Annotated in this window: 49 protein-coding genes and 4 pseudogenes (1 of these 53 running past the window's edge); 16 read left to right on the top strand and 37 right to left on the bottom strand. The window is 62.8% G+C overall.

Annotated features, from left to right (window positions below; translation table 11 throughout):
* On the top strand, window positions 1-489 hold the end of the coding sequence (locus CAY82_RS16215; protein ID WP_087502117.1) for a TonB-dependent siderophore receptor. It extends 1,644 nt beyond the left edge of the window; only the last 489 of its 2,133 coding nucleotides appear in the window; the start codon falls outside the window, past its left edge; its stop codon occupies window positions 487-489.
* Between the two features lie 151 nt (window positions 490-640).
* Here CAY82_RS16215 and CAY82_RS16210 read toward each other — a convergent pair whose 3' ends face one another.
* The 4 genes from CAY82_RS16210 to CAY82_RS16195 form a co-directional block, all read right to left on the bottom strand.
* Window positions 641-1,162, bottom strand: a complete 522-nt coding sequence (locus CAY82_RS16210; protein WP_087502116.1) for an acyloxyacyl hydrolase — start codon at window positions 1,160-1,162, stop codon at window positions 641-643.
* A gap of 196 nt (window positions 1,163-1,358) precedes the next feature.
* Complete coding sequence (locus CAY82_RS16205; RefSeq protein ID WP_087502115.1) at window positions 1,359-2,105, bottom strand: phytanoyl-CoA dioxygenase family protein; 747 nt, start codon at window positions 2,103-2,105, stop codon at window positions 1,359-1,361.
* A gap of 54 nt (window positions 2,106-2,159) precedes the next feature.
* Window positions 2,160-2,603, bottom strand: coding sequence for a hypothetical protein (locus tag CAY82_RS16200; protein ID WP_087502114.1), 444 nt, complete (start codon window positions 2,601-2,603; stop codon window positions 2,160-2,162).
* A 125-nt stretch (window positions 2,604-2,728) separates the two neighbouring features.
* On the bottom strand, window positions 2,729-3,595 hold the full coding sequence (locus CAY82_RS16195; protein ID WP_087502113.1) for a LysR family transcriptional regulator: 867 nt from the start codon (window positions 3,593-3,595) through the stop codon (window positions 2,729-2,731).
* Window positions 3,596-3,702: 107 nt separating this feature from the next.
* On the opposite strand from CAY82_RS16195, the gene CAY82_RS16190 reads away from it, so the two are divergent.
* Window positions 3,703-5,088 carry an aldehyde dehydrogenase family protein gene (locus CAY82_RS16190; RefSeq protein WP_087502112.1) on the top strand — a complete coding sequence of 462 codons (1,386 nt, stop codon included), beginning with the start codon at window positions 3,703-3,705 and terminating at the stop codon, window positions 5,086-5,088.
* Between the two features lie 35 nt (window positions 5,089-5,123).
* Here the strand turns inward: CAY82_RS16190 and CAY82_RS16185 are convergent, their stop codons facing one another.
* Together CAY82_RS16185 and CAY82_RS16180 are read right to left on the bottom strand one after the other, a co-directional pair.
* On the bottom strand, window positions 5,124-7,034 hold the full coding sequence (locus CAY82_RS16185) for an AAA family ATPase (protein WP_087502111.1): 1,911 nt from the start codon (window positions 7,032-7,034) through the stop codon (window positions 5,124-5,126).
* 188 nt (window positions 7,035-7,222) lie between these two features.
* Window positions 7,223-8,122, bottom strand: a complete 900-nt coding sequence (locus CAY82_RS16180; RefSeq protein WP_087502110.1) for a helix-turn-helix domain-containing protein — start codon at window positions 8,120-8,122, stop codon at window positions 7,223-7,225.
* A 183-nt stretch (window positions 8,123-8,305) separates the two neighbouring features.
* Here CAY82_RS16180 and CAY82_RS16175 point away from each other — a divergent pair, with 183 nt between their 5' ends.
* From CAY82_RS16175 to CAY82_RS16160, 4 genes are all read left to right on the top strand, one after another.
* Window positions 8,306-9,664 carry a glutamine synthetase family protein gene (locus tag CAY82_RS16175; RefSeq protein ID WP_063914126.1) on the top strand — a complete coding sequence of 453 codons (1,359 nt, stop codon included), beginning with the start codon at window positions 8,306-8,308 and terminating at the stop codon, window positions 9,662-9,664.
* Between the two features lie 190 nt (window positions 9,665-9,854).
* The gene (locus CAY82_RS16170; protein WP_087502109.1) at window positions 9,855-10,943 is read left to right on the top strand and encodes a polyamine ABC transporter substrate-binding protein; all 1,089 of its coding nucleotides are present in this window, start codon (window positions 9,855-9,857) and stop codon (window positions 10,941-10,943) included.
* Between the two features lie 13 nt (window positions 10,944-10,956).
* Window positions 10,957-12,252, top strand: coding sequence for an FAD-binding oxidoreductase (locus tag CAY82_RS16165; RefSeq protein ID WP_087502108.1), 1,296 nt, complete (start codon window positions 10,957-10,959; stop codon window positions 12,250-12,252).
* 106 nt (window positions 12,253-12,358) lie between these two features.
* Window positions 12,359-13,036 carry a DUF3313 domain-containing protein gene (locus tag CAY82_RS16160; protein ID WP_087502107.1) on the top strand — a complete coding sequence of 226 codons (678 nt, stop codon included), beginning with the start codon at window positions 12,359-12,361 and terminating at the stop codon, window positions 13,034-13,036.
* A 140-nt stretch (window positions 13,037-13,176) separates the two neighbouring features.
* Here CAY82_RS16160 and CAY82_RS16155 read toward each other — a convergent pair whose 3' ends face one another.
* The gene (locus CAY82_RS16155) at window positions 13,177-14,553 is read right to left on the bottom strand and encodes an L-serine ammonia-lyase (RefSeq protein WP_087502106.1); all 1,377 of its coding nucleotides are present in this window, start codon (window positions 14,551-14,553) and stop codon (window positions 13,177-13,179) included.
* Between the two features lie 147 nt (window positions 14,554-14,700).
* On the opposite strand from CAY82_RS16155, the gene CAY82_RS16150 reads away from it, so the two are divergent.
* Window positions 14,701-15,642, top strand: coding sequence for a LysR substrate-binding domain-containing protein (locus CAY82_RS16150; protein ID WP_087502105.1), 942 nt, complete (start codon window positions 14,701-14,703; stop codon window positions 15,640-15,642).
* Between the two features lie 333 nt (window positions 15,643-15,975).
* On the opposite strand, the gene CAY82_RS16145 is transcribed toward CAY82_RS16150, so the two are convergent.
* The 11 genes from CAY82_RS16145 to CAY82_RS16090 form a co-directional block, all read right to left on the bottom strand.
* Entirely contained in the window at window positions 15,976-17,397 is a 1,422-nt protein-coding gene (locus CAY82_RS16145) for an undecaprenyl-phosphate glucose phosphotransferase (RefSeq protein ID WP_087502104.1), read from the bottom strand.
* A 174-nt stretch (window positions 17,398-17,571) separates the two neighbouring features.
* The gene (locus tag CAY82_RS16140; RefSeq protein ID WP_087502103.1) at window positions 17,572-18,324 is read right to left on the bottom strand and encodes a WecB/TagA/CpsF family glycosyltransferase; all 753 of its coding nucleotides are present in this window, start codon (window positions 18,322-18,324) and stop codon (window positions 17,572-17,574) included.
* The gene (locus CAY82_RS16135; RefSeq protein WP_087502102.1) at window positions 18,324-19,511 is read right to left on the bottom strand and encodes a glycosyltransferase family 2 protein; all 1,188 of its coding nucleotides are present in this window, start codon (window positions 19,509-19,511) and stop codon (window positions 18,324-18,326) included. The genes CAY82_RS16140 and CAY82_RS16135 overlap by 1 nt, the downstream gene beginning before the upstream one ends.
* Window positions 19,508-20,710, bottom strand: a complete 1,203-nt coding sequence (locus CAY82_RS16130) for a glycosyltransferase (RefSeq protein WP_087502101.1) — start codon at window positions 20,708-20,710, stop codon at window positions 19,508-19,510. Before CAY82_RS16130 ends, CAY82_RS16135 begins: the two co-directional genes overlap by 4 nt.
* Window positions 20,711-20,768: 58 nt before the next feature.
* Window positions 20,769-21,773 carry a VirK/YbjX family protein gene (locus CAY82_RS16125; protein WP_087502100.1) on the bottom strand — a complete coding sequence of 335 codons (1,005 nt, stop codon included), beginning with the start codon at window positions 21,771-21,773 and terminating at the stop codon, window positions 20,769-20,771.
* Window positions 21,774-21,859: 86 nt separating this feature from the next.
* A complete protein-coding gene (locus CAY82_RS16120; protein WP_087502099.1) occupies window positions 21,860-22,834 on the bottom strand; it encodes a glycosyltransferase family 2 protein in 975 nt (324 codons plus the stop codon).
* Between the two features lie 5 nt (window positions 22,835-22,839).
* Window positions 22,840-23,364, bottom strand: a complete 525-nt coding sequence (locus tag CAY82_RS16115) for a serine O-acetyltransferase (RefSeq protein ID WP_087502098.1) — start codon at window positions 23,362-23,364, stop codon at window positions 22,840-22,842.
* A gap of 8 nt (window positions 23,365-23,372) precedes the next feature.
* Window positions 23,373-24,329 (bottom strand): glycosyltransferase family 2 protein, encoded by a 957-nt coding sequence (locus tag CAY82_RS16110; RefSeq protein ID WP_087502097.1) that lies wholly within the window; start codon window positions 24,327-24,329, stop codon window positions 23,373-23,375.
* Window positions 24,322-24,939 carry an acyltransferase gene (locus CAY82_RS16105; protein WP_087502096.1) on the bottom strand — a complete coding sequence of 206 codons (618 nt, stop codon included), beginning with the start codon at window positions 24,937-24,939 and terminating at the stop codon, window positions 24,322-24,324. Before CAY82_RS16105 ends, CAY82_RS16110 begins: the two co-directional genes overlap by 8 nt.
* A 105-nt stretch (window positions 24,940-25,044) precedes the next feature.
* Window positions 25,045-26,511, bottom strand: coding sequence for an FAD-dependent oxidoreductase (locus CAY82_RS16100; RefSeq protein ID WP_087502095.1), 1,467 nt, complete (start codon window positions 26,509-26,511; stop codon window positions 25,045-25,047).
* Between the two features lie 236 nt (window positions 26,512-26,747).
* A complete protein-coding gene (locus CAY82_RS16090; protein WP_087502093.1) occupies window positions 26,748-28,124 on the bottom strand; it encodes an oligosaccharide flippase family protein in 1,377 nt (458 codons plus the stop codon).
* Between the two features lie 94 nt (window positions 28,125-28,218).
* On the opposite strand from CAY82_RS16090, the gene CAY82_RS16085 reads away from it, so the two are divergent.
* From CAY82_RS16085 to galE, 3 genes are all read left to right on the top strand, one after another.
* Window positions 28,219-29,745: an O-antigen ligase gene (locus CAY82_RS16085; protein WP_087502092.1), complete on the top strand. Its 1,527-nt coding sequence runs from the start codon at window positions 28,219-28,221 to the stop codon at window positions 29,743-29,745.
* Between the two features lie 5 nt (window positions 29,746-29,750).
* Complete coding sequence (locus CAY82_RS16080; RefSeq protein ID WP_087502091.1) at window positions 29,751-32,366, top strand: cellulase family glycosylhydrolase; 2,616 nt, start codon at window positions 29,751-29,753, stop codon at window positions 32,364-32,366.
* Between the two features lie 79 nt (window positions 32,367-32,445).
* On the top strand, window positions 32,446-33,420 hold the full coding sequence (gene galE / locus CAY82_RS16075; RefSeq protein WP_087502090.1) for a UDP-glucose 4-epimerase GalE: 975 nt from the start codon (window positions 32,446-32,448) through the stop codon (window positions 33,418-33,420).
* Window positions 33,421-33,607: 187 nt separating this feature from the next.
* Here the strand turns inward: galE and CAY82_RS16070 are convergent, their stop codons facing one another.
* From CAY82_RS16070 to CAY82_RS16035, 9 genes are all read right to left on the bottom strand, one after another.
* Window positions 33,608-34,414, bottom strand: coding sequence for a CpsD/CapB family tyrosine-protein kinase (locus CAY82_RS16070; protein ID WP_087502089.1), 807 nt, complete (start codon window positions 34,412-34,414; stop codon window positions 33,608-33,610).
* A gap of 10 nt (window positions 34,415-34,424) precedes the next feature.
* Window positions 34,425-35,987: a Wzz/FepE/Etk N-terminal domain-containing protein gene (locus CAY82_RS16065; protein WP_087502088.1), complete on the bottom strand. Its 1,563-nt coding sequence runs from the start codon at window positions 35,985-35,987 to the stop codon at window positions 34,425-34,427.
* A gap of 19 nt (window positions 35,988-36,006) precedes the next feature.
* Complete coding sequence (locus CAY82_RS16060; protein ID WP_087502087.1) at window positions 36,007-37,122, bottom strand: hypothetical protein; 1,116 nt, start codon at window positions 37,120-37,122, stop codon at window positions 36,007-36,009.
* A 24-nt stretch (window positions 37,123-37,146) separates the two neighbouring features.
* Complete coding sequence (locus CAY82_RS16055) at window positions 37,147-37,704, bottom strand: polysaccharide biosynthesis/export family protein (protein ID WP_087502086.1); 558 nt, start codon at window positions 37,702-37,704, stop codon at window positions 37,147-37,149.
* A gap of 256 nt (window positions 37,705-37,960) precedes the next feature.
* Complete coding sequence (eppA, locus tag CAY82_RS26710) at window positions 37,961-38,137, bottom strand: EPS-associated small membrane protein EppA (RefSeq protein WP_170931089.1); 177 nt, start codon at window positions 38,135-38,137, stop codon at window positions 37,961-37,963.
* A 249-nt stretch (window positions 38,138-38,386) separates the two neighbouring features.
* On the bottom strand, window positions 38,387-38,929 hold the full coding sequence (locus CAY82_RS16050) for a helix-turn-helix domain-containing protein (protein WP_087502085.1): 543 nt from the start codon (window positions 38,927-38,929) through the stop codon (window positions 38,387-38,389).
* Window positions 38,930-39,027: 98 nt separating this feature from the next.
* Window positions 39,028-40,446 (bottom strand): short-chain fatty acid transporter, encoded by a 1,419-nt coding sequence (locus CAY82_RS16045; RefSeq protein WP_087502084.1) that lies wholly within the window; start codon window positions 40,444-40,446, stop codon window positions 39,028-39,030.
* 172 nt (window positions 40,447-40,618) lie between these two features.
* The gene (locus CAY82_RS16040) at window positions 40,619-41,275 is read right to left on the bottom strand and encodes a CoA transferase subunit B (RefSeq protein WP_025339254.1); all 657 of its coding nucleotides are present in this window, start codon (window positions 41,273-41,275) and stop codon (window positions 40,619-40,621) included.
* A 35-nt stretch (window positions 41,276-41,310) separates the two neighbouring features.
* On the bottom strand, window positions 41,311-42,009 hold the full coding sequence (locus CAY82_RS16035) for a CoA transferase subunit A (protein WP_087502083.1): 699 nt from the start codon (window positions 42,007-42,009) through the stop codon (window positions 41,311-41,313).
* Window positions 42,010-42,149: 140 nt separating this feature from the next.
* Here CAY82_RS16035 and CAY82_RS16030 point away from each other — a divergent pair, with 140 nt between their 5' ends.
* Window positions 42,150-43,055, top strand: coding sequence for a LysR family transcriptional regulator (locus tag CAY82_RS16030; RefSeq protein WP_087502082.1), 906 nt, complete (start codon window positions 42,150-42,152; stop codon window positions 43,053-43,055).
* A complete protein-coding gene (locus CAY82_RS16025; RefSeq protein ID WP_087502081.1) occupies window positions 43,043-43,864 on the top strand; it encodes an aldo/keto reductase in 822 nt (273 codons plus the stop codon). Before CAY82_RS16030 ends, CAY82_RS16025 begins: the two co-directional genes overlap by 13 nt.
* A 158-nt stretch (window positions 43,865-44,022) precedes the next feature.
* Here the strand turns inward: CAY82_RS16025 and CAY82_RS16020 are convergent, their stop codons facing one another.
* The 6 genes from CAY82_RS16020 to CAY82_RS15995 form a co-directional block, all read right to left on the bottom strand.
* The gene (locus tag CAY82_RS16020; protein ID WP_087502080.1) at window positions 44,023-47,103 is read right to left on the bottom strand and encodes an error-prone DNA polymerase; all 3,081 of its coding nucleotides are present in this window, start codon (window positions 47,101-47,103) and stop codon (window positions 44,023-44,025) included.
* Complete coding sequence (locus tag CAY82_RS16015; protein WP_087502079.1) at window positions 47,100-48,518, bottom strand: DNA polymerase Y family protein; 1,419 nt, start codon at window positions 48,516-48,518, stop codon at window positions 47,100-47,102. Before CAY82_RS16015 ends, CAY82_RS16020 begins: the two co-directional genes overlap by 4 nt.
* Before the next feature lie 6 nt (window positions 48,519-48,524).
* Complete coding sequence (imuA, locus tag CAY82_RS16010; protein WP_087502078.1) at window positions 48,525-49,145, bottom strand: translesion DNA synthesis-associated protein ImuA; 621 nt, start codon at window positions 49,143-49,145, stop codon at window positions 48,525-48,527.
* Window positions 49,145-49,762: a transcriptional repressor LexA gene (lexA, locus tag CAY82_RS16005; RefSeq protein ID WP_025339260.1), complete on the bottom strand. Its 618-nt coding sequence runs from the start codon at window positions 49,760-49,762 to the stop codon at window positions 49,145-49,147. Before lexA ends, imuA begins: the two co-directional genes overlap by 1 nt.
* Window positions 49,763-49,932: 170 nt before the next feature.
* Window positions 49,933-50,565 carry a glutathione transferase gene (gene yfcF, locus CAY82_RS16000; RefSeq protein WP_087502294.1) on the bottom strand — a complete coding sequence of 211 codons (633 nt, stop codon included), beginning with the start codon at window positions 50,563-50,565 and terminating at the stop codon, window positions 49,933-49,935.
* 179 nt (window positions 50,566-50,744) lie between these two features.
* Window positions 50,745-51,353 (bottom strand): LysE family translocator, encoded by a 609-nt coding sequence (locus CAY82_RS15995; protein WP_087502077.1) that lies wholly within the window; start codon window positions 51,351-51,353, stop codon window positions 50,745-50,747.
* 213 nt (window positions 51,354-51,566) lie between these two features.
* Between CAY82_RS15995 and CAY82_RS15990 the strand changes: the two genes are divergently transcribed.
* Window positions 51,567-52,535, top strand: a complete 969-nt coding sequence (locus CAY82_RS15990) for a LysR substrate-binding domain-containing protein (RefSeq protein ID WP_256576288.1) — start codon at window positions 51,567-51,569, stop codon at window positions 52,533-52,535.
* A 21-nt stretch (window positions 52,536-52,556) separates the two neighbouring features.
* On the opposite strand, the gene CAY82_RS15985 is transcribed toward CAY82_RS15990, so the two are convergent.
* On the bottom strand, window positions 52,557-53,606 hold the full coding sequence (locus tag CAY82_RS15985) for an alpha/beta fold hydrolase (RefSeq protein WP_087502076.1): 1,050 nt from the start codon (window positions 53,604-53,606) through the stop codon (window positions 52,557-52,559).
* Window positions 53,607-53,825: 219 nt separating this feature from the next.
* On the opposite strand from CAY82_RS15985, the gene CAY82_RS15980 reads away from it, so the two are divergent.
* Window positions 53,826-54,071: a DUF2790 domain-containing protein gene (locus tag CAY82_RS15980; RefSeq protein WP_170931088.1), complete on the top strand. Its 246-nt coding sequence runs from the start codon at window positions 53,826-53,828 to the stop codon at window positions 54,069-54,071.
* A 31-nt stretch (window positions 54,072-54,102) separates the two neighbouring features.
* On the opposite strand, the pseudogene CAY82_RS27085 reads toward CAY82_RS15980, so the two are convergent.
* Window positions 54,103-54,333: pseudogene (locus tag CAY82_RS27085) on the bottom strand (LysR family transcriptional regulator); the annotation flags it as partial.
* A gap of 53 nt (window positions 54,334-54,386) precedes the next feature.
* Here CAY82_RS27085 and CAY82_RS15970 point away from each other — a divergent pair.
* Together CAY82_RS15970 and CAY82_RS15965 are read left to right on the top strand one after the other, a co-directional pair.
* A complete protein-coding gene (locus CAY82_RS15970; RefSeq protein ID WP_087502073.1) occupies window positions 54,387-55,043 on the top strand; it encodes an HAD family phosphatase in 657 nt (218 codons plus the stop codon).
* A gap of 41 nt (window positions 55,044-55,084) precedes the next feature.
* Window positions 55,085-55,735: pseudogene (locus CAY82_RS15965) on the top strand (LysR family transcriptional regulator).
* 146 nt (window positions 55,736-55,881) lie between these two features.
* Here the strand turns inward: CAY82_RS15965 and CAY82_RS15960 are convergent.
* Both CAY82_RS15960 and CAY82_RS15955 read right to left on the bottom strand, forming a co-directional pair.
* A pseudogene (locus CAY82_RS15960) lies at window positions 55,882-56,213 on the bottom strand (IclR family transcriptional regulator); the annotation flags it as partial.
* Window positions 56,191-56,774 (bottom strand): annotated as a pseudogene (locus CAY82_RS15955) (type IV secretion protein Rhs); the annotation flags it as partial. The pseudogenes CAY82_RS15955 and CAY82_RS15960, both read right to left, overlap by 23 nt.

Here is a 56,774-nt window from a genome sequence, read left to right as displayed (position 1 = left end):
GACCCGAACGACACCACCAACACCTACAAAATTGCCGCCGGCGAGGTGCGCAGCCGTGGCCTGGACATCAACATCGCCGGCAACCTGACACCGGAGTGGCGCGTGATTGGTGGTTATGCCTACGTGGACGCCGAAGTGACCCAGGATACGACCCTGCCCAAGGGCACGCGCCTGGCCAACATCCCGCGCAACAGCTTCAGCCTGCTGAACACCTACGAGTTCCAGGATGGCCTGGCCAAGGGGCTGGGGTTAGGGGTTGGGGTGAAGTACGTGGATGATCGCGCCGGCCAGACGGCAGCCACGACCTACACCATGGAGCGTTACAGCGTGGTGGACCTGCTGAGCTTCTACAAGGTCAACGAACACGTGCGGTTGAACCTGGACGTGAAGAACGTGTTCAACAAGGGCTATGACGAGGGCGCGTTCAACAACTACGTCTACCCGGGTGCGCCGCGGACGGTGCAGGCTGGAATTTCATATACGTTCTAATGGTCTGCCGCCATTCTTGAAGCTGCCTCGATACCCTGTAGGAGCAGCCTTGTGCTGCGAAGAGGCCCATATGCCAGAACATTTTTTTCATACGGGCCTCTTCGCAGCGCAAGGCTGCTCCTACAGGTAACGCACCTGGCCTGACCTTGGGTCAGAACCCTTTGCTGTAGAACAGCGAGTACGATTCGATGCCGTCGTTAGGCTGCTTGAGCCCCGCGTTGGAGTAATGCATCGCGCGGATCCCCACCTTCTGCTCCCCCGGCAACTTCAGGCCAAAGCCGATGCGGTCTTCGAAGTTGACCGCCGAACCCAGGCGCTGGTCGCCCACGTCGGTCTTGGAAAACGCCGCCAGACCAATACCGGCCTCGATGTATGGGGTATAGGTGAAACCACTGAATTCGTAAGTGAACACCGGGCTGAACGACAGCGAGTGCGCGCCACTGGCCTCACCGCCTTCCCAATAGGTGTAGGCCGCATCCCAGTATCCGGTCAGATGACCAGTGCTGCTTTCCAGCCATTTCTTGTCCCAGTCGAACGACAGGCCAATACGGTAGGTCATGTCGCCTTGGCCAGTGGCGCCAACGGCGCCGGTCACCTGCGCGGCCTGGGCCAGATTCGCCCCGGCAAAGGCCAGCACTGCAGCAGCCAGCGAAGCTGCTAGACGGGTTTTCATCAATGACTTCTCCTGATGGTCTACACAACAAGCGGAGGCTTGGGCCCCTCGATCTTATGCGGGACCGGTTGCATCCCGACCGGTCACACGAAGTAATACTTTTCTGATTATTGTCCAGATAAACAGAAAGTTGAAAGTGAATTGCCACTATTGGCTAATTCCGTCTGCCAGCATCTGCCCTGCCGAACAGCAGGACTCAGTCGTATTCCGCTTCTTCGTGTTCGCCCAGCAGACGCCTTTGCCTCGGAGTGGCCTCCTCCAGCACCTGCGGGTTGAAACGCCAGTTCAAGTATGGCGAAAACTTCTGCGCGACCATGCGCCGACCATAGTGCACTTGCAGCATGTCGCGCTCGCGTGACTGGGTGCAATTGGCCCCGCCGCTGTGCCAGACATCGCTGCGAAACACAAGCGCATCTCCTGCCTTGCACAGCACCGGCTGGGCCTCGCGGCCCTGCCAGTGTTGCTCGCCAGCCTGCGGTGGCCGTGCCGCACGGTGGCTGCCAGGCACGATCCAGGTCGGCCCGATGTGATGGTCGATATCGCTGAGGTACAGCTGTGCGGTCAGGATCTGCGGGGGCTGGGTGAAGTCGCCGCGCTCGCTGAGCCAGTCGGGCAGCTGCATGGGCAGATGGTCCAGGTGCAGAGCCATGCCGGGGTAACCTGGGTGGCTGCGCCAGGCGGTTTGCCCGATCACATGGCAGTCGGCGCCCAATGCCGCTTCGGCCAGGGCAATCAACGGGGGCAGGTCAAGAAAGGGCAACCACAACGGGTTGCGGTTGAACACACATTTGTAGTGTTCCAGCAGCCCCTGGTAATCCCAGTGAATGGGCTGCAGATCATCGATGGCGCAGCGCAACAAGGCGATACGCAAGGGTTCGAGCACACCGGGGAGCAACACATAGCCCCGCTCGTCCAACATCTCCAACTGAAGGTCCAGGCTCATGGCGATGCGCTCCTTTGAAGCAGGAGCACATTCGTACTCCTGCCCGTTTTACCCTCAACGCCAGTTAAGGTTCACGGTCGTGGGGGTCTTGCCATTCACGGTCACCAGCTGTTGCACCGTCTCACCCTGGGCGTTGCCAGTGACTTTGTACTTGCCGGGAGGCAACTGCACGTACAGCAACGGCCCGGCATCCACAAGGCTGAGCACGGACTGGCCCTGTGCATTCTGGATGTCGACGTTGGCACCACTCTGGAATTTGCCTTCCGGGCCGGTGGAGAGTTCTACGTGCAGGTCATATCCCGGGGTCTTGCGCAAGGCGTTGGCTTCATCCTGGCCGATGCCGCCTTGCAGGTAGCGGACGCCGTTCTGCTCCTGCTGTTGCAGTTGCACGGCCTGCATGTCGATTGGAGCATTAAGGTCAGCAGCCGCCGCCAGGGTCCATGGCAGCGCCAGGGCGATCAGCAGCGCCGCGCCGAGGGCATAGTGATGGTTACGCATGGTACGACCCTCCTTTCGAGGATGGCTTACCTATTATCTGATCCCTCAGGCGTAACGGCGTTCGTGCTGATGCATGGTCGTCGGGATGAAATTTGCCGCGATGGCGTGAATCTTGCGCTAGAACATCATGTTGTACGCCCTTCTTCGAGCAATTTCACAAACATGCTCAAACTGCGCGAAACCGTGCCCCGTCGCCACACCAACCAGGTTTTCAGGTAGCGGAAATCCTCCGACATCGGCCAGGCACTGACGGTGCTGCAACCGGGCATGTTGTCGAGCATGCTGCGCGGCATCATGGCCAGCCCCGCGCCGGCGCTGACGCAGGCCAGCATGCCGTGGTACGACTCCATTTCGTGGATCTTGCCCGGCACCGCCTGGTCCTGCACGAACCAGTTCTCGAAATGGTGCCGGTACGAACAGTTGGCGCGGAAGGCGTAGATGCTTTCGCCGTTGACGTCCTGGGCGCGGGTTACCGGGGCGTGGTTAAGCGGCGCGATGACCATCATTTCTTCCTCGAATACCGGCATCCCCTCCAGCGTCGGGTGCAGCACCGGCCCGTCGACAAATGCCGCCACCAGGCGGCCAGACAGCACCCCTTCGAGCATGGTCCCGGAAGGCCCGGTGGACAGGTCCAGGTCAACCTTGGGGTAGCGCTGGTTGTAGGCCGCCAGCAAGGCCGGGATGCGCACCGCCGCCGTGCTTTCCAGCGACCCCAGGGCGAAGGTGCCTTGCGGGTCTTCACCGGCCACGGTTAACCGCGCTTCATGCACCAGGTCGAGGATGCGCCGGGTGTACTCGAGGAAGTTCCAGCCTGCGGGGGACAGGCGCAAGCGGCTTTTTTCACGAATGAACAGCTCTACGCCCAGGTCCTCCTCCAGTTGCTTGATGCGTGTGGTCAGGTTCGACGGCACCCGATGGATGTGCTGCGCGGCAGCACTGATACTGCCCTGCTCTGCCACGGCCTTGAAGATCTCCAGTTGCACCAGGTCCACAGCCTTTCTCCAAACGTGAATGTTTCGCTCATTATTATTCAGTTTTCATTAAAGCCCTAGCCCACTAGTCTGGCGTCACGGATCAACAACAACGAGAGTTTCCCGCCATGAGCGCGATCAGCAGCCTGACCCACGCCATCTCCCTCGACCCGTACAGCGGCGAGCAGATCGGCGCCTACCCGTTCGACACCGACACCGCACTGGAAGCGGCGCTGCAACGTGCCAAGGTTGGCTACCGCCAGTGGCGCCAGGTGTCGCTGGGTCAGCGCAGCGAGTACCTGCTTGCCCTGGCCAACACCCTGGAAACCAAGGCCGAAAGCTTTGCGCAAATGATCAGCCACGAAATCGGCAAGCCGATCGCCCAGGCTCGCGGTGAAGTCAGCAAGTGCGTCGGCCTGTGCCGCTGGTACGCCGAACACGGCCCGGCCATGCTCGCCCCCGAGCCGACCCAGATCGAGAAAGCCCGCATCGAATACCGCCCGCTGGGCCCGATCCTGGCCGTGATGCCATGGAACTTCCCGGTCTGGCAGGTACTGCGTGGTGCCGTGCCGGCGATCCTGGCCGGTAACACCTACGTACTCAAGCACGCGCCGAACGTGATGGGCAGCGCCTACCTGCTGGGCGAGCTGTTCAACGATGCCGGCCTGCCGGAAGGCGTGTTCGAAGTGCTGAACGTAACCCCGGACGGCGTCACCCGCGCCATCAACGACCCACGCATCGCTGCCGTGACCCTGACCGGAAGCGTGCGTGCCGGCATGGCGATTGGTGCACAAGCCGGCGCCGCGCTGAAGAAGTGCGTGCTGGAGCTGGGCGGTTCCGACCCGTTCATCGTGCTGGCCGATGCCGACCTGGACGCCGCAGTAAACGCTGCAGTGATCGGCCGCTACCAGAACACCGGCCAGGTTTGCGCTGCGGCAAAACGCCTGATCGTCGAGGAGAGCATCGTTGACGAATTCACCCGCAAGTTCGTTGAGGCCACTCGCGAGCTGAAGGTCGGCAACCCGCTGGAAGATAGCACCTACATCGGCCCCATGGCCCGTTACGACCTGCGCGATGAGCTGGATGGCCAGGTCCAGGCGACCATCGCCGAAGGGGCCACCCTGCTGCTGGGCGGCCACAAGGTCGATGGCATGGCCAACTTCTACGCGCCGACCGTGCTCGCCAATGTCACCTCGCAGATGACCGCGTTCAAGCAGGAGCTGTTCGGGCCGGTGGCGGCGATCATCAGCGCACGGGATGCGGAGCATGCAGTGCAGCTGGCAAACGACAGCGAATTCGGCCTGGCCTCGACCATCTACACCGCCGACTACGCACTGGCCGAGCGCATGACCGCGGCGCTGGATACCGGCGGCGTGTTCATCAACGGCTATTGCGCTTCCGACCCCCGCGTGGCCTTTGGTGGGGTGAAGAAGAGCGGCTTCGGGCGTGAGCTGTCGCACTTTGGTGTGCGTGAGTTCACCAATGCCCAGACGGTGTGGCTGGACCGTAACTGATTGGCAATTGGGGCTGCAACGCAGCCCCAAATACTTCAATCCCGAACCTGGTCCTTGACCCAGTCCAGCATCCCCCCCGGCACGATCAATTCATGCCGCGCCCGCGAACAGGCGGTATACAAGCCCGCCAGCATCCGCGCCCGCTCATTGCGGTTCCCCGCCACCTGCGGCACCACCATCAGTTCCGGCGACACCATCACCCGGGCGAACTCCATGTTCTTCACATCCCGCACCCGCCCCAGGAACAGCTTGGGCGCCTTGTCCCAGCGGTAACGGCTCTTGGCCCTGGCAAAGTGCTCCGGCGTGTAGCCCTTGCGCAGCATGTTGGCCACGGCAACGAACGCCTTGTCGTCACCCTTGTCCTGCTCCAGCGCCTGCCAGCTGGCATAGCGGAACAGCATCGGATGTCGTGGCCGGGTGCCATGGCGGTACAGCTCGATGCAGTCCTCGACGAACAGTTCGAAGTCCTTGCGTGCACTTTTCAGCAGCACGAACGGCACGCCCTGGTGGGTCAGGCGCTGGAACCAGCCAAACAGGCCCCATTCATCGTCGACGATCAGCGCCGTGGGCTGTTCCGGCACGCTAACCGTATCGAAGAAGCTGACCCGGGTGTAATGCTCGGCACTGCCACTGAAGGCTGCCTGGATCACCGCCGGGTGTGCCTGGATCAGCGGGTTGAGCACGTTGTCCATCGCTGGCCCGGCCCGCAGTGAGTGGTCGATGTAACGCTGGCGGATAAAGCTGCCATGGTGCGCGCTGAGCCCGTTGAGGTTCTGCAGCTCGTCACCCAGGGCAATGATCGACTGCGGGCTGCGGTCGAGCACGGCAAGCATCGGTGCCGACAACTCGTGGGCCTCGTCGACAATGACATGGGTGTAGCGGCTATCGATCACATAATCGGTCAGCGACAGCAGTTTGACCCGGTGGTAGTCGCGCACCGGCAACTGGATTTCCCGTGCCGACGGGCGAATCAACTCCTGCCAGTACAGCCGTGCCTTTTCCAGCAACACTTCCTGGTCCAGCGGCGTGGTCCCCGGCCCGGCCCAGGGCAGGTGGTGCAATTGCAGCTGGGTATCGGCGCTGTGGCAGAACGTACGCACTGCGCGGATGCACAAGGCGACCACATCGCGCGCGGCGAGCGGGCCGATATCAGGAATGGCGAGCCAACGCACCACCTGCGCATCCTGCGGGCGCCACGACAGCTTGGTACGGTACGGATCGCGCAGGCGCCAGCCGTTGCTGGTGAGGTCGCGGTTAAGCAGTTCGTCGGCCAACTGGCCGAAGGTCAGCGCGGTATAGGCGGCGGCGTCCTTGACCCGTGCCTGCAGGGCGCGCAACTGGCCTTCGGTCAAGGCCAGCAACAGCGTGCGCTGCGGCTCGAGCAGGCGGGCGAACTGATGAATCAGGAAAGTCTTGCCGGTGCCGGCAAAGCCCTGTACCGCCACCGACTCGTCGATACCGCTGAGGAATTCGCGCAACAGGCGGTTCTGTTGGTCGCTAAGCATCAGGTCGCTTGCCAGGGACGGCAGGTACACCGGGTGCAGCGGGGTTGCCCGCTGGCGGTAGCTGTCAGCGAACTGGAAGTTCCACTGGCCCTCGGCGTCCAACAACTCGTCAGCCTGGTACTGCACCTCGGTCGACAGCAGTGCGATACCGTTTTCGCCCAGCATGCCCAGGCCCATGGCGAAAGCTTCGCGATCGAAGTGCTGCGCCACCTGGCTCTGGAAGCGCCCGGGGGCGGCGCTTTCGACCTCGTTGGCAATACGCACGATTTCGGCAAAGCGGCGCTCCTGCGCATCCGCCGAGGCGGTGGCGGGCTGGCGCGGCAGGTTTTGCACGAACAGCACTGCGGCAGCGTCGAGGACGCTGGCGGTGGTGAAGAAGTCGGGGGTGGGCTCGCTGGCGAGGCGGTCGGCCTGGTCGCTGGGCAATGGCAGGTAGAACATCGGCACCTCGGGTGGAATCAGGGCGGCACGATAGCAATTTTCGCGGTGGAATGCTGGGCTGTGTATGTCTGGGCCTGCCTCTTCGCGGGTGAACCCGCTCCCACAGGGACCTCACAATGCCTGGCCCCGAGGTGATCCTGTGGGGAGCGGGTTCACCCGCGAAGAGGCCAGTAGCTACACCACCAAATTCAGCCCCTGCCCCGCTTCAAGGTCTCGCTGGGAAACTCCTTGAACAATTGCCGGTAACTCTCTGAAAACCTTCCCAAATGCCAGAACGACCAACGCATCGCCACTTCGGCGACGGTCACGCCACCGCCACGCAACAGATCGCGCCGCGCACCGTTCAGCCGGCGCAGGCGCAACCAGTGCGCCGGTGGCATACCGGTAAACGCCTTGAACGCCTGTTGCAACTGACGCAGGGAAACGCCGGCAACATCCGCCAGTTCCACCAGGTTCAGTGTCTCTTCCGGGCAGTCAGCCGCCCACTCACTCACCCGGCGCATGATCGCCCGTTCCTCGTCACGCCGCTCCAACGCCACGCCCTGCAGGCGCTGGCAGGCGTTGTCGAGGATGAACAGGCAGTCCTCCAGCAGTTGCTCCGCCAGGGCCTGCCCCTGCAGCGGGCAATCGGCTTCGCCAAGCCGGGTCAACGTTGCGCTCAGCCAGCTGCCGAACAGCGCGTTCTGCCCGCTGCCCAGCGGCACCATGAACAACCCCTCCAGGCGCTGCAGGTCAAGCCCATGGCGGGCGAGGAAGGCCTGGTCGAACACCACCGCCACTTCCTGATAGTTCTCTGGTGTGATCCAGATGTTGCGGCTCTGTTCGTTCAGCAGGTACAGGCTGTTCTCGCTGCGGTCGAAGCAGAACGCCAGCGAACCGCTCGGCGCGCGGAAAAACTGCTCCACCCGGGTGTTCAGCCGCTCCTCGTATACCTCCACCCCATCCAGCCCCAGGCAACGCAGTTCGCCGCTGAAATGCCCGGGCGACATTTGCCGGTACTGCTGCTGCCAGCCAGGGGTGGCACGTACCAGTTCGCTAACGTCGGTAGTGTGGAAAGCCTGGACTTGCAGGGCATTGGCGGTTGTCACGCGCGGTCCTAGTTGCACTCTTTTGGTGCATTCATTTCCGAAGAAAGTGGATAGATCAGCCTTGCAGGCTGCGACCAAGATAGTCTCCAGCGCGTCACCTGGGAAGCGCGACGCCTTCGAAACCGTGCAACGGTTTACGCCGGCACGCTCGCTCCCCCACTAAAACCCAACCAAGAGGTCTGTATGAACGCCCCCTTCGATCAGCTGTCCACCTGGCTGAAAGAACACCGGATCACCGAAGTCGAATGCGTGATCAGCGACCTGACCGGCATCGCCCGCGGCAAGATCGCACCCACCGCCAAGTTTCTTCACGAGCGAGGCATGCGCCTGCCCGAGAGCGTGCTGCTGCAGACGGTCACCGGCGACTACGTTGACGATGACATCTACTACAACCTGCTCGATGCCGCCGACATCGACATGGTCTGCCGCCCCGACCCGGCCGCGGTGTACCAGATTCCGTGGGCAATCGAGCCCACCGCGATCGTGATCCACGACACCTTCGACAAGCAAGGCAACCCCATCGAGCTGTCGCCGCGCAACGTGTTGAAGAAGGTGCTCAAGCTGTATGCCGACAAAGGCTGGCAGCCGATCGTGGCGCCGGAGATGGAGTTCTACCTGACCCAGCGCTGCGAGGACCCGGACTTGCCACTGCAGGTGCCGCTGGGGCGTTCCGGACGCGCCGAAAGCGGTCGCCAGTCGTTCTCGATCGATGCCGCCAACGAATTCGACCCGCTGTTCGAAGATGTCTACGACTGGTGCGAGATCCAGGGCCTGGACCTGGACACGCTGATCCATGAAGACGGCCCGGCACAGATGGAGATCAACTTCCGCCATGGCGACGCCCTGGACCTGGCCGACCAGATAACCGTGTTCAAGCGCACCATGCGTGAAGCGGCGCTCAAGCACAACGTGGCCGCCACCTTCATGGCCAAACCGATCACCGACGAGCCAGGCAGTGCCATGCACCTGCATCAGAGCGTGGTCGACATCGCCACCGGCAAGCCGATCTTCGCCAATGAAGACGGCAGCATGAGCCAGCTGTTCCTCTACCACATCGGCGGTTTGCAGAAGTACATCCCCAAGCTGCTGCCGATGTTCGCGCCCAACGTCAACTCGTTCCGCCGCTTCCTGCCGGACACCTCGGCACCGGTGAATGTCGAGTGGGGTGAAGAAAACCGCACCGCCGGCCTGCGCGTGCCCACCTCAAGCCCCGAGGCGATGCGCGTGGAAAACCGCCTGCCCGGCGCCGATGCCAACCCGTACCTGGCCATCGCCGCCAGCTTGCTGTGCGGCTACCTTGGCATGGTCGAGCGCATCGAACCCAGCGCACCGGTGCAGGGCCGAGCCTACGAGCGGCGCAACCTGCGCCTGCCCATCACCATCGAGGACGCCCTGCAGCACATGGAAGACTGCGAGACGGTGCAGCAGTACCTGGGCAAGCAGTTCGTCCAAGGTTACGTGGCGGTCAAGCGCGCCGAGCATGAGAACTACAAGCGCGTGATCAGCTCGTGGGAGCGTGAATTCCTGATGCTGAGCGTGTAATCACCTTCCAAGGCATACACAGAACCTGTAGGAGCAGCCTTGCGCTGCGAAGGGGCCAATACAGCCACAGTAGATCTTTTGCCCTACCGGCCTCTTCGCAGCACAGGGCTGCTCCTACAAGGTTATGAGTCTCCTGTGGGAGCGGCCCCTATATACAGAACGCCAAGAACAAGACCAACGAGGTGTCCCCATGCGTCATCTGCAAGCCCTGATCCCCGCCGCATTCACCCTGCTGTTCGCCACCACCACCCAGGCCACTCCCTCGGTCAGCGTATACAACTGGACCGACTACATCGGTGACACCACCCTGACCGACTTCCAGACCAGCAGCGGGATCAAGGTGGTCTATGACGTGTTCGATTCCAACGAGACCCTGGAAGGCAAGCTGCTGGCCGGGCGCACCGGCTATGACGTGGTGGTGCCATCCAACCACTTCCTCGCGCGCCAGGCCCAGGCCGGAGCCTTCCTGCCGCTGGACCGCAGCAAGCTGCCGAACTGGCAGCACCTGGACCCAAAGCTGCTCAAGCAGCTTGAACAGAACGACCCCGGCAACCAGTACGCCGTACCCTACCTGTGGGGGACTAACGGCATTGGCTACAACGTCGACAAGGTCAAGGCGGCCCTGGGCGTCGACCATATCGATTCATGGGCGGTGCTGTTCGAACCCGAGAACCTGAAAAAGCTCAAGCAGTGCGGCGTGGCGTTCATGGACTCGCCCGACGAACTGTTCCCGGCCATGCTCAACTACCTGGGCATGGACCCACGCAGCGAAAAACCGGCCGACTACGCCAAGGCAGAAGCCCGCCTGCTCGAACTGCGCCCCTACATCACCTACTTCCACTCCTCCAAGTATGTCTCCGACCTGGCCAATGGCGATGTCTGCTTGGCCTTCGGCTACTCCGGCGATGTGTTCCAGGCCGCCAACCGCGCCGTGGAGGCGAAAAACGGCGTGAAAGTCGCCTACAGCATTCCCAAGGAAGGCAGCAACCTATGGTTCGACCTGCTGGCCATCCCCAAGGACGCCAACAACCCCGAACAGGCCCTGGCATTCATCAACTACCTGCTCGACCCCAAGGTGATCGCCAAGGTCAGCACCACGGTCGGATATGCCAACGCCAACCCCGATGCCCAGGCCTATATGGATGCGTCACTGGTGAACAACCCCGAGGTCTACCCACCCCAGGACGTGCTGGACAAGCTGTACATCTCCAGCACCCCAAGCCCGAAGATCATGCGTGTCATGACCCGCTCCTGGAGCAAGATCAAGTCCAACCGCTGAGTCGAGAACGCCCATGTCTTCCACTACCCAACACACCGCTTCGTACTATGCCGCCACAGCACGCAATGCGGCGCCCTACCCCAGCCTGGATGGCGAACTGACCGCCGACGTGTGTGTGGTCGGCGGCGGTCTGACCGGGGTCAATACCGCCCTGGAACTGGCCGAGCGCGGGCTCTCGGTGGTACTGCTGGAAGGCCGGCGGATCGGCTGGGGCGCCAGCGGTCGTAACGGCGGCCAGCTGATTCGCGGCATCGGCCATGACGTCAGCGGTTTTTCCCGGCATGTCGGCCAGGACGGCGTGCATTACCTGAAGCAGGCCGGTATCGATTCGGTGGCGCTGGTGGCCAGCCGCATCGCTCGGTACGGCATTGCCTGCGACCTGCGCTGGGGCTTCTGCGAACTGGCCAACACACCTGCGCAGTTCGCTGCTTTCAAGGACGAACAGGACGACCTGGCCGCACTCGGTTATCGCCCTGAAACCCGCCTGGTCAGTGCCGACCAGTTGCATGAAATCGTCGCCAGCGACCAGTACGCCGGCGGCCTGGTGGACATGGGCTCGGGCCACCTGCACCCGCTCGACCTGGTTCAGGGCGAAGCTCGCGCCGCCCACGGCCTGGGCGTACGCATCTTCGAGCAAAGCCCGGTGCTGCGCATCGAACACGGCCCGAGCGTGACCCTGCTCACCGCCCGCGGCAAGGTGCGGGCAAGCAGCCTGGTGCTGGGCTGCAACGCCCACCTCGATGAACTGGAGCCACGCCTGAGCGGCAAGGTGCTGCCGGCCGGCAGCTACGTGGTGGCTACCGAGCCATTGCCCGAAGCACTGGCCAGCAGCCTGATCCCGCAAAACATGGCGTTGTGCGACCAGAAGGTCGGCCTGGACTATTACCGCCTTACGGCAGACCGGCGCCTGCTGTTCGGTGGCGCCTGCCATTATTCCGGTCGCGACCCCAAGGACATCGCCGCCTACATGCGGCCCAAGGTGCTGAAGGTGTTCCCGCAACTTGCCAACGTGCGTATCGACTACCAATGGGGCGGCATGATCGGCATCACCGCCAACCGCTTCCCCCAGGTCGGGCGCCTCAGCCAGCACCCGAATGTGTATTACGCCCAGGGCTATTCCGGGCACGGGCTGAACGTGACGCACTGGACGGCGAAACTGCTGGCCGAAAGCATAGCGCTTGGCCACAGCCGGGGGCTGGACGTCTTCAGCGCCGTACCACATCTGACCTTCCCCGGCGGCAAGGCACTGCGCTCACCGCTGCTGGCGCTGGGGATGTTGTGGTATCGATTGCGGGAGGCGCTGGGTTGAGCCGCAAGTTTTACCTTTTCACAAAGGATTGGAACCTACCCACTGGCCAACTGTCACGCACCTGCTAGCGTTGTTCTGGCCGACCTATCATGGATGCATTTTCATCATGAAATCATTGCCCCGCATTACCCTGTTGTGCGCCGCACTGCTAACCATGGCCGCCTGCTCCAGCAATCGCGTGGACCCCAAGGACTATTCCGGCTTCCTCAAGGATTACAGCCGGCTGCAGGAAACCAAGAGCCCGTCGGGTGACCCGGTGATGCGCTGGATCGACCCCAAGGTCAACGTCAACCAGTACAGCCAGGTGTTCATCGAGCCCAGCCAGTTCTACCCAAAGCCGCAGCCGACGGAGGTCATCTCGACGCAGACGCTGCAGGACATCACCCGTTACTTCAACGAAGCGCTGCGCCGTGAGATGGGCAGCGTCGTACCGCTGGCCAAGGGCCCCGGCCCGGGTGTGATCGTGGTGCGTCCGGCCATTACTGCCGTGTCCACCAGCAACGAGGGCCTCAAGCCCTATGAAGTCATTCCTATCGCGCTGATTTCAGCCGGCGTGAACACCGCCATGGGCGGCCGCGACCAGGAGGTGGATGTCGGGGTGGAGGCTGCGTTCCTCGATGGTTCCAGTCAGAAAGTGCTGGCCCAGGTCGTGCGCAAGGGCACGGGGCAGGAACTGGAGAACAAGACCACGAAGCTGACCCTGAATGACGTCAAGCCGGTGCTGGATGGCTGGGCCAAGGACATGCGCGCCAGCTTCCTGGAAGCGAAACAGAAAGCCCGCTAAAGCCTCACTGGTCCATGTAGGAGCGGCCTTGTGTCGCGATGGGGCGCGGAGCGCCCCCAGATCCTCGGATTCAAGCTGAAATCGCTGGGGCTGCTTTGCAGCCCTTTCGCGACACAAGGCCGCTCCTACAGTTGACCGCATCAACATTCGACGAAGGCAACGGCCAGGCCGCCGCGCGAGGTCTCCTTGTAGTTGGCATGCATGTCCGCCCCGGTATCACGCATGGTGCGGATCACCCGGTCAAGCGAGATGAAATGCTCGCCATCCCCACGCAACGCCATCTGTACGGCGTTGATCGCTTTCACCGCTGCAATCGCATTGCGCTCGATGCACGGCACCTGCACCAGGCCACCCACCGGGTCGCACGTCAGACCAAGGTTGTGCTCCAAAGCAATCTCGGCCGCGTTTTCCAGTTGCGGCGGTGTAGCACCCAGCACCTGGGCCAGGCCGGCAGCGGCCATCGAACAGGCCGAGCCCACCTCGCCCTGGCAGCCAACCTCGGCCCCGGAAATGGACGCGTTCTTCTTGCACAGGATGCCGACCGCCGCCGCTGCCAGCAGGAAGTCCACCACGTCCGCGTCGCACGCGCCCGGGTTGAACTTCATGTAGTAGTGCAGCACCGCCGGGATGATGCCAGCCGCACCATTGGTAGGCGCCGTGACCATGCGCCCGCCGGCGGCGTTCTCCTCATTCACCGCCAGGGCGAACAGGTTGACCCACTCCATGGCACTGAGGGTGGAACCGATCACGTTGGGCTTGCCCAGCTCCTGCAGGCTGCGATGCAGCCGCGCCGCACGGCGCTTGACGTGTAACCCGCCAGGCAGGATGCCTTCGTTGCGCAAGCCGTTGTCAACGCATTCACGCATGGCCGCCCAGATCCGCAACAAGCCCTCACGCACCTCGGCCTCCGGGCGCCAGGCACATTCGTTGGCCATCATCAGCTGCGCCACACTCAGGCCATGGGCCTTGCACAAGGCCAGCAACTGCGCAGCACTGTCGAACTCGTACGGCAACACCACCGCATTCGCTTCGACTGCTGGCGCATCGATCTCGGCTTGCTCGACGATAAAGCCACCGCCCACCGAATAGTAGGTCTGGCGCAACAGGCTGCCCTGCCCGTCCATGGCTTCCAGGCTCATGGCATTGGGGTGGTACGGCAGGTTCTCGTCGAGCAACAGCATGTCGCGGCTGTAGTCGAACGCCAGCGGGTGGCTACCATCGAGCATCAGGCAGTGCTCTTGCATCACCTGGCCAATGCGCGACTCGATAGTGGCCGGGTCGATACGGTCCGGCCACTGCCCCATCAGGCCGAGCAGGCAGGCGCGATCGGTGGCGTGGCCAACCCCGGTGGCCGACAGCGACCCGTACAGCCGCACCTCGACACGGGTTGCCCGGGCCAGCAGCCCTTGTTCGCGCAGGGCCTGGGCAAAAGTAGCCGCCGCCCGCATCGGGCCGACGGTGTGGGAACTGGACGGCCCGATGCCGATTTTGAAAAGGTCGAAAACACTGATAGCCATGCTAATGCCTGACCGTACCCCGGGTATGACGCCGCAGCACGGTTATCTAGAAAAATTGAGCGGTATTGCGATTTTGCGCGATACTGCCGCGCTAGCTCACGGATGACCAACGAAACTTCCTAAGCAAGGCTTTAGTGGTACTAAACGATGCGACGACAACTCAATGGCCAGATGTTTGTGTGGCTGCATGTATTCGCCTGTGCGGCCCGGCACCTGTCCTTCACCCGCTGTGCCGAAGAGCTGCACATCACCCCGGGCGCAGTCAGCCAGCAGATGCGCCAGCTGGAAGAGCGCCTGGGCTACCGGCTGTTCCTGCGCCGGGCACGCGGTGTGGAGCTGAGCGCCGAAGGGCAACGCCTGGCGCAGACGGTGGCCGAAGCCTACGGCAGCATCGAAGCCGAACTGCTGCGCCTGGACGCCGGTGAAATCCGCGGCACCCTGCGCCTGCGCTCGATCCCGTCGTTTCTGGCCAAATGGCTCACGCCCCGCCTGCCGCGCTTTCAACAACGCTACCCGGACATCGAGCTACGCCTGGTGGCCGAAGACAGTGCCCAGGCGTTGACCCCGGGCGATTTCGATCTGGCCATCGACCTGAACGATGGCAGCTACCCCGGCATGCTCTCGACGCCGCTGCTGGACGAGCAGATCTTCCCCGTGTGTTCCCCTACCTTGCTACGGGGGCGCCCGCCACTGCACGGGCCGGCGGACCTGGTGCACTACCCGCTGCTGCATGACATCACGGCCTGGCGCGGCAGTTCGGAATATGCCGAATGGGAGTACTACCTGGAGGGCATCGGCGCCGCTGGCCTGGATGTGCGACGCGGGCACACCTTCAACCGCAACCACCTGACCATCGAGGCGGCGATTGCCGGCATTGGCGTTGCGATTGCCCGGCGCACACTGCTCAACGACGAACTGGAGCGCGGTGCGCTGATCGTGCCGTTCGGGGTGCCGATCGCCAATCACAAGCGCTATGTGGTGCATTACCCGCCGGGTGGGTTGAACCAGCCGGGGGCACGGGCGGTGCATGACTGGCTGGTGGAGGAAGCACGGGGGTTCAGGGAGCTGCACCCGCTCACGAAGGTATAGATTGGTGAATGCCTTGAGCCTTGTGGGGGGGCGAAGATCGAGCGCCGCCCGCGCGGCGCTTCGCGGGGCAAGCCCGCTCCCACATTTGTTGCAACGTGCCGAACCTGTCAGGCCATGGTTGCCAGCCTTGTTGCCTTGACGCGGTTTCCCGGCTGGCGCTACCGCCGTCTCGGCAGTCTCAAACTCTCCACCAAAGCAGGCAACGCCTCTCCCACAGGCATGGCCACGTTGCAACAAATGTGGGAGCGGGCTTGCCCCGCGAAGCGCCGCGCGGGCGGCGCTCGATCGCATAGGCAATGCAGTTCTCACGGCAAGCGCCTCGCAGCATTTGTCTCAGTAAGCCTGCTTGCCAGTAAACGCATTCAACGTGCGCACCAGAATCACGAAATCCAGCCACAGCGACCAGTTGTTGATGTACTCGATGTCCGAGTCCACCCGCTGGATCATCTGCTCGATATCCTTGGTCTCGCCCCTGAACCCGCGCACTTGCGCCAGGCCGGTCATGCCTGGCTTGATGTTGTGGCGGGCAAAGTAGTCGACGATGTCCTGCGAATACAACGTGTCATGTTGCAACGCATGCGGCCGTGGCCCTACCAGCGACATCTCCCCGGTCAGCACATTGAACAATTGCGGCAGTTCATCCAGGCTGGTACGGCGGATAAAGGCGCCAACCCGGGTCAGCCGCGGGTCGTTCTTCTGCGCCTGCTTGACCACACCCTCTTCCGGCTGGTGGACATGCATGCTCCTGAACTTCCAGATGCGGAATGCTTCCCCGGTCCAGCCGGTACGTTCCTGGCGGAAGAACACCGGGCCGCGGCTATCGAGCTTGATGGCCACTGCAACGGCCAGCAACACCGGCGATGCAACCAGCAGGATCAGCGCCGCCAGCACTCTGTCCTCGAGGTTCTTCAGGAACAGGCTCATGCCCGTCAGCGGTGTTTCCGACAAGGTCAACACAGGAATGCCGGCAATTTCCCGCACGCTGTGGTTGATCAGGCGCAACGAGAAGATATCCGGCACCCAGTTCACCGCAATGCACTTGTCGAGCAACTTGAAATAGACATCGTTGATGACCTCGGAACCGCCCAGCGGGGTCACCAGGTACACCGTGCGGATGCCGTAGCGCGCCACGATATCGTCGAGTTCGGCAATATGCCCGAGCACCGGCAGGCGCTGCTTGCCTTCGGCACCTTCGCGCCCCGGCTCATCGGCCTTGGCGATCAGGACGCAACCCAGCACACGCTCGCCGAACCAGGGGTTGTTGCTGATTTTCTGATACAGGAAGTTGGCAAGGTCGCCGGCGCCAATGATCAAGGCGTTGTCCAGGCGTGCATGGGCGGTAAAGCGCTTTTGCAGTTCACGCACGGCAAAGTGCAGGAATAACTGGGCGATGTAGCCAATGATGAACAACTGCACGACCAACAGCCGCGAATAGGTTTCACTCTGTTTGGTAAGGAAGGCCATGACCACCAGGAAGCAAAAGGTTGCCGACCAGGCCTTGAACAGCCGGAAAGCCTTGATGGAAAGCCCGACGTTGGTACGGTAGATCGCATAATGGTCGTAGATGACTGCCAGTGCGCCAATCAGCAACAGCAGCATGATCACGTAATCGGAAGTGATGTAGCCAAACTGGTCGTAGATCAGGTACCAGGCAATACCGGTGACTGCAATTCCATCGAGGCCGGCCTGAATGGCGTTACTTACGCTGCTTCTTCTCTGCAGTAAGGAACGACTGCTTCTGGGTTCGAAAACCATTTCAGACCTCATCGATTTGCGCACAGCAGGTGCCTTCGATCAAACAGCCAGTCCTGACAACAGCTCATGCAAAGCCAGTGAACCAGAACCGTGCAGCCCAAGCCCCTGATCTCACTGTAGCAGCCACCCGCCATCAGTGTGCCCGGAATCACCACCCACGCAGATCTGGCCGACTCAGACGGTGCGCCGAGTCGCCCCCCCGCCCCGGCTATACAGCAGGGTACGCAGCAGGAACAACGGGTTGCCCACCACATAGCGCATGAACAAGCGCTTCGGCTCGCGTAATAGCCGGTACAGCCACTCCCCGCCCAACCGCCGCAGCCACTCGGGCGCCCGGCTGACCTTGCCGCCGAGAAAATCCAGGATCGCGCCGCCGCACACGATCAGGCACGGCCCGCCTGTGGCCACCAGCCTCGCCGCCACAGCCTCCTGCCTGGGCATCCCCATGCCCAGCACGATCAGCTCCGGTTGCTGCTCTCTGGCCAGTTGCAGGTAGGTATCGACGCTGGCAAAGCCATCGTGAACCGACACCGGCACCACTCCGAACAGGGCTGCACTGCGCTGCACGGCCTGCTCCAGGTAAGGTTGCCGGGTGCCCCAGAACGCGACCCGCCGACCACGGTAGGCAGCCATGAGCCTGGGAATGAAGTCGGTACCGTTCATGTTGAACCCGGGTTCAAGCCCCAGCCGGCGATACAGGATCGCCATGCCGGAACCGTCGCGCAGCAGCACGTCAGCCGCAGACAATGCCTGGTGGTACGCGCCATCGCGTACCACCAGATTCATTGCATGGGCATTGACGAAGCCCAGCACGGTCGGAGTTTGCGGGGTGGTCAGCCTGTCGAGCAGGCGCTGCGCGGCAGCGGCATCAGCCACCACTTCGAGCTTGCCTATAAGGGTATTCCAGCGTTTCTGCCACTCAGCCATCAGTCTTCATCCCGTTTCGAACGTACCCATTCAACCTGGCGTTTGATCAGGAACCCCAGATACAAGGGGACCTTCCTTACAGCGTAAAACGGCGCGTACAGCAGCACGGAAAAGGGGATCAGTTCGCGGCAGAAGCGCGCCCAGGCCAGCACGACGGCAAGGCCCAGCAATGCCAGCGCGCAGAGGGCGATCCACGCAGGTACCGCCAGGCCGAACAGCAGGTACGCCAGCCAGGCCACCAGGTTCAGCCCGAGCAGGGCCAGCACCAGCAATGCCAAGGGAGGCACCAGCAGGTCAAGGGTCATGGCCAGCAAGCTACCGTTACGCTGGGTGATTGCGGCCAGCGCACGCCTGGGCGCGTCGGCCAGTATCAAACCCAGGTGCCCGTGTTCCCAGCGGGTGCGCTGGCTACCCAGGCCTTGCTGGCTGGCAGGGAACAGGCTGCTGACCACGGCGTCGGGGCAGAACACCGGCGGCTTGCCTTGCTGGCACAGGTCCAGGCCCAGCTTCAAATCCTCCACCAGGTGCCCGTTGGCCAGATCGATCAAGTTCAGGTCACGCCAGCCGAACGCCATGCCCGCGCCCATCAACTGGCAAGGCAGGCCCAGCCGGGCCCAGCCACGCGGGCGTACCAGGTTCTTGACCCGCCAGGCGAACTCGGCAACCTGCACTTTCAGCCCAGCCCCTGCCGGTGCGCGCATCAGGTACAGCGCCTGCACCGGGCGAGCGACCTCACGGTAGCGCCGCGCCAGGCGCTCGATCGCACCCTCGCCCACCTGACAATCGGCATCCACCACGATCACCACCTCGGGCGGCTGCTCAGCCAGGTGGCGCACACCAAAGTCCAGTGCGTAGCCCTTGCCGCGCAACTGCGCGTCGTGACGTTCCACCACTTCGGCACCGGCCTCACGCGCCAACTGCGCAGTGTCGTCAGTGCAGTTGTCCGCCACCACCAGCAAGCGGTCGCCAGGCCGCAACTGTGGGGTAATGCTCGCCAGCGTGGCACGAATGATCGAAGCCTCGTCATGGGCTGGCACCAGCACTGCCACCTGCGGACGAGCATTGTTACCCGACGGTTGCGCGCGCGCCGGCAGGCAGGCCATCAGCACTTGCACCAACAGCAGCAGCACCGGCAACAGGACGATGGCCGCCAGCATGCCCAGTAACCAAGCCAGTACACTCATCATGCGGATGCCTTGAAATAACCGGCCAGCCGGGCCGCCTCGGTATCGATGTCATGCCGTTGCAGCACATATTGGCGGCCAGCCTCGCCCATGCGCTGCAGCACTTCGGCAGGTTGCGCCAGGCAGTCGGCCATGGCCACCGCCAGCGCGTCCACGGTGCCGGCGGGGAACAGCCAACCGTTCTCGCCCGGCCGCACCAGCTCGGGAATACCTGCCACATAGGTGGTCAGCACTGGCCGGCGCAAGGCCATGGCCTCCATGATCACCACCGGTAAACCCTCGGCAAAGCTGGGCAGCACCAATGCGCGGGCAGCAAGTATTTCCTCGCGCACCTGTGCGCTGCTGATCCAGCCGGTGATGCGCACCTGCTGCTGCAAGCCGTACCGGGCAATCAACGTCTCGATCTGCCCACGCATCTCACCGTCGCCGGCCAGCACCAGCTCGAAGGCGATCGACCGTGCGGCCAGCACGCGCGCGGCCTCGAGCAACAGCAGTTGCCCTTTCTGTTCGCACAGGCGGCCTACGCACACCAGACGCGGCGCCGTGGGCACGCTGACCGGCGCCACTTCATGGAAGCTGCGCTCAAGGCCGCAATGCACTACCTTCACCTTGGCCCAGTGGTCGTGTGCCACCCAACGAAACAACTGACTGCGCCCGTACGAGCTGACCGCCGCGACAAAAGCGGCACGCCGTACCTTCTCGCCCATGTGCAGGAACTGTGGCTTGTCGAACTCCTCCGGCCCGTGCACGGTAAAGCTGTAGGCTGGCCCGCCCAGCACATTGGCCAGCATCACCACCTCGGTGGAATTGGTGCCGAAATGCGCGTGCACATGTTCTGCCTCGCCTCCTTGCAACCACTGCAGTACCTGGCAGGCCTCGGCCAGGTAGACCAGGTGGTAGGGCCAGGCGCGGTCGGCCCGCAGGCCAAGGCGCATGGCCAGCCACAGCGCCTGGAAGAACCGGCGCGGCTGTGTGCGCAACACCTGCCAGGTCGGTGTCAGCAAGCCCTTGATGCCACTTTGCAGCACATAGCGGGTCTTGTCCCGTTCGCTCGTGTCCTCAGCGTCCTGCAATTCGGTGTCCCACCCGCGCAGGGCAATACGTTGCACCTCTACCCCCTGGCGCTCCAGCGCCAGGATCTCGCGGCGGATGAAACTGTGGCTGACCTTCGGGTACTGGTTGATGAAATAGGCAATGCGCATAGGAATCCAGATCAAGACCCGCGTGATGAAACTTCAGACCTGCCTCGGCAGCCAGCCGTTACTTCAGGCTATCGACTACCGGCGGTCGGCGCCTCGCCGATGCCGCCTCGTCAGGTACATCCCCCTGCTTCCCTTGTAGTCCAAGGTTGTGACCGCTGCCTGGCAACGCTGCCTGCAAGCGGGCGAAAACATCGTCGAGCAATGCCTGGCGGCGGCGGTACATCGCCCGTTTCTTCGCCGGGATGTCCTGTTCCGCCCGCTGTGCCGCTGCCAGCGGGAGGGCAAAGAAGTCCGCATGGTTCGAAGCGGTAGCGCCGTGCTCCAGCCAGATCACGTCATAATTGGCCGCCAGGTCCTGGCCTTTGTCGTTGCCAAAGTACGGGTGTCGATGGTGGCGGCAGGCATCACTGACTGCGTACAGGTGCGCCACGTCCAGGGTCCGGGCCAGGCACTTCAACGCCTCGAGCAGCAGGCTGCGGGGGCGTAACCCCTCGAAGTCCTTGGTCAGGTCGCGGTAGATGGCCAGCGAGGTTTCGCTGTCGATACCCTTGTGAATGCCCTGCACGGCACCGATGAACAGGCACAGTTCGCCCTGGCAGCGGCACAGGCTGAACGCCAGGGAAGCTACACGCAGGTCGCTTTGGAACAGGTTCAATACCAACTCGCCTTCGCGCTTGAACCAGACCGGCCGGTCCAGGACCAGGCGACAGCCCGGCGAATGGCCGTACAGCTCGCACAACGTCAGGCTTTCGTCCCGCCCCAGCAGCAACATCCCCGGGAACTGCCCGGCCAGCACTTCGAAGTGCGAAGCCACCACCTCCAGGCGTTGGGGGGCTTCCCAGCATTTGCTGAGGTAAGGCCACTGCACGACACCGATGCAATCCACGCCCAGCCGCTGCAGACCTTGCCGACCCAGCGCCGCCGTCATGCGCTGCAGAAACGCATTCAGCTCAGGCCATTGCCTGGCAATCTGCAGCGTCAATTTGTACTTGTTGTTCAGTGCCCGCAACGAATAGCCCGGTTGCAAGGTAAACACGCTTTTCAAGATCGTGCCGAGCATCATTGGGCCTCTTTCTCATAGAACTGCACATAACTTATTGAATTAGCGGGGGCCCTGTGGGAGCGGACTGCTTGCGAACTCAGTTTTCTTCACTTGTACTCGATCAACGTCGATTTGCCGGCCGCGACGCGGTGGCGCAAGAACTTCAGCTGCCCAAGCATTTCCGGGAACTTGCCCAATACCAGGAACACTGCCTGTAGCCAGTTCTCCCGCACCGACTTGCCACCACGGCAGGCCAGGCGTACGGCCTGCAGCGGGTAGACCAACAGCAACAGCAGGCCCCAGCCGCCCACCAGCAGGCAGGTCAGCACGATCACCATGGGTATGCCCAGGCCCCACAGCCAGGCCCGGCGCGATTCGCGCAGCCAGTGCCGTTCCGGCGGCTGACCATGCAGGTAAACCCCCTCGGCATAGGCATGGCCGGCGCGCAGGCTACGCCGCCACCATTGGCTGAAATGGGTCATGGCGGCATCGTGCAGGGTCATCTCGGCGTCCAGGCGCCAGACCTTCCAGCCCTTTGCCCGCAGACGCACGCACAGTTCAGGCTCTTCTCCGGCGATCAGCTCTGGGCGGAAGCCGCCGACGGCGGCGAAGGCATCTACCCGCATCAGGGCATCGCCACCACAAGCCTTGGCCTCGCCGATGGGGGTGTCCCACTCCAGGTCGCATAACAGGTTGTACACCGACCGCTGTGGGAAGCGCTCGCGTCGGCGGCCACACACCACTGCCACTTCAGGATGCTGGTCGAGAAATGCCTGGCCCGTGACCAGCCAACCGGCATCCACCTCACAATCGCCATCGACGAACTGCACCAGGTGCATCGACGGCAGCAGGCGCTGCAAGGCGGCAAAGCCTTCGTTACGTGCGCGCGCGGCGGTGAAAGGGATGCCCATGTGCAGCGCCAGTACCTCCACCCCCAGGCTGCTGGCCAAGTGTGGTGAACCATCGGTGGAGCCAGAGTCGACGTACATGACCTTGTCCGCCCCCAGCAGCGAACGCAGGCAACGCTCCAGGCGCAGGCCTTCGTTGCGGCCAATCACCACCACACCGATCCCGTTCGCCATGGGCCTCACTCCACGGGCGCCGTGGCGGCCGGTTGCCTGGCCTTGATGATGGCCGGCACTCCTACCGCCAGCGAATTGTCCGGCACATCCTCCAGCACCACGGCATTGGCACCGATGATGACGTTGTTGCCGATGCGGATACTACCCAGCACCTTGGCCCCGGTGCCGATATCGACGTTGTTGCCGAACACTGGTGCAACCGGTTCATTGACGTTCTTCAGGCCCACCACCACGCCGTTGCGGATGCGACAGTCATCGCCAAACCGGGCATAACCGCTGATGACGATGCCGCCAAAATGGTCGATGACGAAGTTGCGGCCGATCACCGCTTCGCACGGCAACTCCACACCCGTGATGATCTGCACGAACTTGAACAGAATTCTATAGATGAGCGAAAACAGCTTGCGCAGCAGTGCCGGGCGAACGCCATAACGCCAGCGACCAAAGCGGTACACCAGCAATACCCAGAAACCTTGGGCGGCCCAGTCGCCCCCATGGGCACGCAGGTCGGCACGTAGATTTTCGAACATGGCTCCCCCTACCTTGTCGGTTGGCTGGCGTACCGGGTCTTGAACAACAGTGACCAGGTCGCCCGGCAGTGACGCCAGCAGGCCTGTATTGCGCCCCGGCCGCGTCGTTTCAACAGCGCCTTGAGTGCCAGCACCAGGTCGCCCAGGGTGACCAGCAGCATGTGCAGGGCAAGGCCCGCCAGCCCGTGATGCTTACGGAAGTACAGCAACTCGCTTTCGATCTGGCAGGACGAGATCTGCCGGCTGGCAGCCTCCAGTTCGGCTACGGACTTGGAGCTTTCCCCACCGATGTGAACCACCGTGGTGTGCGGGTAGAACACCACTTTCCAGCCCGCTTCCTTAACCCGCTTGCAGTGATCTACCTCCTCGTAATAAAGAAAGTAGCGCGGGTCGAACAGGCCTACCTGGTCAAGCACTTCGCGGCGCACCAGGTAGAAGCAGCCAGGCAGCCAGTCGCACTCGCGGACCGAAGCGTGGTCCCAGTTCATTTCGTCGACCATCTTCAAGCCCGGGAAGAAACGCCCCAGCCCGGTACGCCCGACGAACACGTTGAGCGGCGTGGGGAAATAGCGGCAGCTGGGCTGCAGGTCGCCCTCGCGGCCCTCCAGGCGCACCCCCAGCACGCCGCACTGCGGGTGGGCATCCATGTAGTCGAGGGTTTTCTGCAGGGAATCGGCGGCGACGAAGGCATCGGTGTTCAGCAGCAAGGCGTACTTGCCCTTCAGGTGCGCCAGCAACTGGTTGTTGGCCCGGCCGAACCCCACGTTCTGCTTGTTGCTCAGCAGCAGCGCTTGCGGGCAGACCTCGGCCATACGCTGCAGCGAGTCATCCACCGAGGCATTGTCTACCACCAGGTAATTGGCCAGCCGTTCACTGTCGGCCCGGCGCAACGCATCGAACATCGGCTGCAGCAAGGAAGCGGTGTTGAAGTTGACCACCATGACATCAACCGGTTTGCTAGCCATTGTTGCCATCCCCGAAGAAGTACTGGCGCCTTTGCGCCATCAGCAGCGGCTCCAGCTGCGGGTCGTAGGCGCCATTGCGCTGCTTGACCAGGTCGATCCACGGGTAGGCTTCGCAACGTGCCTCGACCCGCTTGATCAACGCCTCGGTGGTGCAGATGAACTCTGCCGGGTTGCCACCAAACACCGTGCCCGGCGGCACGTCCTTGGTCACCACGGCACCGGCGGCCACGATCGACTCAGGCCCGATGGTCACGCGGGGCATGACGATCGCTCCGTGGCCGATGAAGCAATTGTCCTTGATGTCGATGAAACCGACCGAGTCCAGGTGCTTGCCAAAGCGATGTTCAATCAGCAATACCACCCCGTCATGACCGATCAGCGTGCAGTCGGACAGGCCCACACTGTTACCGATGCGAACCAGCGAAGGGTCGAGGAACTTGCAGCCTGTATTGACATAGAAGTTGCTGCCTACCGAGTGAAAGTTGCCCCAGCGGGTAAGGTAGGCCCCCCACTCAAGCCCTGAAGGTTTGCAGAACTTCCTGTAGAACGAGCTTCCTCGCCCCGTTGCATGGACATAGCGCGCCACTGCCTTGCGTATCCATCCCTTCATGTGGCCAACCTCGCAATCAAAGCAATCTGGACTGTCCCTGAGGCGCATCCGGCCTCGTTCTTGTGGGCGCTGACCGCAGCGCACTCAACCCATGTACAACGTGCGTCACACCACGGCGTCGCTGGCCGCGCTCATCCTGGCATCGAGGTGGTCGGCCAGGCGTATCGCAAACTGCAGCAGCGGCATGGTCGGGTTGGAGGCACCGCCCGTGGCAAAGACGCTGCTGCCAGCGACGTAAAGGTTTTCGGTACCGAATACCTTGCAGTTGGTATCGACGACACCGAATTGCGCCGACGACGCCATGCGCGTGGTACCCATATGGTGGGCATGTGGTGACAACCTCAGCGGTATCGAGGTGTCATAAACGAAGTCATTGAGCTTGACGAAGCCCAGGTTCATGTCAGCCCACTGCTTGGCCAGTTCGCTGCCAATGCACTTGATGGTGTGCCGGTCGTCAGCGGTCAGGGCCCAGTTGACATTGACCTTGCCAACACCCAGTGCGTCCTTCTCGTCCAGCAGCGAAATGCGGCTGTGCAGGTTGGGGACCTGCTCGATCATGGTGCTGATGACACCGTCACCGGGGCAATTGAACTTGGCCACGAAGGCGATCTTGCTGGCAATCCCCATGTCACAGGCCAGGCTCTCCAGAAAATGCTTGACCTCGGCAGTACGACCATAGGTTTGCACATCGGCCAGCAAGGCGGCCCTGACATTGCCTTTGCCTGCCCTGTATTCGTCAACGAAGGCATCGGTGGTGTAGTACTCGCGCGGCTCAGGGGCTAGCCCCGACTTGAGGATGAAGGTGCCAAGGTCAATGTTCAGGTGTTCCATGAAGCACCCGCCGACCAGCCCATCCTTGCTCACGACCCCCGCCGCCACCAACGACTCGCTGTTGAGCAGTTGCCTGGCATTCTCGATGGCACCGGTGGCCAGCACGAAATTGCTCGCAACCAGCCGCTGGCGATTGCACTCGTAATCGGACAGTACCACTGCGGCCAGGCGGCCGGAGGCCTTGTCAAACTCCAGGTTTACGCAATTGCAGTTGATGAATACATCCAGGTCTTCGGTCTGCTCAAGGGCCGTGGCGTATTTCTGCGCAAAACGCGTTGGCGGGCTGAGCAGAAAGCGGTCCGGCTCGAAGTCACCGCCGTCGAGGCCAGTATTCAACGCGTGAAAATCCGCCCCGGGCGGCAGGTCGACGATTTCCATGGCAGCAGGCAGGTAGCCTGCGATCTCCGAATAGGGAATGGGCCAGCCAGGCAAGTCACCAAGCGGTGGAATGGCGAAGTCCGAGGGAGTGAACGGCCGGCAACGGCCTGCCCAGTGGTTGGATGTGCCGCCCAGGTAACGCAAGCGAGCTTCCTTGGCATACAGCTCCAGGCCGGTGGATGTACAGGCGTACAAGGCTTGCGAGTTCGCCGAGTACTCACGCCCGCCGCCTTCGGCAAGCAGTACGCTCCAGCCGGCGGTCGCCAGGCGAAGGGCCAGGGTGATGCCCGCCGGGCCGGCGCCGATGATGCACACATCGTAACTGTCGCGCAGCGCCTTCTGCTGCTGATAGTCCTTGATCATGCGTGTTCGTTCCGGAAATAACGGGACGGCAATACCCAGCCGTTGATCACCACGAATCCGGACCTGTCTGCGCGTTGGCTGGCAACGGCTGCCGTCGCACCGAACACCGCGCCACCAACGCCCAGCAAGACACAACTCTGAAGAAAGCCTCTACGACCCACTTGCGCATTACAAAAAGTAAGCTTCCCCATGATCCGGTGACCTGTACCTTTGAAAGTTTCATCCAGCAAGCTGCATTACAGCCAGTTGAAAAAGGCTGTCAGCAGCGCCCCGCAAAGTGCCCCGACCAGCAGCATCGGCAGCACCACCAGCTCACGTTTGAGGCTGAAGATATCCAGCTTGCAATTCACATACACGATCAGCACCAGGGTTGGCACGGTATGCAGGGCAACCCCCCAGATCGCCCAGTCCACCCCGCCAATGGCCAGCAGCAGTGGCAGCAGCCCCCACAACGAGACCAGGCGGATGATGTTGTCCATGGCCTGGTACCTGGTCAGGCCCAGGGCAATCCACACCTGATGAGCCAAGGTATAGCGCAATGTGAGGAACGACAGCGAAAGAATCGCCAGCATCGGGCCGGCCTCACGGTAACGGTCGTCGTACATCCAGCCGATCAGCAGCGGGCTGGCGGTCAGGAAACCGCCGCAGATGAACAGCACCAACAGGTCGACCAGCAGACGAAAGCGGTGATACAGCGCCTTCAGGCGCTCCTTGTCACCGGCCCGGGCCGCTTCGCTGAAGGCAGGCAGCGCCACGGCCCCGAAGATTTTCATCAACGCGGTCTGCACGGCACCGAGGATCAGCACGGCAATCGAATACACCCCCAGTTGTGCCGCCGTCATGCTGGCGCCGAACCACATGCGGTCTCCGTACATGGCCAGCACGCCGACCATCGACGACAGCAGGATCCAGCGACCAAACACGATCAGTTCGGTCAGCGCGCTGCGGTCCCACCGCAATCGGTTGCCATGCCCCTCGAGGGCGGTGTGGCCCAGCATGGTCCAGGCCAGGGCCGACACCAGGCCGGCAATTACCAGCGCCCAGACCGAGTGGGTCAGGTAACCCAGCACCAGCATCACCACCAGGCCGACCACCTGCGAAGCCAGGTCGACCAGCACCACCCGCTTCTGTTGGAAAGTTCGTACCGCCACATCTATCTTGGTGGACTGGAAGCCCCAGATCACCGCCGACAGCCCGGTCGCCGCCAGCACCATCGGCAGCTCCGGTGCGGCATAGGTGGAATCCGCCGGCCACAGTTCGGCCAGCTGGGCAAGCCAGGCCCCCAGGGCCAGCAGCAAGGTCAGGGCAAACAGCACGAAGCCGCGGATGATCTGCACGGTCCATGCGGTATTGAGAAAGTGCGGATCGTCACCACGATGGCTCTGGATGATGTTCTGGCGCAAGCCGACATCGGACAGCAGATGCAGGAGTACCGAAACGGTGGTGGCGATGACCATCACCCCGAACATTTCCGGCAGCAGCAAGCGGGCCATGATCAGGTTGCCGCCAAGGCGCATCACCTGTGACGCCACCTGCGAAACCAGGTTCCACGACCCGGCCCTCAGAGCCCGCTTGCGCAGGCTCGCGGTGGCTGACACATCAATCGACGGCATGACGTCAATCTCTGACTGATTGGCTAAAGGTCACTATAGTTTCAATTAGCCGCGATGCTAGCCGTTGCCCGCCGAGGGAAGGTGTACATAGCCAATGCCTGAACATTTTCGTGCGTTGATAGTCATCCTGTTTCTGGCGAGCGTGGTCTTCCTGCTGGCGCGGCGGCCTGCCAGCGACCTGATCCCGCCGAGCGACTTCAAGCGCCGGCGCAACCTGTGGTTCCTGCTTACCCTGCTGGCCTTCGTCTCGCACAGTTTCTGGCTGTACCTGGGTGCGGGCGCCGTCATCCTGTACATCGCCGGGCGCCGCGAGCACAATCCCATGGCACTTTTCTACATGCTGCTGTTCCTGATCCCGCCGGCTTCGGTGCAGGTGCCCGGGTTTGGCGTGGTCAATTACCTGGTCGACCTCAACCATATCCGCCTGCTGACCCTGTGCGTGCTGTTGCCGGCGGCACTGGCCCTGCGCCGGCAAGGCGACACCCTGCGCTTTGGGCGCACCTGGCCCGACAGGCTGCTGGCGGCCGGCCTGCTGCTGATGAGCGTGCTGTACCTGCGCGAAACCACCCTGACCGACACCCTGCGCCAGACGCTGTACCTGTATGTCGACGTGTTCCTGCCGTATTACGTGGCCAGCCGTGCACTGCGCCAGATCAGCGACTTCAAGGACACCCTGCTGGCCTTCGTGCTCGCCTCCTTCGTCCTGGCCCTGATCGGTGTAGCCGAGTACGTGCGCCACTGGCTGCTGTACAGTGCCCTGGTCGATGCCATGGGCGTGCCGTGGAGCATGTCCGGCTACCTGAGCCGTGGCGGTTCGCTGCGTGCCAGCGTCACCACCGGGCAGGCAATTGCCCTGGGCTATGTGATGAGCGTGGCCATCGGGCTGTTCCTGTTCGTCCAGGGTTATGTGCGCAGCCCCCTGCAGCGCGTGCTGGGCGCCCTGCTGCTGGCCGCCGGGTTGTTCGCGCCACTGTCCCGTGGCCCGTGGATCGGTGCCGTGGTGATCGTGGTGGTGTTCATCGCCTTGGGCAAAGGTGCGGTCAGGCGCCTGGCGCTGCTAGCCGCGGTCGGCATGCTGGCCCTGCCCTTGCTCACCATCGTGCCCGGTGGCGACAAGGTACTGGACCTGCTGCCGTTCATTGGCAACCTTGAGAAAGAAAACATCACCTACCGCGAACGGCTGATGGACAACTCATGGATCGTCATCCAGCGCAACCCACTGTTCGGTTCGTTCGACTTCCGCAACACCCCCGAAATGCAATCGATGATCCAGGGTGACGGCATCATCGACATCGTCAACACCTATATCAACCTGGCGCTGCGGGTCGGGCTGGTCGGGCTTGGCTTGTTCGTGGCGTTCTTCGCCACCGTACTGCTCGGCATTCGCAAGGCAATGCGCAGCTTCCCCGACAAGGACGACGAGCAACGCCAGCTCGGCCGGGTATTGCTGGCGACACTGATCGGCATCCTGGTGATCATCTTCACCGTCAGCAGCATCACCTTCATCCCGGTGGTCTACTGGACTGTCGCCGGGCTGGGCGTGGCCTACATCCAGATGGTCCGCAGGCTGCACATCAGCCAGGCCATCGCGCTGGCCGACCCCGGTCTTCAACCCAGGTAACGCCTATGAACGTGCTCACGCTGTGCCGCACAGGTTTTCAAACCCTGCTGCAGGCTTCGGCCATTGCTGGCCTGGCCTTGCTGCCGCTCCCCGGCTGGGCATCGGCGTGGCAAGTCAGTGTCGATGAACAGAATGGCCTGCCCATGGTGACCCACGGTGGTGGACCGGTGATGAAAGCCAAGTTCGACTTCTGGGCGGCCAACTGGAGCTGGACAGGCTTCTCCACGACGTTCAAGGTCAATGGCCCCTACCACTACACGCTGCTGGGCAAGAACAAGGAGCTGGACTTCGACCTGACGGCGGATATCCGCAAGGAGCAGGCGCAAACCCTGAGCTGGGCCTTCGACCTTGACGCCCACAGCCGCCAGGCCGGGGTGATGGGCGGCGGCATGGTGTTCCAGTTCGACCCGGCGCACATTGCCGGGGACATGGGCGCCCCACAACTGCTGGCCGGCAACCGTGGCTGGTCATGGGGCAAGACCGAGCAGGGCCGGCGCATCGAGATGCGCTTCGACCCGCCCCTGGCCAAGGTGTATTTCGAACGCGGCAACCCGTCCGAGCTGCGTGCGTTCATCTACAACGACCCGATCAGCGCCGGTCGGCAGCAGATCAAGGCGGTGCTGAACATCACCGGCGACATCGAGCTGGGGCCCACGCCCAGCGAGCGCTTCGGCCTGGCCGACCCCGCCACCTGGCCCGATGACCAGCTGGACTGGCGCACCTCGCCAGTGGACCTGTCGTTCCTCAATGCCGCGGAAAAGCCTGCCGGCAAGCGTGGCTTCGTCAAGGCCGTCGGCGAGCAGCTGATGTTCGAGGACAACACCCCGGTGCGCTTCTGGGGCACCAACCTGTCCGCCTATTCGTTGTTCAAGAGCCCCGACGAAGAAATCCGCCAACAGGCCAAGCGCCTGTCGGCACTAGGCTTCAACCTGGTGCGCCTGCACCACCACGACTCGCCCTGGGTCAGCCCGAACGTATTTGGCGACGGCACCCTCGTGCGCGATACCCGGCAGCTCAGTGCCGAATCACTGCGCAAGCTCGACCTGTGGATCAAGGCACTCAAGGACGAAGGCGTCTATATCTGGCTGGACATGCACGTGCAACGTGCGCTTACCGCCAATGACCACATCGATGACTTCAAGGAACTGGCCAAGGGAGAAGAACGCGTTGACCTGAAGGGTTACGCCTATGTGAACAACAGTATCCAGAACGCGATGAAACGCTTTGCCGAGCAGTACCTGACCCATGTGAACGAATATACCGGCCTGGCTTACAAGGACGACCCGGCCATCGCTGCCGTACTGCTCACCAATGAGAACGACCTCACCCAGCATTATGGTAATGCCCTGATGCCGAACAAGGACGTACCGCGCCACAGCGAGCGCTACATGGACGCCGCCAAAGCCTTCGCCAAACGCTATGACCTGCCCACCGATCTCACCTGGCGCGCCTGGGAGCATGGCCCTTCGAAGCTGTTTCTCAATGACCTGGAACAGCGCTTCAACGCCGACATGATCGCCCACCTGCGCGGCCTCGGCGTGAAAGTACCGATCGCTACCACCAGTACCTGGGGCGGCAATGGCCTGAGCGCGCTGCCGGCACTGACCGCAGGCGATGTGATCGATGCTCACAGCTACGGTGCCAATGGCCAGCTGGAGAAGAACCCGCTGACCAGCGACGGCATGATCGACTGGCTCGCCGCCGCCCAGGTGGTTGGCAAGCCGCTGACCGTCACCGAATGGAACGCCGAGCCCTTCCCGCTACCCGACCGCCACTCGCTGCCGCTGTATGTGGCCGGCACTGCCAGCCACCAGGGCTGGGACGCCATGCTGCAGTATGCCTACAGCCAGCAAGCCTTCAATCCAGGCTGGCGCACGGCGGATAACTGGCACGCCTACAACGACCCGGCGATGATCGCCACCCTGCCCGCTGCCGCCCTGCTCTATCGCCGTTCGGATGTGAAGCCGGCCACTACCCGCTACGTGTTCGCACCGACGCCCGCTACCCTGTACAACCAGGAGATCACCCCGCGCAATTCGCCTTTGCTGCGCACGGCCATGGAAAAGGGCCAACTGCAGATCGCCCTGCCACAGACGCCGGAATTACCCTGGCTGAAACCCGCTGCCATCCCTGCCGATGCGCAGGTACTGCAGGATCCGGGGCAGTCCTTGCTGCCAGCCGACGCCACGGAAGCGGTCAGCGACACGGGTGAGCTAAAGCGCAACTGGCAACAGGGCATCTACACCCTCGACACACCACTGACCCAGGCCGCCACCGGCTGGCTGGGAGGTCGCTCGATCAGCCTCGGCGCCATCCAGGTGCAAGCGCAAACGCCGTACGCCAGCGTCGTGGTGCAGAGCCTGGACGGCAAACCCTTGGGCCAGTCGCGCGAACTGCTGGTGTCGCTGGGCACCCGTGCCGTGCCCAAGGCCGATGACAAGACACCGTTCAACGTCGAGCCGCTTGCCGGCACCTTGAGCATCAAGGCGCCTGCTGGCCTGAAGCTGTTCGCCCGGGATGCACAGACACAGTTGCAGCCATTGCCTGCGGCTTATCAGGATGGGCGCTACAGCATCACATTCGACGGCAAGTACATGTCCAACTGGCTGTTCTTGAAATAGGGCATATGGCCATCTACCCTCACAACAGACCTGTCGCTGAAATGCGCGGCTGTACAACAGCAGAGTCCAGGAGGCATGGATGAAGTTTCTGGTTGTCGGTGGCGCAGGCTACATTGGCTCGCACATGGTCAAGCACCTGCTCGGTGCAGGCCATGAGGTGGTGGTGGCGGACCTGGTCTCGCCCGGCCCTGGCGTCCAGTGGGCGAAACTGGACATCGCCGACGAACCCGCCCTGGATGTGCTGTTTGGCGTTTGCCGTTTCGATGCCGTGTTCCACTTTGCCTCATTCATCCAGGTGGGCGAGTCGGTCAGCGTGCCCGGCAAGTACTACCAGAACAACGTCGCGGCCACCCTTTCTCTCCTGCAGGCCATGGTGAATGCCGGTATCAGGCACCTGGTGTTTTCTTCCAGCGCAGCCGTCTACGGCAACCCGCAGTACGTGCCGATCGACGAAGCGCATGCCAAGGGGCCTATCAACCCATATGGGCTGAGCAAATGGATGGTCGAGCAGATTCTCGAGGACTTCGACCGGGCCTACGGCTTGAAGTCGGTGTGCCTGCGTTACTTCAATGCCGCGGGTGCTGACCCGGAAGGCCAGTTGGGCGAGCGCCATGACCCCGAAACCCACCTGATCCCGCTGATCCTGCAGGCTGCTTCGGGCCGGCGTGAGGCGGTGACGGTATTTGGCCGGGATTACGATACGCCGGATGGCACCTGCATACGCGACTATGTGCATGTGGCCGACCTGGCGGCGGCCCATGCACTGGCGGTGGATTACCTGCTGGCGGGTGGCGAACGAACCGCGTTCAACCTGGGCAATGGGCTGGGCTTTTCGGTGCAACAGGTGATCGACACGGCCCGGGCGGTGACTGGCCGACCGATCCGCACCCTCGACGCGCCCCGCCGCCCCGGCGACCCGCCCCGGTTGGTGGCCGATGCTGGCAAGGCTATGCACATGCTGGGCTGGCGGCCGGAGTTTGCCACGCTGGAGCCGATTGTGCGGCATGCGTGGCAGTGGGAGTTGCAGTATCCCTGGGCTACGCGCCAAGCCTGAGGATCGAAAGGCACTGCGCCTCCCCGTGGGAGCGGGTTCACCCGCGAACACCGGCGCAGCCGGTGCCATCCACCGCATCGCCTGCTTCGCGGGCATGCCCGCTCCCACAGAGACCCCGCCAGCTGAAGGAATGCGCTGTACCTTTGTGTCTCGAAAGGGCTGCAAAGCAGCCCCGGGATCTGAAGCTTCAGTAATAGGTCCGCGGCTGCTCGTCAGCCTTGTTCAATACCGTCCCTACCAGGTTCACCCTGGCCAGGTGGTGCAGGCAATCCTCGATTTCCTTCCTGTTGTTCATACCGTTGGCCACCACCAGCAGCACACAGTCGAACTTGGGTATCACGGTGATCGCATCGTCAGAGCTGAGCAGCGGCGGCAAATCGAAAATGCAGATGCGCGACTCGTAGCGATTGCGCAGTTCGCTGATCAAGTTGCCCACCTTGGGTGACGACAGCATTTCGGTAGACAATGGCACCGGCACCCGCGTCGGCAGCACCACAAACCGGGGCAAGGTCGGGTTGACCAGGCAGTCCTGCAGCTCGGCCTCGTCCGTCAGGAATTCGTTCAGCGCCTGGTCCATGGGCAACCCCAGGGTGCTGCCGACCTTGGGCCGACGCAAGTCGAAGTCCACCAGCAACGCGGTCTTGGTGGTGTGGTGGGCGATGCTCATGGCCAGGTTGATCGCCAGCACCGTCTTGCCCGCTTCAGGGGTTGGCGAGGTGATGGCCAGGGTTCGCCAGCCGTTCTCGTCCATGGTCCTGAGCACTTGCGTGCGCAGCAGGTCGATCGGCCCGTTCATGTGCGAGTTCTTGTTGTAGGCGACGATGCGGTGACGTTCCAGGTGCTCCGCGCGCAGCGGCACCACCTTGGTGTTTACATAGTCGAACTGGCCAGGCACTTCCGCCAGTGCCATACCAGGGGCGGGTGACAAGGCCTGCGGGGTACCCGGGGTAACCTGGTGAAGATTATTGCCAACAGCCGGCTTGGTCCTGTCCATCACTGCTTCCCTATGCAAACCGAGACATGACTTTGAACAACAGCACATCCAGTGGCATGTAGAACACGTGCACCAGCACTACCATGATAGCCGCCAGCGCCAGTGCCGCCACGATCAGCCAGTTGCGCCAACGCTTGCGCCTGGCCACATCGGCCTTGGTATCGATGTATGGCAGCGCCACCAGCACCCGCCTGCCCAGCAGGTTCTCCAGTGCACCGACGCCGCGAATGCGCTGGTTGAACATTTCCAGCAGCATCACCAGCGCACCGCCACCTGCCGGTGCCAGCACCAGGCCCAGCGCGGCGATTTTCTTGCGGTTGGGCTTGATCGGTTTCTCGGGCATCAGCGGTGGTTCCAGCAGTACAAAGCGTTCGGCCTTGTTCTCCTGCTCCAGGCTTTCGGTAATCTTCGCGCCCATTTCCTTGGCGCGGATTTCTTCGTACTTCTTGCGCGCGTTGTCGTGGTCACGCATCAAAGTCACCAGGCCACGTTCGACCTGCGGCGCCTCGAGGATCTCGGCCTCATAGCCCTCCATCTTGCGGGTCAACTCGCGCTTCTGTTCGGCCAGCGACGCGATGCGCACCTGCGCCGCACTCATCTTTGCCCGCACGCGGGCGATATCGAGGCCGACCGTGGAGGCGGCTGCCGTACGATTGCCACTGGCTTCGAGCGCCTGAATCCTGCGCTTGACCGCCACCACATCGGGGTGGGCCTCCTTGTAGCGGCTCAGCAGCCGAGCATACTCGGCCTTCAGGCTGGGCAGGTCCTGGGGCTGTTCGGCACTGGCCGCCCTGGGGCCTTCGCCAGCTTTGGTGGCCAGCCCGGCACTGGCCGCGGACAGTTCCAGTTCCAGGTACCGCAGTTCTTCCTGGGCGGCCTTGTAATCACGGTCGACTTCGCGGAACTCCAGCTCCGACCGCGACAGCATGTTCATGCGCAAGGTCTGGTGCTCGGGCAAGGCGTTAGCGTGGGCCTGCTTGAAATCCGCCAGCTGGTTTTCCAGGCTGGCCAGCTCGGCCCCCAGCTTGTTCGCCTCCTGGGTGAGAAACTCGGTGGTTTCATTGGCCCGCTCGGTACGCTGCTTGAGGTTTTCGTTGAGGAACAGTGTCACCAGCTCGTCAGCGACTTCCTTGGCCACTTCCGGCTGCTTGTGCTCGAAGGACACATTGAACGCCACGGTCGCTTCACCGCGCCCACGCACGTATGTGGTAAGGGTTTCGACCACGATGGCACTGCGCATGTGGTCGATCTTGTCGCTATCGCTGAAGCGCTTGTCGGGGAACAGGTTGTACTTGTCGATGATGCGCAGCAGGTTCTCGCGGGTCATCACCCGCTGGCGAATCACTTCGATGCGTTCATCGGCAAAGCTGGTGTTGTTGGTCGAAACCAGTTCGGGGGAAATCTGCTGCGACTCCACCAGGATGGTGCCGGTCGACTGGTAGATCGGCGGCACCATCACTGCCACAGCGACGGTCCCGGCCAGGATGACTACGATGCTCACCCCCAATAGCAGGGCGCGGTCCTTGATAATGGCGATGTAATCTCTGAGGGAGAGCTCGTAGTCGGACTTCATGGGGCCACCTGCCTGAAGTTCAGATGTCGGGGTACCTGTACGTCAATGTCAAACCCACGATCGTTGCGTTCGCATCGGCTTCGTGATCCTGCTGCCGCTCCTTGTACATCAGCGACAGGCGCAGGTCCCAGTGCGGCGAAAACTCGCGGCTGGCCCACACGCTGTAAGTCTGCAGAGTGTTGGGGGTCTGCCCTTTGCTGTCCTGCCAGGCAGCGTCCGCGCCTACCCGGGTCAGATCGCTGACGGCGTAACTCCACACGCCGCGCACCTGGTCCAGCTCGGCGAAGCCGCCTTCGGCGCTGGCCACCGTACTGCGTTCGGCGGTTAAGCTGGCGTCGGCGCGCACACCGGTGTACAGCAGCGCAACCCCACCCTCCCCACGTCGGCCACCTTCGTCGCCGGAAACCTCGGTGACACCCACATGCGCATCGGCGCTGAGGCGTTCGGAGAACTGGTACTTGACCCCGACCGCCGGGCTGTAGCTGTTGGATGCCGTCGCCGTCTGGTCCTGCTCGGGTTCATAGCGCCGGGCGCCAAAGCGGCTATACACATCAGCCCGCTCGCTCCAGGCGTAGGTCCAGGTGAACACGTTGCCCAGTTCGTCGTACCCCGTCAGCGTACTGATGTCATAACGGGCACGGTTGTACGTGGTTTCGTTGCTCAGGGTGCTGCGCTCGGTAACCGCCTGGCTCCAGTTGCCGGTCAGCGTATACAGCTTTTGCGTACCATCGGTGGTGACCACGCCGGTATCCAGTACCGTTCCTGACAGCGTCGAACTTTCGTTGTAACGCGCCAGCAGGCCAAAACGCCCGCGCTCGGTCTGGCGCTGCCAGCCCAGGCTTACATCAGGGTCTTCACGGTTGTCGACCACCGCCGTGTCGGACGAGCGCAATACATGCATGCCCAGCCCCAACCTCAGTTCATCACGGTCGAAGGTACCGATCAGGGTGTAATCAGGCGCGATGATCGTGCGCGTTACGCCCTTTTCACCCGACGACAGCAGCAAGGGGTTGCTGTCATGTTCGACGGATGTCGGTACCACCACCGTAGACTGCCAATTTGCTGCCAGGACAGTGTCCGTAAACGGCAACACCAAGATTGCCGTTGCAAAGCTAGTTGTTCTAAGAAGAGGCATTAAGTGTTCTTATTAAAGGCAAGATCAAGGAACGACCAGCGTATCGCCAGCCTGAAGTTGGATGTTGGTGGACATATCCCGGCCAGACACCAGGTCTTTATATCGCACGGGCAGAATTTTTTGGGAAGCGCCGCTACCGCGGACCACTTTGATTTCGCTTTCGTCGGCAAACTTGTCCAGGCCGCCCGACATGCTCAGAGCCTGCAGCACTGCGGTAGGGCCCGCCATTTGAACCGGCCCGGGCTTGATCACTTTGCCTTGTACATAGACCAGGTTGCCGGCGATGCTCTTGACGACAACGCTGACGTTCGGGTCGGGGAGGAATTTTTCGAGTTTGGCAGCCACTTGTTTTTCAACTGCCGTTACGTCCAGCCCGGCAACATCGATGCGCCCGGCCAGCGGGAAAGTGATACTGCCGTCGGGAAGTACGGTGGCTTCCTGACGCAGGCTCTCTTCCTGCCATACCGACACCATCACCACATCGCCGGGGCTGAGCAGGTAGGCGGCATTGTTCGGGTCGGCGTTACCGGCACCGGACCACACCATCAACATGCAGAACGCGGCAAACATTGAACGCACCATGAGGGTCCCTCCGGCCAAAAGGCCCGACAAAGAGCACTGAATGAGAACAGCACACCAACTCTCGCTCCGCTTCACGGCATACGCCCGCCATGATGGCCTCGATCTTCCCGGAGGCCTTACCTTGACGCTGTGCAGCCTGAGCTGTGCTGCCTGCAACCGTGGACCTACACGGGCTACTGGCAATATAGCAACGGTTGGGAAATTGACAAGCCAAGCCCCGGGCCGCTGCATCAGGGTAAAACTCAGGCTGGCGGACTCAGATCCTTCCACTGTTGGCGACTGCCACGAAGCCAACGACGGCAAATGCAAAGAACCACCCTGCAGTTGAAACAGGAATGATACTGTTCTGATTGATATACGCATCCGCCGCGCGCGCCGCACCACTTAACAGCACCAGCAAAGACATCGACTTGATAATCAGGGCCGTGCGCATACGCCCCTCCTTTAAAGAGGAAAATCAACTATTTGTTGGCGCGGTGTTCGGGAGTTGTTTCGCTGTTGAATTGAGCTTATGGGCACAATGACATTGCGTCAATGATTCGACACTATAATAAAATTCAATGAGCAATGGACGATATCGTCAAAAATACGACGAACAGAATGGCATGGGAGCTCTACCGACAGTGGCGCCAGCGTTTCATCGACGAGAAAAACCGTGGGAGCGCACGGGCGCCCCCATCGTTTACTCGTCTGCGTGGTGTACCACGACCAACAACTGCGCCGGCAACGGTCCTACCGATCTTAGCCGGTGTGGAATCTGGGCATTGAAATGCAGAGCATCGCCTTGCTCCAGCAGCACCCGCTCGTTCATGAAGTCCACTTCCACCTGGCCGGCGTGGACGAACAGGAACTCTTCGCCCAGGTGTTCCTTGAACGTGGGGTCGCTGAACTCCGACGGCGGCTGGATCAGGAACGGCAGCAGGCTGCGCTGCCCGACCTGGCTGGTGAGGGCAGCGTACCCCGGGCCTGCCCCGTCACCGACCAGGGCCTGGCGCTCGCCATGGCGCACCAGGCTGTAGCGGCTCTGGCCGGCCTGCTCTTCGGCGAACAGCTCTTCGACATTGACATTCAGTGCCCGCGCCAGCTTTAGCGCGGCGGCGATCGAGGGGGTGTTCAGGCCGCGTTCGACCTTGGACAGGTAGCTTTTGGTCATGCCGGTCTTGTCGGCCAGCAGTTCCAGGGTCATCCCCAGTTTCTTTCGCAGCAGTTTCAATCGGATAGACATGTGACGCGGGTTCCAGTCTTAAGCAGCCTCGCCATCATACGTGGACTGCCAAGGAAATGCTGGCTTGCCGGTGATGGGCCGCACAGCGGCCCCCGGCTTTACGGCATCACCGGCGGCAGGTACTGCAACGTCGTACCCAATGCCCACAGCAACACCAGCACCAGCGGCACATGCACCAGCAACTGCACGAACGAGAAGCCGATCAGGTCGCGTGCCTTGAGCCCCAGCACACCCAGCAACGGCAGCATGTAGAACGGGTTGATCAGGTTCGGCAAGGCTTCGGCGGCGTTGTAGATCTGCACCGCCCAGCCCAGGTGGTATTGCAGGTCATTGGCCACCAGCATCACGTAGGGCGCCTCGATGATCCATTTGCCACCACCAGAAGGGATGAAGAAGCCCAGCACCGCCGAATACACGCCCATCAACACCGCATAGGTGTCATGAGTGGCAATCTGGGTGAAGAACAGCGAAATGTGATGAGCCAGGGTCTGCTCATCGACGCCCTTCACCTGGGTGAGGATGGCCGCGATCGAACCATACAGCGGGAACTGGATCAGTACGCCGGTAGTGGTGGGAACCGCGCGCGCCACTGCATCCAGGAAGCTGCGCGGGCGCCAGTGCAGCAAGGCACCGAGCATGATGAACAACAGGTTGTAAGTGTTCAGCCCGGAAATGGCGGTAATCGCGGGCTTGGTGGCGAACTCCTGGTACAGCCAGCCGGCGGCCAGGGCAACCAGCAGCAGGATCAGGATCGGGCTGTGTTCCAGCCACTCGCCCGGGCGAGTGCGCTGGGGGGCCGGCGGTGCGGTGAAACTGGGGTCGACCCCGCAGTCCTGGGCGCTACGCGCGCTGTTCGGGCCAGGGGCCGTGGCGTAGGCGATCACCAGCGAGACCACCACCAACGCCGCCAGCATCACTCCGGACTGCCAGAGGAAGATGGTTTCGGTGAACGGGATCACCCCGGTAATCGACAGGATCGACGGTGGCAGGCTGGCCGGGTTGGCCTGCAGTTGCGCCGCCGACGAAGACAGGCCAAGCGCCCACACGGCGCCCAGGCCCAGATAGGCGGCGGCACCAGCTGCGCGGTAGTCCATCTTCAGTTCGGTGCGCCGGGCCAGGGCGCGCACCAGCAGGCCACCGAACACCAGCGACAGGCCCCAGTTAAGCAGCGACGCCAGCATCGAGATCAGCGCCACCCAGCACACCGCCGAACGGCCATTGCCGGGGATGCGCGCCAGGCGGTCGATCAACCGCGCAGCGGGCGGCGAGCTGGCCACCACGTAGCCGCCGATGACCACGAAGGCCATCTGCATGGTGAACGGGATCAGGCTCCAGAAGCCATCGCCAAAGGCCTTGGCAGTGTCGGTCGGCTTGGCGCCCATGGCCAGGGCGCCGATGCCCACCAGCATCACCGCCAGGGCAGCGAATACCCAGGAGTCCGGGAACCAGCGTTCAGCCCAGTTGGAGCAGCGCAAGGCAAAGCGGGCGGAGCGGCTGTCTTGGATTTCAGCGGCCACGGTTCAATTCCTTTTATTGGTTTTATCGGACACATCAGCAAAAACGCAAAACCCCTGCAGGAGCAGCCTTGTGCTGCGAAGGGGTCAGTACAGACAACACATCTCGTGCATGCCTGCGCTGGCCGCTTCGCAGCACAAGGCTGCTCCTACAGGGGGCGTGACGCTCGCAATCTTAGAAGGTCATTTCCTTCACATCATCCGGCACGATCAGCTTGCCGGCGGTCTTCTCGATGATTTCTTCAACGCTCACCCCCGGCGCGGTCTCGCGCAGGATGAAGGCGCCGTCTTCGATTTCCAGGTAGGCCAGGTCGGTCAGCACCTTGCGGATGCAGCCGGCACCGGTCAGCGGCAGGCTGCACTGCGGCAGCAGCTTGGACTCGCCGTCCTTGGAGGCATGCGTCATGGTGACGATGATGTTCTCGGCACCAGCCACCAGGTCCATGGCGCCGCCCATGCCCTTCACCAGCTTGCCCGGGATCATCCACGAGGCGATATTGCCTTGCACATCCACTTCGAAAGCGCCGAGCACGGTCAGGTCGACATGGCCACCACGAATCATGGCGAACGACTGTGCCGAATCGAAGATCGAGGCGCCGCGGCGGGCGGTGACGGTCTGCTTTCCGGCGTTGATCATGTCGGCATCGATGGTGCCTTCGGTAGGGAATTCGCCCATGCCGAGCAGGCCGTTTTCCGATTGCAGCATCACATCCATGTCGGCGGGTACGTAGTTGGCCACCAGGGTTGGAATGCCGATACCCAGGTTGACGTAGTAGCCGTCCTTCAGTTCACGGGCGACGCGTTGCGCCATCTGTTCGCGGGTCAGTGCCATGGTCAGGATCTCTTTGTTGTTCTGGTGAATGGCGCTCAGGCCTTGACGGTGCGCTTTTCGATACGCTTTTCGAAGGTGCCGACGATGACGCGGTCCACGTAGATGCCCGGGGTGTGGATCTCGCTGGGCAACAGCACGCCAGGTTCGACGATCTCTTCCACTTCGACCACGGTGATCTTGCCGGCGGTAGCCGCCAGCGGGTTGAAGTTTTGCGCGGTGTTGCGGTACACCACGTTGCCGTAGTGGTCGGCCTTCCAGCCCTTGACGATGGCGAAGTCGCCGGTGATGGATTGTTCGAGGATGTACTTGCGGCCGTTGAACTCGCGCACTTCCTTGCCGTCGGCAACCGGGGTGCCGTAGCCGGTGGCCGTGTAGAAGGCCGGGATGCCGGCGCCACCAGCACGCATTTTCTCGGCGAGGGTGCCCTGCGGGGTCAGTTCCACTTCCAGCTCGCCGCTCAGCAACTGGCGTTCGAACTCGGCGTTCTCGCCCACGTAGGAGGCGACCATCTTGCGGATCTGCCGGTCTTCCAACAGCATGCCCAGGCCAAAGCCATCGACGCCGCAGTTGTTGGAGACCACGGTCAGGCCCTTGACGCCACGCCGCTTGATTTCGCTGATAAGGTTTTCCGGGATGCCGCACAGGCCGAAACCACCAGCCAGTACCGTCATGTTGTCGGTCAGGCCTTCGAGGGCCTGTTCATAGGTTGCAACGCGCTTGTCCAGTCCGGCCATGCTGATCCGCCTTTTGTAGTTGTTGAACCGACGAGGCTGTCGGTGAGCGTGTGGGGACATCTTCACCGCAAGCGACTGATTTGTTAATTTTGTTTTAATCATCGATTAATAATTTTTGCAAAATAACCAACAGGCCTGTCATGAACGTCAAGCAACTGCGCGCCTTTGTCACCGTGGCCAAGTACCAGAGCTTCGCCCAGGCCGGTGAGCACCTGCATGTCTCGCAACCGGCCCTGAGCCTGACCATCAAGGCACTGGAAGAGAACCTTGGTGGCGCCCTGCTCAGCCGCACCACGCGCAGCGTCAGCCTGACTGCCGAGGGCGAGGTGCTGCTGCCGCTGGCGCGGCGCCTGCTGGCCGACTGGGACGACACCGAAGAGATGCTGCGCCAGCGTTTCACCCTGCAACTGGGCCGGGTTTCGGTGGCCGCCATGCCGGCCTTTGCCGGCAACCTGCTGCCCCACTCGCTCAAGGTATTTCGCCAGCGCTACCCGAAGGTCAACGTCACCGTGCACGACGTGATCAACGAGCAGGTGCAGGAACTGGTGCGCCATCGCCGCGTCGAACTGGGCATCGGCTTCGAACCGGACAACATCGATGGCCTGGATTTCCACCCGTTGTACCTGGACCGCTTCGTCGCCGTGGTGCCCGCCGATTCGTCCTTGGCCCAGCTGCCCCAGGTCAGCTGGGCACAGTTGCTGGCCGAAGACTTCGTGGCCCTGCAGCGCCCTTCGGCGGTGCGCCTGCTGATGGAGCAGAACGTGGCCGCCCGCCACGGCAAACTGGCGGTTGCTTTCGAGAGCCACCAGCTGTCGACCGTCGGCCGCATGGTCGCCAGTGGCCTGGGGGTCAGTGCCGTGCCGGCACTGTGCATCAATCAGATGCAGGAGCTTGGTGCCCGCTGCGTGCCCTTGGTCGAGCCCACGGTCGAGCGCCGCATCGGTGTGATTGCCCTCAGCGAACACAAGCTTTCCACGGCGGCGCAAGCGCTGCTTGAGGTACTGCTTTCCAATACCCGGATCCCGGAGGTGACATGCGTTACGTGAAACTGGCAGGTTCGAGCGTTCCGGCCATCGGCCAGGGCACCTGGTACATGGGTGAAAACCCGGCCCGCAAGGCTGCCGAGGTGGCAGCCCTGCAACAGGGTATCGAGCTTGGCCTGAGCCTGATCGATACCGCCGAGATGTATGCAGAAGGTGGCGCGGAAGAAGTCGTTGGCCAGGCCATTGCCGGGCGCCGCGACCAGGTGTTCCTGGTCAGCAAGGTGTACCCGCACAATGCCAGCCGGCGCGGCATGCCGGCCGCCTGCGAGCGCAGCCTCACCCGCCTGGGTACCGACTGCATCGACCTGTACCTGCTGCACTGGCGTGGCCAGCACCCACTGGAGGAAACCATCGAGGCCTTCGAGCGCTTGCGTGAGCAAGGCAAGATCAGGCGCTGGGGGGTTTCCAATTTCGACGTCGACGACCTGCGCGAGCTGCACAACCCCGATTGCGCCACCAACCAGGTGCTGTACAACCCGGCCCAGCGTGGCATCGAGTTCGACCTCTTGCCGTGGTGCGAGCAGCGCGCGCTACCGACCATGGCCTACTGTCCGCTGGCCCAGGCCGGGCGCCTGTTGCAGCACCCGGTACTGGCGGAAATCGCCGAGCGCCATGGGGCCACAGCGGCACAGGTCAGCCTGGCCTGGGTGACCCGGGATGACGGGGTGATAGCCATTCCCAAGGCCGTGGCGCCCGAACATGTGCAATTGAATGCGGCTGCGGGTACGTTGACCCTGACCAGCGAAGACCTGCGGGCAATCGACCGGGCGTTCCCGGCACCGACGCGCAAGCAGCGGTTGGCGATGGTGTAGCGACTGACACGAAATCGCTTTTTGTGGGAGAGAAGTGAATTCGCAAGCAATCCTCACCCCCTGTGGGAGCGGCTTTAGCCGCGAAGAATCCAACGCGGTGCATGGCACCGGCTGCGCCGGTGTTCGCGGCTAAAGCCGCTCCCACAGGGTGCCGGGGATTAATGGAAATCCCGGCTGCGCACATCCAGCCCTTGCAACAACGGGCTCACATCCTCCAGCCGCCGCGCTATCAGGTGGCGCACGCCATTCTCCTGCTCCAGCCGCCCGCTGACCTTGAGCAACTGCGACCCCACCAGCGCCCGCCGCTGCCGTTCGGCCAGGTCCCGCCACACCACCACATTGACCATGCCGTGCTCGTCCTCCAGGGTGACGAAGGTCACCCCACTGGCGGTCTGTGGCCGCTGGCGACCCACCACCAATCCGGCCACGGCAATGTTGTCACCATGCCCGACACCTTGCAGTTCGCATGAGCTGCGACAGCCCAGCGCCCGCAGGCGTGAGCGTAACAAGGCCAACGGATGCGGCCCAAGCGTGGTACCCAGGGTCTGGTAATCGGCCATCAGGTCCTCCGCCACGCTGGGGACAGGCAGTTCGACGGCGCTTTCCGGCAAGGCCTCCACTTCGGCGAACAAAGGCAGTTGCGGCTGCACCGCCGCCACCTGCCAGCGCGCCTGGTGCCGATCGCTGGCCAAGGCGCGCAGCGCGCCGGCATCGGCCAGGTGGGCGCGGGCACGCGGGTCGAGCCCGGCACGCAGACACAGGTCTTCGACATCGTGCCATGGCCGCTGCGCCCTCGCCTGCGCCAGGCGCCTGGCATCGGCCTCGGCAAGACCGCGCACCAGGCGCAAGCCCATGCGGATGGCCAGGGTCTCTCCAGGCTCAGGCTCGAGCGTGCAGTCCCAGTCACTGTGGCACACATCGACCGGCCTGACCTCGATACCCTGGCGCCGGGCCTCTTGCAGCAACTGGTCTGGGCTGTAGAAGCCCATGGGCCAGCTGTTGACCAGTGCGCAGGTGAAAATCGCCGGCTCATGGCACTTGAGCCAGCTGCTGGCATAGCACAGCAAGGCAAAGCTGGCCGCGTGCGATTCCGGGAAGCCATAGCTGCCAAAGCCCTTGATCTGCTCGAAGATGCGCTCGGCAAACGCCAACTCGTAGCCATTGCGCAACATGCCCTGCACCAACCGCTCGCGGTGCGGTTCCAGGCCGCCGTGGCGTTTCCAGGCGGCCATGCTGCGGCGCAACTGGTCGGCCTCGCCCGGGGTGTAGTCGGCCGCGACCATCGCCAGTTCCATCACCTGCTCCTGGAACAGCGGCACGCCCAGGGTACGCTCGAACACTGCCTTCAGTTGCGGCGAGGGGTAAGTCACCGGCTCCTGCTTCAGGCGCCGGCGCAGGTAAGGGTGGACCATGTCACCCTGGATCGGCCCGGGGCGGACGATGGCTACCTCGATGACCAGGTCGTAGAACTTTTCGGGCCGCAGCCGCGGCAACATGGCCATTTGCGCGCGTGACTCGATCTGGAACACGCCCATGGTCTCGGCACGGCTGATCATCGCGTAGGTGGCCGGGTCTTCGCCGGGGATGGTCGCCAGGGTCAGATGCCGGCCACGGTGCTGTTGCAGCAGGTCGAAGCAACGCCGCAAGGCGCTGAGCATGCCCAGCGCCAACACGTCGACCTTGAGCAGGCCGACCATGTCCAGGTCGTCCTTGTCCCACTGGATCACCGTGCGCTCCGGCATCGCGGCATTCTCCACCGGCACCAGCTCGTCCAGGGGTTGCTGCGAGATAACGAAACCGCCCGGGTGCTGTGACAGGTGCCGGGGGAAGCCGATCAGTTCGCCGGCCAGCACCAGCACCCGCCGCAGCGAAGGGCTGCCCGCCTCGAAACCGGCCTCGGCCAGGCGCTGGTCATCGGGTATGCGATCGCTCCAGCGGCCACAACATTTGGCCAGCGCGTCCACCTGGTCGGCGGGCAGCCCCAGCACCCGTGCCACATCCCGCACCGCACCGGCGGCATGGTAAGTGTTGACCACCGCAGTGAGCGCCGCCCGGTGCCGACCATAGCGACGGAACACATACTGGATCACCTCCTCGCGCCGGTCGTGCTCGAAGTCCACGTCGATGTCCGGCGGCTCATTGCGCTCGCGCGACAGGAAACGCTCGAACAGCAGGTGGTGTTCCATGGGGTCGAGCTCGGTAATGCCCAACACGAAGCACACCACCGAGTTGGCAGCCGACCCCCGGCCCTGGCACAGAATGCGCTGGCTGCGGGCGAAGGCGACGATGTCGTGTACAGTCAGGAAGTAGCTTTCGTAGCCCAGCTCCTCGATCAGCGCCAGCTCCCTGGCCAGTACCTCCCGCACCTTGCCGCTCGGCCCGCCTGGCCAGCGCAATGGCAAACCCTGCTGGCACAATTGGCGCAACCAGCTCGCCGGGGTATGCCCCTGGGGCACCAGTTCGCGTGGGTACTGGTATTTCAACTCGCTCAGTTCGAACTGACAGCGCGCAGCGATGGCCAAGGTCTCGGCCAGCAGGTCGGCAGGATAGAGTTCGCCCAGTTGCGCCTGGCTGCGCAGGTGCCGCTCGCCATTGGCAAACAGGAAGCGCCCGGCCTCGGCCACCAGGCAATGTTGGCGAATGGCGGTCATGCAATCTTGCAGGGCGCGACGACCGCGCACGTGCATGTGCACGTCGCCACAGGCCACGGCGCGAATGCCGACCCTGGCCGCCAGGCCGCGCAAGCGTTCAAGGCGCAAGGTATCGTCACTGCCGCGGTGCAGGTGCACGGCCAGCCACAGGCGCTCGCCGAATACGCTGCGCAGCCACTGCCCGGGGGTGGCATCGCCACTGTCATCGGACACCCACAATGCCAGCAGGCCCTGATGATGCTGCTGCAGGTCATCGCGAAACAGTTGGTACTCGCCCTTCTGCGCCCGCCGCCGGGCCCGGGTGATCAGCGCGCACAGGTTCTGATAGCCGGCCAGGTCCTGCACCAGCAGCACCAGCCTGGGGCCATCCTGCAACTGCACTTCACTGCCCACGATCAGCCGCAGCTGGTGTTCCTTCGCCGCCTGCCAGGCACGGACGATGCCGGCCAAAGTACATTCGTCAGTGATCGCCAGCGCCTGGTAGCCCTGTTCACGCGCACGCCGGAACAGCTCGTCGGCGCTCGACGCGCCGCGCTGGAAACTGAAGTTGGACAGGCAATGCAGCTCGGCATAACCCGGGGTGTTCATGCGAACCAGCCCTGCAGCCACAACGGGCCGGCCTTGCCCAAGTCGCGGTAGGCCCAGCCGCGCAGGCCGTCACGGGTTTCGATGCGGTAATAGTCGCGGCGCACATCACCGCCATCCCACCAGCCCGACTCGATGCGCTCGGCATGGCCTTGCACGCGACAGCCGGCTTCGTCCAGTGCCACGGGAGCCGGCAGCAGCCAGCCAGGGCGACTGCCAGGGACGACCGGCATGTTGCCCTGGGCACCCTGCTCTACCGCTTGCCAGGCACATTCGGGGCGATGATCGGCTGCCGCGCTCAGGCCCTTGACCGCCTCATCCCCCAGGCGGGCGCGCAGCCGTTCGCGCAATTGTTCCCAGGGTTGCGCCTGTTGTGCACGCGGGTCGAACAATGCCTGGTGCTGCGGCACGAAGGGCGGCAGGTCCTCGGCAACCAGCCGCAGGTTGCGCACCGGTGCGGGAATGCGCAGCGGTTCCAGGCGCCCGCGCGCCAGTTCGAACAGCATCGCGGCATCGCGTTCGGCGGCCAGCAGGCCCACCCTCAGCAAGGTATCCGGCCCTTCGGCGTGCTCCAGGTGCAGGCAGAAACGCTGCACGCCACAGTCACGCCCGGCGAGGAACGCGGCAAGGTCGTTGAGCATGCGCCGCATCGGGAACAGCAGGGCCTGGTGTGATTCGACGTCGAAGTTCAGCTCCAGCCGGGTCTCGAAACGGTCCGGAGGCTGGTAGAAGTCCAACCCCAGGTTGCGCAGGCCGAGCAGTTGGTCAAGGTGCAATTGCACCTGGGCCGGAAAGCGCCTGGCCAGGCTGTCGCGGGGCAAGGCCAGTACCTGGCTCAACTGACGCAGCCCCATGCGGGCAAAGGCTTCGGCAGCCTGCGCAGGCAAGCCGATACGCTCGATGGGCATACCCAGCAGCGCCGCGCGGGTGGCGTCGGCATCGCTCACGGCCAAGCCATCGTGGCCGTTGGCGAGCATGCGCGCCGCCACCGGGTTGCTGGCCAGGACGATGCGTTGGCGCAAGCCCAGTTCCGCCAGCTCCTGGCGCAGGCGTGCCTCGAACAGCGGCCAGGGGCCGAACAGCTGCAGGCTGGAGCCCACCTCCAGCAACAGCGCCCGTGGGTAGTGCAGGCTGACCTGGGCGCTGAAGCGGTAGGCCCAGGCTGCCAGCAACTGCTGCACCTGGTCGATGCGCCTGGGGTCGGCTTCGACGCAGCTGAAGCCATCGGCCAGTGCACGTGCCGCCGTCAGGGTTTGCCCGGCCCGCAGGCCCAGCGCGGCCGCCGCCGGGTTGACCGCCTGCAGTACGCGTCGCTGGGCCGGCCCGCCAAGCAGCACCAGAGGTGTATCGGGGTCGTCACGCTCACGCAGGACCGTGTCCAGCGCCAGCTGAGGGAACAGGATGCAGGCCCAGAGCATGCTGCATCAGCCCCGCCCCGGGCAGGCGATGGGCTGCGCCGGTGGCATGCCGCCACGGCTTTTCAGCACGCGCCATTGTGCCGGACGGGTGTCGATGGCAATGCGCAGCGCTGCAGGTGAAGGGTTATGCGCCGCCTGTTGCGGCCTGCAGGCGAAGGCCAGCGCCTGGCCGGTTTCGGCAGCCACCTGCAAGCGCCGCAGGGCGCGGTCATCGGCACGCTCCGGCCAGCACAGCACCGCTGCGCAACTGCCGGAACGCAGGCACTGCTCGGCAGCCCACAGGGCATCTGCAGGTTCGGCGGCCACCTGTACCAGCCAGCGCAGGTCCACCCCTGCGGCCTGCCAGGCCGGGGCGTAAGGAATGAATGGCGGTGCCACCAGTACGATTCGGCTGGCCTCGGCACTCAAACGGGCCAGGGTTGGCCACAGCAGCTGCAATTCGCCACAGCCGGGGCTGGCCAGCAACAGTTCGCTGAGCGCAGACGCCGGCCAACCGCCTTCCGGCAGGCACTGGTCAAGGGCAGCATGGCCCGTGGGCTGCAGGCCGAGTGGCCGCGCCTGGGCCTGCCGACCGCGCCATACCCGGCGCTGGTCGAGCAGCCTGTCGAGGTCGACCACCGCGCCCATCAGTCACGCCTCAGCAAGCCGCAGAACACGCCTTCGATGAAGAACTCCTGTTCAGGTCGCACATCGATGGGCGCATAGGCCGGGTTGCGTGGCAACAGCCGGTAATTGCCACCCTGGCGTTGCAGGCGCTTGATGGTCACCTCGCCGTCCAGGCGCGCGACCACGATCTGGCCATCACGGGCGTCGGCCTGCTGGAGGATGCCGACCAGGTCGCCGTCGAAAATGCCGTCGTCGATCATCGAGTCGCCACGCACCTTCAGCAGGTAGTCGGGGGTACGGCGGAACAGGCTGGGGTCGAGCAGCAACTGCTCGTGAATGTCGAGGTCCGGGCCGATGGGGGCGCCTGCCGCCACCTGGCCGAGCACCGGCACTTCGAGGATTTCCGGGCGGCGCAGCCGTTCGGCCAGGCGTATGCCCCGCGCCTGGTTCGGCGTGACGTCGATGTAGCCGGCCTGGCACAGGGCGGTGATGTGCTTGCGCGCCACGCTGCGCGAGGCAAAACCGAAGCGCGTGGCGATATCGGCCAAGCTCGGCGGCTGGCCGTGGTCGGCGATACGCTCACGGATGAACTCGAAGATGGCGCGGCGTTTTGGGGTTAGATTGTCCATGGAGCACATTTGTACTCTTTTCGGAGCACGCTGAACAGCCCCCTTCGTCGTCGGCTTCGCGGCTACGATCAAAAGCAACAGGTTGCCTGGACTGATACTCCAGAGAAAATGCCAGTACAGGGCATTGAAATGTCAGCAAACGTGATGTCGCTTTCCCGCCTGACCGCCATGCGCTGCCGCTATAGCAAAGGTCGCGTCAGCTTGACCCACTCCTGCACGGTCGGGCGCTGCCATTGTCGCTGAGCATAATCCTCCAATCTGGCAGGAAGACTGTCACCATTGAATATCAATCGATTGAGCATCAATGCGAGATCAACATCAGCGATAGACCAACGACCAAACAGGTAATCGGGATCATCGGCAAGCAACAGTTGTGCTGCATTCACCAACTTTTGTTTTGCAGACTCAGCCGAGGCGGACAAGGGGCCGGATTTGACGCCATAGAATACGCCGAGCGTGGAACGCTCCTGACGAATGGGCAGCAGGTCACTGCGTAGCCATGCCTGAACTTGCCGCGCCCTGGCACGTAGCAGTGAGTTCACTGGGTAAATCGGCGTCCGCGGAAAAAGCTCTTCAAGATACTCTGTGATTGCCGATGACTCGGACAACGCAAAATCGCCATGCACCAGGGTGGGCACTCTCTGCGTCAGCGAAAGACGGGAAAAACCTTGCGCCTGATGTTCCAGTGTGCCCAGGTCAAGGGAACTCAATTCGAACTCGATTTCCTTTTCGCGAAGTGCCACAAAACACGACATGGCGTAAGGACTGGTGAATTGAGCGTCAACGTACAAGCACAGCCTGGAATTGTTCATCGCGTCATCTCCATATGCGGGAACCATCAGGCTAAGAGATCCGTCACCATAAATAAAATTCATGTTTTTCATGGGGGCATTCCTGCCTGGAATGCAATTATGACGGGCACTTTATCCGTAAAGCAGTGACACGTCGTAATCCCCCGCACAGCCGCCTGGTTAAAGTGTTTTGAAGCAGTTCATTTACTGGCCGAGGCCATCAGAACACCAAAACAGAAGAAGGTGATGCCGGAGAGTTTGCCGACAATTCGCGCACCGCGGTCGCTCGACAACCAGCCCCTGGCGCCATTGGCCATCAGCGCATAGCCGGTGTGTACCAGCACGACCAGCAACGCGTAGGATGAAACCAGCAGGAAGAACTGACGGTAGTAGTTGTCCTGCGGACTGATGAATTGTGGAAACACCGCCAGGAAGAAGAAACCAGCCTTGGGATTCAGCAGCTGGATCGACAACGCTTCGACGAAGCGCCGCCAGGGTTGCGTGGCGGTCACGGTAAACGCCGGGATGAAACGCTGGGTACGCCACATCTTCCCCCCCAAGTACAACAGGTACAACGCGCCGACGTACTTGAGCACGGTGAACGCCGTTGCCGAAGTCGCCAGGACCAACCCCACGCTGCTGGCCGAGAGCCCGGCGACGATGAAAGCGCCCAAGGCGATGCCAAAGATCCCCGGCAGCGCACCGCTCCAGCCGTGGCGCAGGGCATTGGAGAGGGTCAGCACCACCCCGGGACCGGGGCTTAACACGGTGAAAGTCGCGAGGACAAGGAACAGTCCATAGCTAGCCATGCAAAATGCCTCCTGGCATTGAACTGAAGCGTGTTAGGGCCGTCCACGACACCCGAGGATCAACGCCGCACGCAGCGAAGTCCGATCAGCGAAGCGGATGGTTGTTGCGCACATGGACGAAGACCAGAACAAATAGAGCGGCGTCAGCGTGGCGTGAAACACCATCGCTGACAAACGCTTTATTTGTGCCCCTGATGTGACAAAATTAGACACATGATCAGCGACCTCCCACCCTTGAATGCCCTCCGGGCCTTTGCCTCGGCTGCGCGTCACCAGAGCTTCAGCCGTGCCGCCGAGGAGCTGCACGTCACCCACAGTGCTGTCAGCCGCCATATACGCCTGCTCGAAGAGCACCTGGGCGTAATGTTGTTCGAACGCCGAAATCGGCAGTCGCTACTCACCCCGAGCGGCCAGACTTACTATGAACAGATCAACCTGGGCCTGGCGCAGATCGCCAACGCCACCCAGGCCCTGACCCGAAGCAGTACATCGCGCAAGGTAATCATCAACGTGCGCCCCTCCTTTGCCGTGCGCTGGCTGATCCCTCGGTTACCCGATTTCATGACGCAGTTTCCGGAAATCCAGCCCGAAATCGTGACCAGCACCCTGGCCCCGGACCCATCGCGTGAGGCCTTCGATTTGGTGGTGCGTCGGGGCAGCGCAGGCTGGGCGGCCAACCTGGAACCGAACATGCTGTTCGAGGACGAGCTGCTGCTGGTCGCCGCGCCTTCTCTTCTGGAGGCGATACCGGTTCAGGCGTCGTCGGATGTGCTGCGCCATACCCTGCTCTCGGGCAGGACACGCAGTGGGGATTGGCAGGCCTGGTGCAAGCTGGCCGGTGTCAGCCAGGCAAGACAACGGCCAGCGCTGCAGTTCGATCACATGCACCTGGTGCTGCAAGCTGCCGTCGACGGCCTTGGCCTGGCGCTGTGTCCGGCCACGCTGCTGGGCAAGGATCTTGCCACCGGCCGACTGCACACCCCGCTGCCTCATCTACGACTGCCGCTGACTCGCTACTACTATGGGGTGTCGCAGGAGGCAGTCGCCGAGACCCAGGTATTTATCGACTGGATGCTCTCTCGGCTCCAGCATGGCATCTGTGCCCCCCCCTTGATTAGCGCCCGCTGCCCAGAAGTGTGCCAGCCCAGACTGCCCCCAGATCACCTCGGATTGACATCCTGAACGAGCGGGGGCTGACCGGGATCAACGGTCACCCGTTGCGAAATGCTGCTCCAGGAACTCAGTCACCAACGAGGCAATCTGCAACTGGATCGACGCCCGCGACCGGGCGTTATCGCCGTCCCGGCATATAACACCATCCCCTGGCGCATCGTCTTCGAGCAACGCCATCGCGCCTGGTTTGCACGCCGACAAGAAGCTGAAATGGCTGGCGTCCTCGACCTCGACATAACGACTCGTCGCCAAGGGCAGACGCTTGGCCAGGTCAGCAGATTCCAGCTGCGCGGGAAGGTCTTCAGAAGGCGCGCCGGCCGCAATCACCAACGTCGGCACTGGCAAAGCCGCAAGGCTTTCATCGGTCAGGCCACGTGACAGGCCAAGATCCAGGGTAACGATGGCGGTGACACGACTGTCGCGCAGATCGCCGCCCAGTCGAGCTTTCGATGCCGGGGCGCTATCGGCATTGATCTGTTTGTAGACGCTGCAACTCGACAGCTGCGGATGGATGAAACAGTCCTGGGCAAAACGCTTGGGATCGAACCGGGCGCCGGCAATTTCCAGTGCGGTCCAGCCACCCAGTGAGTGGCCGACCACTGCAACTTGGCCCTTCGCCACCCGTCCGAACTGATCCGTCTGGGCCATGACCGCATCGATGGCCCGCCGCAAGTCGATGGGACGCTGCCACAACTGTGCCGCGGCCTCAGGGCTGCGATCGCGGGTGGTCGTGCCAGGGTGGTTGACCGCCGCCACGATGTAGCCTTGGTGAGCCAGTGCACTGGCCAGCCACGACTGGTTTCCCCAATTACCGCGAAAGCCGTGGGAAAGCACCACCAATGGATACGTGCCTGCAGCTGGAGGTGCATCGCGCACAGCGAGGTCACCGATGAAAACCGGGGTATCAGCGATCAACTGTGGTGTCGCAGTGGTCGTACTCGGGTACCAGACGACCAGCTCCACCGGGCGGTCAGTTTGCCTGTCCGGTAATGTCGAGACCTTGAAGCCAATGGTCTTGTAGCCAGCGAATGCAGGTATGTCCAGGCAGATAAAGAGCAACAAGCCGAGCACTGTTTTCATTGCTTTTCTTCCTTGATGGGTCAGCGTCGATCGGACGCAAACCGGTGCGCGGGAAACATATCAGCCATCGTGGCGGCCCACACAGTCTTTCCGACGATGCAGCCCTTCAATAGACATGATAGTGGAAATATACTTTGCGCACTAAACATTATCGCGCAACATTTATCCCAGGCAGCAAGCAGTCGCTGATCCCACTACCCAAACTAACGGAGAATGATCATGACCTTCATCAAAGCAATCACCATCGCCACCCTGACCCTCGGCAGCAGCGTCGGCGCCTACGCCCAGACCGCCTCCCCGTACCAGTACGGCATGAACCTGGACATCGCCCAAGTGATCGCGGTGGAGGCCCCGAGCCACGCCACCGGCCACGCCGACACCGCCACCCTCACCTACCGTGACAGCGACGGCAAGGTGCAGAAGATCAGCTACCTGCGCCCAGCCACCTATGCCAACCAGAACTGATGACCAAACCAGTCTTCAGCCTTTGCCGCATGGGGTGCAAGCCGTTGGAAGCCCGGCTTGCACGCCCTGCGCCGCCAGCGAGGACAGGCACGGCATGATATTCGAAGCCGGAGCGTGCCAACGGACGGTTACTCAGTAGGCGTTCCTGCTTCGACAGTTGCTCACTCGATGCGCAAGCGCCAACCCCGAGTTGGAGTACAGCTCTGCCAAGGCTGCCGTACTCCAGTACACTCAGGAAGTAGCGAAGTTCACGTAACTCCAAAGGCAAAGAATCTCCCTTCTGGCCCGCCCACGATTTCTTGACCTGGATACCCAATGCTGACTGCCCTGCTGTTCGACCTCGACGGAACCCTCACCGACACTGACACCTTGCACCTGCAGGCCTTTCGCCAACTGCTGCGCGAGCATGACGGCCGCGAGCTGAGCCAGGCGCAGTTCAATGCCCAGGTCAGCGGCCGCGCCAATGGCGAGCTGTTCGCCGAGTTGTTTGCCGATGCCAGCGCCGAGCAGTGCCAGGTGCTGGCCGACCGCAAGGAGGCGCTGTTCCGCGACATGTCGCCAGCTCTTGAGCCGATGCCGGGCCTGGTGCGCCTGCTGGAACATGCCCGGGCTCGTGACATCGGCATGTGCGTGGTGACCAATGCACCGCGGCTGAACGCCGAGCACATGTTGAACGCCATGGGCCTGGGCCAGCGCTTCGCGCATGTGCTGGTGGCCGAGGAACTGGCACGGCCCAAGCCGGACCCGTTGCCCTACCTGACCGGGTTGCAGCGGCTGGGTGCCGAGGCCGGGCAGGCACTGGCCTTCGAGGATTCGCTGCCGGGGGTGGTGGCAGCAAGTGGCGCGGGGATTTTTACCGTGGGCGTGGCCACTACGCAGGCGCCGGAGCGGCTGCTGGCAGCGGGAGCCGGGTTGGTGATCGATGATTTCAACGCCCCGGCGTTGTGGGCCTTGATCGAATCCATGCAATGACCTGGCGCTCCTACAGGAGACACTCTACAGGCTCTGGACACATGCTGATCGACGAAGCACTGCCCCTCAAGAAGCTGGAAACCTTCCTCGTCTTAATGCGCACCGGCAACCTCGGCCGCGCCGCCGCGGAGCTGGTCACCAGCGCCGTCAGCGTGCACCGCGCCATCCACACGCTGGAAAGCGCACTGCGCTGCCCGCTGTTCAAGCATGAAGGCCGCCAGCTGATCCAGGAGGCCGAGCAGATGGTCCGCCATACCCGCGAACCCGCCACCTTTTATGCCAGCGCTTCCGCCTGGGTGCGCTCTACTCGCCGACGGTAATAACCGTGCCCAAGCTGGTCATGGGCCTCAAGTTGCACCGCAGCGAACTCAACATCGATCTGCCCCTGGGCTCCAACGTCGATCTGCTGCAGCGCCTGAAGAACTTTGTCACCCACCGCGATGGCGCCCGGGTGTTCCTGCAGGCCGGCTTCGAACCCAAGGTAGCCATGCAGGTGAACGATATCTTCACCCTGCTGAGCATCGTCAGCTCGGGTGTGGGCTCTGCCCTGCTACCAAGGCGTATCGCTGCGGTGTACGAAACCGGGTCAGGCTGATTGCACTAAAGCCGCAATATCGCTTGCAGCAGCATAGCGGGAGCCAAACCTGCTGGCGTTGCTGGCGGAGTGCCGGATCTACAGCCTTGAGCGCTGAAGGGCCTTGGACACCGCTTCTTTTTGCTGTTTGCTGCACTGGCCTCTTCGCGGGGGAACCCGCTCCCACAAGTACCGGGCAGCCCCGGGCAATGCACTTTCCCTGTGGGAGCGGGTTTACCCGCGAAGAGGCCGGTACAGGTTGACTCAAACTACCAAAGCCCGCTGCACCTCGCCCACCGTGGTCGCCAGGCTGTTCAAGTGCAGGTTCAACGCTCGCTCCACCGTTGCCTGGTCCAGCGGCCAGTGCAAGGCAATGCTCCCGGCCAGGCGCCCTTCGGCATGCACCGGCAGGGCAATCGCGCGAATCAGGAACGGCAAGCGCACCGGGTACTCCCAGTGCCCTTCGGTGCGCTGGCCGAACCCCTTGTTCGCTTCCTCCTCGATATCGCGCAGCACCGTCTTGTCGCCCCCCGCTCATGGGTCACCAGGCGCTGCACTTCATCGGCCGCCAACTCACCCAGGCATGCCCGCCCCATCAGCCTGATCAACCCGCGCCAACGGCGCATAGCTACCCGGCTCATACAGGTACAGGATGCTCTGCCTTGGCGTCTCCTCCCGCAGCATTCTCAGCCCTTGCCAGAGGAAGCGCTTCTGCTCGACTTCGCCGTTGATTTCCGCCTGCTTGGCTATTCGCCGCCCCAGGCTGTCGTAACGGTAGTGCCCGGTACTCTCCAGCTTGCCATTGACCAGCGTCTCCGCCCGCACCAGCCGGTTCTCGCAGTCATAGCTAAAGCTCTGCAGCTTGCTATGCCCCGAGCGCTTCTCGATCAGGTTGCCCCACGGATCATAACGGTACTCCTGATCCCGCCACTGTTTGATCCGATTGTCCTTGACCTTGTCGAACTGCCGCGCGTTGAAGTCCAGACGGTTGGCCGCCGCGTCGTAGCGGAATTCCTCGCTACCCACCAGTGAGCCGGTATCGCGGCTGCGCAACTGGCCGTTCGCTTCATACTCGTACTTGATCTCGCCCCGCAGCTTGTCGAGGGTTCGCACCAACTCTCCAGCCGGGTCGTACTGGTAACGGCGGTGAATCGGGT

This window comes from Pseudomonas sp. SID14000 (genome assembly GCF_002165135.1).
Taxonomy (GTDB): Bacteria; Pseudomonadota; Gammaproteobacteria; order Pseudomonadales; family Pseudomonadaceae; genus Aquipseudomonas.
Note: the sequence above shows the minus strand (reverse complement) of the source record. Positions and strands in the feature narration are given on the sequence as shown.

What these genes read in the sequence shown, in the direction of transcription:
- CAY82_RS16210 (WP_087502116.1), bottom strand. Translation starts at nt 1,162, where the DNA reads ATGAAAACCCGTCTAGCAGCTTCGCTGGCTGCTGCAGTGCTGGCCTTT.
- CAY82_RS16205 (WP_087502115.1), bottom strand. Translation starts at nt 2,105, where the DNA reads ATGAGCCTGGACCTTCAGTTGGAGATGTTGGACGAGCGGGGCTATGTG.
- CAY82_RS16200 (WP_087502114.1), bottom strand. Translation starts at nt 2,603, where the DNA reads ATGCGTAACCATCACTATGCCCTCGGCGCGGCGCTGCTGATCGCCCTG.
- CAY82_RS16190 (WP_087502112.1), top strand. Translation starts at nt 3,703, where the DNA reads ATGAGCGCGATCAGCAGCCTGACCCACGCCATCTCCCTCGACCCGTAC.
- CAY82_RS16185 (WP_087502111.1), bottom strand. Translation starts at nt 7,034, where the DNA reads ATGTTCTACCTGCCATTGCCCAGCGACCAGGCCGACCGCCTCGCCAGC.
- CAY82_RS16175 (WP_063914126.1), top strand. Translation starts at nt 8,306, where the DNA reads ATGAACGCCCCCTTCGATCAGCTGTCCACCTGGCTGAAAGAACACCGG.
- CAY82_RS16170 (WP_087502109.1), top strand. Translation starts at nt 9,855, where the DNA reads ATGCGTCATCTGCAAGCCCTGATCCCCGCCGCATTCACCCTGCTGTTC.
- CAY82_RS16165 (WP_087502108.1), top strand. Translation starts at nt 10,957, where the DNA reads ATGTCTTCCACTACCCAACACACCGCTTCGTACTATGCCGCCACAGCA.
- CAY82_RS16160 (WP_087502107.1), top strand. Translation starts at nt 12,359, where the DNA reads ATGAAATCATTGCCCCGCATTACCCTGTTGTGCGCCGCACTGCTAACC.
- CAY82_RS16155 (WP_087502106.1), bottom strand. Translation starts at nt 14,553, where the DNA reads ATGGCTATCAGTGTTTTCGACCTTTTCAAAATCGGCATCGGGCCGTCC.
- CAY82_RS16150 (WP_087502105.1), top strand. Translation starts at nt 14,701, where the DNA reads ATGCGACGACAACTCAATGGCCAGATGTTTGTGTGGCTGCATGTATTC.
- CAY82_RS16145 (WP_087502104.1), bottom strand. Translation starts at nt 17,397, where the DNA reads ATGGTTTTCGAACCCAGAAGCAGTCGTTCCTTACTGCAGAGAAGAAGC.
- CAY82_RS16140 (WP_087502103.1), bottom strand. Translation starts at nt 18,324, where the DNA reads ATGGCTGAGTGGCAGAAACGCTGGAATACCCTTATAGGCAAGCTCGAA.
- CAY82_RS16135 (WP_087502102.1), bottom strand. Translation starts at nt 19,511, where the DNA reads ATGATGAGTGTACTGGCTTGGTTACTGGGCATGCTGGCGGCCATCGTC.
- CAY82_RS16130 (WP_087502101.1), bottom strand. Translation starts at nt 20,710, where the DNA reads ATGCGCATTGCCTATTTCATCAACCAGTACCCGAAGGTCAGCCACAGT.
- CAY82_RS16125 (WP_087502100.1), bottom strand. Translation starts at nt 21,773, where the DNA reads ATGATGCTCGGCACGATCTTGAAAAGCGTGTTTACCTTGCAACCGGGC.
- CAY82_RS16120 (WP_087502099.1), bottom strand. Translation starts at nt 22,834, where the DNA reads ATGGCGAACGGGATCGGTGTGGTGGTGATTGGCCGCAACGAAGGCCTG.
- CAY82_RS16115 (WP_087502098.1), bottom strand. Translation starts at nt 23,364, where the DNA reads ATGTTCGAAAATCTACGTGCCGACCTGCGTGCCCATGGGGGCGACTGG.
- CAY82_RS16110 (WP_087502097.1), bottom strand. Translation starts at nt 24,329, where the DNA reads ATGGCTAGCAAACCGGTTGATGTCATGGTGGTCAACTTCAACACCGCT.
- CAY82_RS16105 (WP_087502096.1), bottom strand. Translation starts at nt 24,939, where the DNA reads ATGAAGGGATGGATACGCAAGGCAGTGGCGCGCTATGTCCATGCAACG.
- CAY82_RS16100 (WP_087502095.1), bottom strand. Translation starts at nt 26,511, where the DNA reads ATGATCAAGGACTATCAGCAGCAGAAGGCGCTGCGCGACAGTTACGAT.
- CAY82_RS16090 (WP_087502093.1), bottom strand. Translation starts at nt 28,124, where the DNA reads ATGCCGTCGATTGATGTGTCAGCCACCGCGAGCCTGCGCAAGCGGGCT.
- CAY82_RS16085 (WP_087502092.1), top strand. Translation starts at nt 28,219, where the DNA reads ATGCCTGAACATTTTCGTGCGTTGATAGTCATCCTGTTTCTGGCGAGC.
- CAY82_RS16080 (WP_087502091.1), top strand. Translation starts at nt 29,751, where the DNA reads ATGAACGTGCTCACGCTGTGCCGCACAGGTTTTCAAACCCTGCTGCAG.
- galE (WP_087502090.1), top strand. Translation starts at nt 32,446, where the DNA reads ATGAAGTTTCTGGTTGTCGGTGGCGCAGGCTACATTGGCTCGCACATG.
- CAY82_RS16070 (WP_087502089.1), bottom strand. Translation starts at nt 34,414, where the DNA reads ATGGACAGGACCAAGCCGGCTGTTGGCAATAATCTTCACCAGGTTACC.
- CAY82_RS16065 (WP_087502088.1), bottom strand. Translation starts at nt 35,987, where the DNA reads ATGAAGTCCGACTACGAGCTCTCCCTCAGAGATTACATCGCCATTATC.
- CAY82_RS16060 (WP_087502087.1), bottom strand. Translation starts at nt 37,122, where the DNA reads ATGCCTCTTCTTAGAACAACTAGCTTTGCAACGGCAATCTTGGTGTTG.
- CAY82_RS16055 (WP_087502086.1), bottom strand. Translation starts at nt 37,704, where the DNA reads ATGGTGCGTTCAATGTTTGCCGCGTTCTGCATGTTGATGGTGTGGTCC.
- eppA (WP_170931089.1), bottom strand. Translation starts at nt 38,137, where the DNA reads ATGCGCACGGCCCTGATTATCAAGTCGATGTCTTTGCTGGTGCTGTTA.
- CAY82_RS16050 (WP_087502085.1), bottom strand. Translation starts at nt 38,929, where the DNA reads ATGTCTATCCGATTGAAACTGCTGCGAAAGAAACTGGGGATGACCCTG.
- CAY82_RS16040 (WP_025339254.1), bottom strand. Translation starts at nt 41,275, where the DNA reads ATGGCACTGACCCGCGAACAGATGGCGCAACGCGTCGCCCGTGAACTG.
- CAY82_RS16035 (WP_087502083.1), bottom strand. Translation starts at nt 42,009, where the DNA reads ATGGCCGGACTGGACAAGCGCGTTGCAACCTATGAACAGGCCCTCGAA.
- CAY82_RS16030 (WP_087502082.1), top strand. Translation starts at nt 42,150, where the DNA reads ATGAACGTCAAGCAACTGCGCGCCTTTGTCACCGTGGCCAAGTACCAG.
- CAY82_RS16025 (WP_087502081.1), top strand. Translation starts at nt 43,043, where the DNA reads ATGCGTTACGTGAAACTGGCAGGTTCGAGCGTTCCGGCCATCGGCCAG.
- CAY82_RS16020 (WP_087502080.1), bottom strand. Translation starts at nt 47,103, where the DNA reads ATGAACACCCCGGGTTATGCCGAGCTGCATTGCCTGTCCAACTTCAGT.
- CAY82_RS16015 (WP_087502079.1), bottom strand. Translation starts at nt 48,518, where the DNA reads ATGCTCTGGGCCTGCATCCTGTTCCCTCAGCTGGCGCTGGACACGGTC.
- imuA (WP_087502078.1), bottom strand. Translation starts at nt 49,145, where the DNA reads ATGGGCGCGGTGGTCGACCTCGACAGGCTGCTCGACCAGCGCCGGGTA.
- lexA (WP_025339260.1), bottom strand. Translation starts at nt 49,762, where the DNA reads ATGTGCTCCATGGACAATCTAACCCCAAAACGCCGCGCCATCTTCGAG.
- yfcF (WP_087502294.1), bottom strand. Translation starts at nt 50,565, where the DNA reads ATGAACAATTCCAGGCTGTGCTTGTACGTTGACGCTCAATTCACCAGT.
- CAY82_RS15995 (WP_087502077.1), bottom strand. Translation starts at nt 51,353, where the DNA reads ATGGCTAGCTATGGACTGTTCCTTGTCCTCGCGACTTTCACCGTGTTA.
- CAY82_RS15990 (WP_256576288.1), top strand. Translation starts at nt 51,567, where the DNA reads ATGATCAGCGACCTCCCACCCTTGAATGCCCTCCGGGCCTTTGCCTCG.
- CAY82_RS15985 (WP_087502076.1), bottom strand. Translation starts at nt 53,606, where the DNA reads ATGAAAACAGTGCTCGGCTTGTTGCTCTTTATCTGCCTGGACATACCT.
- CAY82_RS15980 (WP_170931088.1), top strand. Translation starts at nt 53,826, where the DNA reads ATGACCTTCATCAAAGCAATCACCATCGCCACCCTGACCCTCGGCAGC.
- CAY82_RS15970 (WP_087502073.1), top strand. Translation starts at nt 54,387, where the DNA reads ATGCTGACTGCCCTGCTGTTCGACCTCGACGGAACCCTCACCGACACT.